At 68.8% G+C, this 57,671-nt stretch carries 48 protein-coding genes and 3 tRNA genes (1 of these 51 running past the window's edge); 33 read left to right on the top strand and 18 right to left on the bottom strand.

Annotation, left to right across the window (positions count from 1 at the left end; genetic code table 11):
• Window positions 1-1,852 carry the 3' portion of a GH92 family glycosyl hydrolase gene (locus tag A5695_RS22260; RefSeq protein ID WP_068087330.1) on the top strand. It extends 776 nt beyond the left edge of the window, so the window shows 1,852 of its 2,628 coding nt (coding positions 777-2,628); its start codon lies beyond the left edge, outside the window; the stop codon is at window positions 1,850-1,852.
• Between the two features lie 16 nt (window positions 1,853-1,868).
• Here the strand turns inward: A5695_RS22260 and A5695_RS22255 are convergent, their stop codons facing one another.
• Window positions 1,869-4,244 carry a lysylphosphatidylglycerol synthase transmembrane domain-containing protein gene (locus A5695_RS22255; RefSeq protein ID WP_068087327.1) on the bottom strand — a complete coding sequence of 792 codons (2,376 nt, stop codon included), beginning with the start codon at window positions 4,242-4,244 and terminating at the stop codon, window positions 1,869-1,871.
• 152 nt (window positions 4,245-4,396) lie between these two features.
• Here A5695_RS22255 and A5695_RS22250 point away from each other — a divergent pair, with 152 nt between their 5' ends.
• The gene (locus A5695_RS22250) at window positions 4,397-5,341 is read left to right on the top strand and encodes a class I SAM-dependent methyltransferase (RefSeq protein ID WP_068087324.1); all 945 of its coding nucleotides are present in this window, start codon (window positions 4,397-4,399) and stop codon (window positions 5,339-5,341) included.
• Here A5695_RS22250 and A5695_RS22245 read toward each other — a convergent pair.
• The gene (locus tag A5695_RS22245; protein ID WP_068087315.1) at window positions 5,338-6,051 is read right to left on the bottom strand and encodes a TVP38/TMEM64 family protein; all 714 of its coding nucleotides are present in this window, start codon (window positions 6,049-6,051) and stop codon (window positions 5,338-5,340) included. The two genes, A5695_RS22250 and A5695_RS22245, sit on opposite strands and share 4 nt — an antisense overlap.
• Before the next feature lie 89 nt (window positions 6,052-6,140).
• Here A5695_RS22245 and A5695_RS22240 point away from each other — a divergent pair, with 89 nt between their 5' ends.
• Both A5695_RS22240 and A5695_RS22235 read left to right on the top strand, forming a co-directional pair.
• Complete coding sequence (locus A5695_RS22240; protein WP_068087313.1) at window positions 6,141-7,253, top strand: DUF2235 domain-containing protein; 1,113 nt, start codon at window positions 6,141-6,143, stop codon at window positions 7,251-7,253.
• Window positions 7,254-7,266: 13 nt separating this feature from the next.
• On the top strand, window positions 7,267-7,827 hold the full coding sequence (locus A5695_RS22235; protein ID WP_068087310.1) for a phospholipase D-like domain-containing protein: 561 nt from the start codon (window positions 7,267-7,269) through the stop codon (window positions 7,825-7,827).
• Between the two features lie 13 nt (window positions 7,828-7,840).
• Here the strand turns inward: A5695_RS22235 and recD are convergent, their stop codons facing one another.
• Genes recD through A5695_RS22215 form a run of 4 tightly spaced genes read right to left on the bottom strand, consistent with a single transcriptional unit; the run spans window position 7,841 to window position 17,044 of the window.
• Window positions 7,841-9,550, bottom strand: a complete 1,710-nt coding sequence (recD, locus tag A5695_RS22230) for an exodeoxyribonuclease V subunit alpha (RefSeq protein WP_068087308.1) — start codon at window positions 9,548-9,550, stop codon at window positions 7,841-7,843.
• Window positions 9,547-12,864: an exodeoxyribonuclease V subunit beta gene (gene recB / locus A5695_RS22225; RefSeq protein WP_068087305.1), complete on the bottom strand. Its 3,318-nt coding sequence runs from the start codon at window positions 12,862-12,864 to the stop codon at window positions 9,547-9,549. The genes recD and recB overlap by 4 nt, the downstream gene beginning before the upstream one ends.
• 1 nt (window position 12,865) lies before the next feature.
• Window positions 12,866-16,138, bottom strand: coding sequence for an exodeoxyribonuclease V subunit gamma (recC, locus tag A5695_RS22220; RefSeq protein ID WP_068087302.1), 3,273 nt, complete (start codon window positions 16,136-16,138; stop codon window positions 12,866-12,868).
• 39 nt (window positions 16,139-16,177) lie between these two features.
• Window positions 16,178-17,044 carry a cyclopropane mycolic acid synthase family methyltransferase gene (locus tag A5695_RS22215; RefSeq protein WP_068087299.1) on the bottom strand — a complete coding sequence of 289 codons (867 nt, stop codon included), beginning with the start codon at window positions 17,042-17,044 and terminating at the stop codon, window positions 16,178-16,180.
• Between the two features lie 179 nt (window positions 17,045-17,223).
• Between A5695_RS22215 and A5695_RS22210 the strand changes: the two genes are divergently transcribed.
• Both A5695_RS22210 and cynS read left to right on the top strand, forming a co-directional pair.
• A complete protein-coding gene (locus A5695_RS22210; RefSeq protein ID WP_068087296.1) occupies window positions 17,224-17,739 on the top strand; it encodes a nitroreductase family protein in 516 nt (171 codons plus the stop codon).
• Window positions 17,740-17,948: 209 nt separating this feature from the next.
• Complete coding sequence (cynS, locus tag A5695_RS22205; protein WP_068087293.1) at window positions 17,949-18,404, top strand: cyanase; 456 nt, start codon at window positions 17,949-17,951, stop codon at window positions 18,402-18,404.
• 206 nt (window positions 18,405-18,610) lie between these two features.
• Here cynS and A5695_RS22200 read toward each other — a convergent pair whose 3' ends face one another.
• The 3 genes from A5695_RS22200 to A5695_RS22190 are packed head-to-tail and all read right to left on the bottom strand — an operon-like array spanning window position 18,611 to window position 20,933.
• Window positions 18,611-19,306 carry a crotonase/enoyl-CoA hydratase family protein gene (locus tag A5695_RS22200; RefSeq protein ID WP_068087290.1) on the bottom strand — a complete coding sequence of 232 codons (696 nt, stop codon included), beginning with the start codon at window positions 19,304-19,306 and terminating at the stop codon, window positions 18,611-18,613.
• A 19-nt stretch (window positions 19,307-19,325) separates the two neighbouring features.
• Window positions 19,326-20,159, bottom strand: a complete 834-nt coding sequence (locus tag A5695_RS22195; RefSeq protein ID WP_068087288.1) for a hypothetical protein — start codon at window positions 20,157-20,159, stop codon at window positions 19,326-19,328.
• 60 nt (window positions 20,160-20,219) lie between these two features.
• The gene (locus tag A5695_RS22190; RefSeq protein ID WP_068087285.1) at window positions 20,220-20,933 is read right to left on the bottom strand and encodes an MBL fold metallo-hydrolase; all 714 of its coding nucleotides are present in this window, start codon (window positions 20,931-20,933) and stop codon (window positions 20,220-20,222) included.
• A 110-nt stretch (window positions 20,934-21,043) separates the two neighbouring features.
• On the opposite strand from A5695_RS22190, the gene A5695_RS22185 reads away from it, so the two are divergent.
• The 12 genes from A5695_RS22185 (at window position 21,044) to rplA (ending at window position 26,024) form a co-directional block, all read left to right on the top strand.
• Entirely contained in the window at window positions 21,044-21,253 is a 210-nt protein-coding gene (locus A5695_RS22185) for a type II toxin-antitoxin system VapB family antitoxin (RefSeq protein WP_068087282.1), read from the top strand.
• Window positions 21,254-21,332: 79 nt separating this feature from the next.
• Window positions 21,333-21,405 (top strand) — tRNA-Thr (locus tag A5695_RS22180).
• A 52-nt stretch (window positions 21,406-21,457) separates the two neighbouring features.
• Window positions 21,458-21,531, top strand: a tRNA-Met gene (locus A5695_RS22175).
• 44 nt (window positions 21,532-21,575) lie between these two features.
• The gene (rpmG, locus tag A5695_RS22170) at window positions 21,576-21,743 is read left to right on the top strand and encodes a 50S ribosomal protein L33 (protein ID WP_007167776.1); all 168 of its coding nucleotides are present in this window, start codon (window positions 21,576-21,578) and stop codon (window positions 21,741-21,743) included.
• Between the two features lie 51 nt (window positions 21,744-21,794).
• Window positions 21,795-22,274, top strand: coding sequence for a (3R)-hydroxyacyl-ACP dehydratase subunit HadA (hadA, locus tag A5695_RS22165; RefSeq protein ID WP_068087280.1), 480 nt, complete (start codon window positions 21,795-21,797; stop codon window positions 22,272-22,274).
• Window positions 22,261-22,689, top strand: coding sequence for a (3R)-hydroxyacyl-ACP dehydratase subunit HadB (gene hadB / locus A5695_RS22160; RefSeq protein ID WP_067274995.1), 429 nt, complete (start codon window positions 22,261-22,263; stop codon window positions 22,687-22,689). The genes hadA and hadB overlap by 14 nt, the downstream gene beginning before the upstream one ends.
• Before the next feature lie 14 nt (window positions 22,690-22,703).
• Window positions 22,704-23,201: a (3R)-hydroxyacyl-ACP dehydratase subunit HadC gene (gene hadC, locus A5695_RS22155; RefSeq protein ID WP_068087277.1), complete on the top strand. Its 498-nt coding sequence runs from the start codon at window positions 22,704-22,706 to the stop codon at window positions 23,199-23,201.
• 144 nt (window positions 23,202-23,345) lie between these two features.
• Window positions 23,346-23,418 (top strand) — tRNA-Trp (locus tag A5695_RS22150).
• Window positions 23,419-23,566: 148 nt separating this feature from the next.
• Window positions 23,567-24,013 (top strand): preprotein translocase subunit SecE, encoded by a 447-nt coding sequence (gene secE / locus A5695_RS22145; protein WP_068087274.1) that lies wholly within the window; start codon window positions 23,567-23,569, stop codon window positions 24,011-24,013.
• Between the two features lie 26 nt (window positions 24,014-24,039).
• Window positions 24,040-24,783, top strand: a complete 744-nt coding sequence (nusG, locus tag A5695_RS22140) for a transcription termination/antitermination protein NusG (protein WP_068087271.1) — start codon at window positions 24,040-24,042, stop codon at window positions 24,781-24,783.
• Between the two features lie 31 nt (window positions 24,784-24,814).
• On the top strand, window positions 24,815-25,243 hold the full coding sequence (gene rplK, locus A5695_RS22135) for a 50S ribosomal protein L11 (protein ID WP_068087268.1): 429 nt from the start codon (window positions 24,815-24,817) through the stop codon (window positions 25,241-25,243).
• Between the two features lie 73 nt (window positions 25,244-25,316).
• The gene (gene rplA, locus A5695_RS22130; protein ID WP_068087266.1) at window positions 25,317-26,024 is read left to right on the top strand and encodes a 50S ribosomal protein L1; all 708 of its coding nucleotides are present in this window, start codon (window positions 25,317-25,319) and stop codon (window positions 26,022-26,024) included.
• A gap of 78 nt (window positions 26,025-26,102) precedes the next feature.
• Here the strand turns inward: rplA and A5695_RS22125 are convergent, their stop codons facing one another.
• The 8 genes from A5695_RS22125 to A5695_RS22095 form a co-directional block, all read right to left on the bottom strand.
• Window positions 26,103-27,329 (bottom strand): RNA polymerase sigma factor, encoded by a 1,227-nt coding sequence (locus A5695_RS22125; RefSeq protein WP_068087263.1) that lies wholly within the window; start codon window positions 27,327-27,329, stop codon window positions 26,103-26,105.
• A 9-nt stretch (window positions 27,330-27,338) separates the two neighbouring features.
• Window positions 27,339-28,034: a YciI family protein gene (locus A5695_RS22120; RefSeq protein ID WP_068087260.1), complete on the bottom strand. Its 696-nt coding sequence runs from the start codon at window positions 28,032-28,034 to the stop codon at window positions 27,339-27,341.
• A 96-nt stretch (window positions 28,035-28,130) separates the two neighbouring features.
• Window positions 28,131-29,027, bottom strand: a complete 897-nt coding sequence (mmaA4, locus tag A5695_RS22115; RefSeq protein WP_068087375.1) for a hydroxymycolate synthase MmaA4 — start codon at window positions 29,025-29,027, stop codon at window positions 28,131-28,133.
• A gap of 82 nt (window positions 29,028-29,109) precedes the next feature.
• Window positions 29,110-29,232, bottom strand: a complete 123-nt coding sequence (locus A5695_RS29850; RefSeq protein WP_231974941.1) for a class I SAM-dependent methyltransferase — start codon at window positions 29,230-29,232, stop codon at window positions 29,110-29,112.
• 118 nt (window positions 29,233-29,350) lie between these two features.
• A complete protein-coding gene (locus tag A5695_RS22110; RefSeq protein ID WP_068087257.1) occupies window positions 29,351-30,211 on the bottom strand; it encodes a cyclopropane mycolic acid synthase family methyltransferase in 861 nt (286 codons plus the stop codon).
• 87 nt (window positions 30,212-30,298) lie between these two features.
• A complete protein-coding gene (locus A5695_RS22105; RefSeq protein WP_068087254.1) occupies window positions 30,299-31,207 on the bottom strand; it encodes an alpha/beta fold hydrolase in 909 nt (302 codons plus the stop codon).
• On the bottom strand, window positions 31,207-32,550 hold the full coding sequence (locus tag A5695_RS22100) for an AarF/ABC1/UbiB kinase family protein (protein WP_068087251.1): 1,344 nt from the start codon (window positions 32,548-32,550) through the stop codon (window positions 31,207-31,209). Before A5695_RS22100 ends, A5695_RS22105 begins: the two co-directional genes overlap by 1 nt.
• A gap of 148 nt (window positions 32,551-32,698) precedes the next feature.
• Window positions 32,699-33,271, bottom strand: coding sequence for a DinB family protein (locus tag A5695_RS22095; protein WP_068087372.1), 573 nt, complete (start codon window positions 33,269-33,271; stop codon window positions 32,699-32,701).
• A gap of 61 nt (window positions 33,272-33,332) precedes the next feature.
• Between A5695_RS22095 and A5695_RS22090 the strand changes: the two genes are divergently transcribed.
• The 5 genes from A5695_RS22090 (at window position 33,333) to rplL (ending at window position 40,297) form a co-directional block, all read left to right on the top strand.
• Window positions 33,333-37,478, top strand: coding sequence for an NEW3 domain-containing protein (locus A5695_RS22090; protein WP_068087247.1), 4,146 nt, complete (start codon window positions 33,333-33,335; stop codon window positions 37,476-37,478).
• Entirely contained in the window at window positions 37,475-38,086 is a 612-nt protein-coding gene (locus A5695_RS22085) for a malonyl CoA-ACP transacylase (protein WP_068087244.1), read from the top strand. Before A5695_RS22090 ends, A5695_RS22085 begins: the two co-directional genes overlap by 4 nt.
• 5 nt (window positions 38,087-38,091) lie before the next feature.
• Entirely contained in the window at window positions 38,092-38,997 is a 906-nt protein-coding gene (locus tag A5695_RS22080; RefSeq protein WP_068087241.1) for an ROK family protein, read from the top strand.
• A 246-nt stretch (window positions 38,998-39,243) separates the two neighbouring features.
• Window positions 39,244-39,861, top strand: a complete 618-nt coding sequence (rplJ, locus tag A5695_RS22075; protein WP_068087238.1) for a 50S ribosomal protein L10 — start codon at window positions 39,244-39,246, stop codon at window positions 39,859-39,861.
• 43 nt (window positions 39,862-39,904) lie between these two features.
• On the top strand, window positions 39,905-40,297 hold the full coding sequence (rplL, locus tag A5695_RS22070) for a 50S ribosomal protein L7/L12 (RefSeq protein WP_067109612.1): 393 nt from the start codon (window positions 39,905-39,907) through the stop codon (window positions 40,295-40,297).
• A 55-nt stretch (window positions 40,298-40,352) separates the two neighbouring features.
• On the opposite strand, the gene A5695_RS22065 is transcribed toward rplL, so the two are convergent.
• Entirely contained in the window at window positions 40,353-41,033 is a 681-nt protein-coding gene (locus A5695_RS22065) for a TetR/AcrR family transcriptional regulator (RefSeq protein WP_369830228.1), read from the bottom strand.
• A 62-nt stretch (window positions 41,034-41,095) separates the two neighbouring features.
• Here A5695_RS22065 and A5695_RS22060 point away from each other — a divergent pair, with 62 nt between their 5' ends.
• From A5695_RS22060 to A5695_RS22015, 10 genes are all read left to right on the top strand, one after another.
• Window positions 41,096-42,592, top strand: coding sequence for a carotenoid oxygenase family protein (locus tag A5695_RS22060; protein WP_068087236.1), 1,497 nt, complete (start codon window positions 41,096-41,098; stop codon window positions 42,590-42,592).
• 169 nt (window positions 42,593-42,761) lie between these two features.
• A complete protein-coding gene (locus A5695_RS22055; RefSeq protein ID WP_068087233.1) occupies window positions 42,762-43,772 on the top strand; it encodes an ABC transporter ATP-binding protein in 1,011 nt (336 codons plus the stop codon).
• A 397-nt stretch (window positions 43,773-44,169) separates the two neighbouring features.
• Entirely contained in the window at window positions 44,170-47,691 is a 3,522-nt protein-coding gene (locus tag A5695_RS22050; RefSeq protein WP_156749801.1) for a DNA-directed RNA polymerase subunit beta, read from the top strand.
• A gap of 41 nt (window positions 47,692-47,732) precedes the next feature.
• Window positions 47,733-51,683 carry a DNA-directed RNA polymerase subunit beta' gene (locus tag A5695_RS22045; RefSeq protein ID WP_068087230.1) on the top strand — a complete coding sequence of 1,317 codons (3,951 nt, stop codon included), beginning with the start codon at window positions 47,733-47,735 and terminating at the stop codon, window positions 51,681-51,683.
• A gap of 143 nt (window positions 51,684-51,826) precedes the next feature.
• Window positions 51,827-52,582 carry a deoxyribonuclease IV gene (locus A5695_RS22040; RefSeq protein ID WP_068087364.1) on the top strand — a complete coding sequence of 252 codons (756 nt, stop codon included), beginning with the start codon at window positions 51,827-51,829 and terminating at the stop codon, window positions 52,580-52,582.
• 11 nt (window positions 52,583-52,593) lie between these two features.
• Entirely contained in the window at window positions 52,594-53,433 is an 840-nt protein-coding gene (locus tag A5695_RS22035) for a PHB depolymerase family esterase (protein ID WP_068087227.1), read from the top strand.
• Between the two features lie 51 nt (window positions 53,434-53,484).
• Window positions 53,485-55,113 (top strand): acyl-CoA dehydrogenase family protein, encoded by a 1,629-nt coding sequence (locus tag A5695_RS22030; protein ID WP_068087224.1) that lies wholly within the window; start codon window positions 53,485-53,487, stop codon window positions 55,111-55,113.
• Window positions 55,110-56,048, top strand: a complete 939-nt coding sequence (locus A5695_RS22025; protein WP_068087221.1) for a crotonase/enoyl-CoA hydratase family protein — start codon at window positions 55,110-55,112, stop codon at window positions 56,046-56,048. The genes A5695_RS22030 and A5695_RS22025 overlap by 4 nt, the downstream gene beginning before the upstream one ends.
• A gap of 3 nt (window positions 56,049-56,051) precedes the next feature.
• Window positions 56,052-56,771: a PaaX family transcriptional regulator C-terminal domain-containing protein gene (locus A5695_RS22020; RefSeq protein WP_068087218.1), complete on the top strand. Its 720-nt coding sequence runs from the start codon at window positions 56,052-56,054 to the stop codon at window positions 56,769-56,771.
• On the top strand, window positions 56,768-57,535 hold the full coding sequence (locus A5695_RS22015) for a crotonase/enoyl-CoA hydratase family protein (RefSeq protein ID WP_068087215.1): 768 nt from the start codon (window positions 56,768-56,770) through the stop codon (window positions 57,533-57,535). The genes A5695_RS22020 and A5695_RS22015 overlap by 4 nt, the downstream gene beginning before the upstream one ends.
• Window positions 57,536-57,671 lie beyond the last annotated feature (136 nt).

Genomic DNA, 57,671 nt, shown 5'->3' with positions numbered 1-57,671 from the left:
GTTCCCGGCGGGCGCGGTGCTCGAGGTGCGAACCGCGATCTCCTACGTCGGCATCGACGGGGCGCGGGAGAACTTGGCCGCCGAGGGCGGCGCGAGCTTCGACGACGTGCGGGCCGCGGCGTCGAGGGAATGGAATGCCAGCCTGTCTCGCATCGCCGTCGCCGGCCGCAACGTCGATAACCTGAACACCTTCTACACCTCGCTGTACCGATCCCTCCTGCACCCCAACACCTTCAACGACGCGGACGGGCGCTACCTGGGGTTCGACAACGCCGTGCACACCGTGGCCGCGGGGCGCACGCAGTACGCCAACTTCTCCGACTGGGACACCTACCGATGTCTGGCGGCGCTGCAGGCGCTCCTTTTCCCGGACCGGGCCGGCGACATGGCCCAGTCGCTGGTGAACGACGCCGAGCAGAGCGGCGCGCTGCCCCGCTGGGCCTTCGCCAACGCCGCGACCGCGGAGATGAGCGGAGACAACGTGGTACCGCTCATCGTGAACTTCCACGCGTTCGGGGCCGAGAACTTCGACACCCGAACGGCCCTGCGCTACATGGTGATTGCGGCCACGAAGGGCGGGGACGGGCTCAACAAGTACGTCGAGCGCCCGGGCATCGCCACCTACCTGGAGCGCGGCTATGCGCCTTTCACGTTGGAATTCGGTCTCGACGGTTGGATCGCCGACGCATCGATCACGCTGGAATGGTCGGTCGACGACTTCGCTATCTCGCGGTTCGCCGACGCGCTCGGCGAGGACGCCACGGCCGCCGAATTCCAGGCCCGATCGCAGTATTGGCAGAACCTGTTCAACCCGAGCACCGGTTACGTCTCCCCGCGCAGCTGGACCGGCTTCTTCCGCGACGGCCCGGGTTTCGTCGAGCCGCAGTCGAGTTTCGGCCAGATCGGTTACGACGAGGGCAACGCCGCGCAATACGTCTGGTTGGTGCCGCACAACGTGGCCGGCCTGGTGACCGCGCTCGGCGGCCGCGACGCGGTGGCCGCGCGCCTCGACGCCTTCACCGAGAAACTCAACGTCGGGCCCAACGAGCCCTACCTGTGGGCCGGCAACGAACCGGGCTTCGGGACGCCGTGGCTGTACAACTACATCGGTCAGCCATGGAAGACGCAGCGCACCGTCGACCGGGTGCGCGGGCTCTTCGGCCCGACGCCCGACGGCGAGCCAGGCAACGACGATCTGGGCGCGATGGCCAGCTGGTATGTCTGGGCGGCGCTGGGCCTTTACCCGAGCACACCCGGAACGGCGATCCTCACCGTCGGCGCGCCGCTTTTCGACCGCGCGGTAATCGCGCTCCCGGGCGGCAAAACCATCCGGATCTCGGCTCCCGGCGCGTCCGGCCCGTACCACCTCAAGTACGTCAGCGGCTTGCGCGTCGACGGCCGCGCCACCGATGACACGTGGCTGCCCGAGTCGTTCATCCGCACCGGCGGCGAACTGGCCTTCTCGCTGGTCGCCTACCCGGACAGGCGTTGGGGCACAAGCGAATCGTCCGCACCGCCGTCCTTCGGCGCGGGCGCCTCGGCGGTGACCGTCAACGTCCCCAACCCGGTCGTCACGATCGCGCCCGGAAGCAAGGGCACGGTGAGACTCGACGCGCAACGGATGCGCGGCGACGGCGGTTACACGATCACCGGCGCCGCCTCGGACCGCGGGATCACCGTGACGCCGACGGTGGGCAAGTTCTCCGCCGACGGGTCGGCGACCGTCGACGTTCCGATCGTGGTCGCACGGTCGGTGCCCGAGGAGTACTACCTGGTGAACCTGACCTCCAGGGTGGGCGAAAGCGCCCGCGCCTCAACGGTTCTCGTGGTCGTGCAGGCCGGAAGCGAGTGAGCGTGCCCAGCGTCCGTTAGATCATCTCGTTCTTGGTCAACCACCGCATGACCGGCCAGCCGACGAACACGGGCAGCCAGCAGGTGAGCACCCGGTACAGCAGCACGGACGGCACGCCGACGGCCGCCGGTACGCCGAAGGCGGCCAGGCCACCGATCAGCGCCGCTTCGACGGCGCCGACGCCGCCGGGTGTCGGCGCGGCCGAGGCCAGGGTTCCGCCGACCATGGTGACCACGGTGACGGTGACGAACGTGGTGCCGCCACCGAAGGCTTCGACGCTGGCCCACAGCGCCAGGGCCGCGCCGAGAGTCGTTCCCGCGCAACCGAGCAGGATCAGCGCCAGTCGCCGCGGCTCGCGGGCCAGCTTGACCAGGTCGCCGGTCACCTCGTTCAGCTTCGGGCGCACCTCGGTGGCCAGCCAGCGCCGCGACTTCGGCACGAACAGCAAGGTGCCGAGGATGCCCAGCGCGACGCCCCCGATCAGGTACAGCATGGTGGCGCTGGGCACGAAGTGTGACAGGTGCATCGACGCGCCCGCGACCACGCTGAAGAAGATCAGTAGGAACAGGTGCGCGATCACCTGAACGGCCTGCTGCAGCGCGACCGCCGCGGTGGCCCGCATCGCCGACAGGCCGCTCTTTTGCAGGTACCGCGTGGACAGCGCGAGCCCACCCACGCCGGCGGGCGTGGTGGTCGCGGCAAAGGTGTTGGCCACCTGGACGAATGACAGCCGCCAATAGTTGACCGTCCCATCGGTGCAGGCCCACAGAGCCGCGGCGGCGCCCAGGTACGTCAGGGCCGACACCGCCAACCCGAGCAGCGCATACCACCAGTTGGCGGACCTCAGCTGGGAGAAGAACGTGGGTGCGGTGCTGATGAAGGGATAGGCGACGTAGACCAGCGCCCCGAAGAGCACCAGCTGAATCAGCTGGCTGCGAGTGAACCGGGTGATGGTCTCGGTCTTGATCTGGTCGGCCCCGGTCTGCCGCTTCACCTCCGCGCGGGCGGCCGAAATGACGGCGCCCGCATCCGAGACGGACTTCCGGATGAGCCGCGGCACAGCCACTTTCGTCAATCGACGCGACGCGCTCAGGATGGTGTCCCTGTCGAACGCATCGATCGCTGCGGCCACCGCCGATTTGGGGTCGTACAGGGCGGAGGTGGTCACCAGCAGCTGCGCGATGTCGGATTGCAGTTGAGCGTCGGTGGCGCCGTATTCGGCGTTGTGAAAGCCCCCGAAGCGCACGTCGCCGCCCTCGACGGTGATTTCGTTGCCGCGCAGGTCGCCGTGCGCGATCTGCTGGTCGTTGAGGCTCCGCAGCGCTTCCCACACCCGGTCCACGGGCGTCGACTGCGCGCAGCGAGTCAGCGGCAGGCCGTGGGGTGGCATGTGCGAGTAGAGAATCCAGCCACGGTCGAGGGTGGCGACGGCGATCGTCGAGGTGTTGGCCAGGTCCACCTCCCCGATGGCGATCGTCATCAGCGCGCGGTGCTCGACGGCGCGGCGCATCGAGGTCACCAGGGGTGCGGTCTCGGTATCGCGCAGCCGCAGCTTTATCCAGAGTTGCCGCAGTGTGCCGCCGCTGCGCTGATGCGGTCCGTACAACTCGACGACCGCGGCGCCGTCGGGCTCCTCGCATCCGGCCGAAAGGACCAGCGGGCCGCGGCCGGCCGGCCGGACCACGGTGAGCCGGGTGACCACGAACCCGCGCCTGGCCATCGCTCGCACCGCGGCCTCCAACGGCACCTCCAGCGCGGGGGTCCCGACCACCAGCACCACCAGCGAGCCGACCAGCCAGCCGACCGCCAGGCCCAACAGGGCGCGCGCCGGCACGATCGCGCTGACCACCAGGTGAATCGGCACGAACGCCAGCAGCAGCGCCCACCACCAACGCCGCCAGCGCGCGGGTAGCCAGGGTCCCGAGACGGTCAGCACCGCCGCCAGCATGCCGATCCAACGCGGGTCGTCAAGGAACTGGCCCAACACGGTCTGCAGCCGTTCGGACAGGTCGAAGTGCCAGCGCGGCGCCGAAAACCCGTTGCCGCCGATCGACAGCGGTAACGCCGCGAGCACAGCGGCGGCCGCGTAGGCCCCGAGCAGCTTCCACTGCCGGCCGACGACCAGGCCGATCAGGATCATGAACGGCAGGGCCAGGATCGCCACGCCGTACGCGAGGTACACCAGGTCGGACTGCCGCGGGGAAAGCACGCCGACGATCTGCGAGATGGACTTTTCCAGCGCGTCCCACTGCGGCCGGGTGATCAGCGAACTCGTGATCACCACGGCGAGGAAGGTCGCGCTGGCCGCGAGCCGCAGGATGTCGTTGGTGCGCCGGGTCAACGGCTGCAGCAAGCTGCCGGAAACGCTGACCTCGCGCCCGTCGACTCGCATGGTGATCCTTCGGATCCGTTCGGCGCCGCAAACAATTGCCGCTTGCCGGCTCGCCGACAACTTAACCGGATAGCCGGTTCCGCGACAGCTCCCACCCATCCGGTGCGCGTACGGTCGAGTATGTAGGCGAACTATCGATTCGGGGGACGCGCGTGGCCAGGACCGAGAACGACAGCTGGGAGATCACCGAGAGCGTGGGGGCGACGGCGCTGGGCGTGGCGTCGGCGCGCGCCGCGGAGACGCGAAGTGAGAACCCGTTGATCTCCGACCCGTTCGCGCAGGTCTTCCTCGACGCCGCCGGCGACGGGGTGTGGAACTGGCACTCGGCCCCGCAGTTGCCGGACGAACTCATCGAGGCCGAACCCGAGTTGCCGCTGCAGATGCAGGCGATGGTCGGTTACATGGCCTCGCGGACAGCGTTCTTCGACGAGTTCTTCCTCGCCGCGACGCGCGCCGGCATCCGCCAGGCGGTGATCCTGGCCTCGGGTCTGGACGCGCGGGCATGGCGGCTGCCCTGGCCGGACGACGGATGCGTCTACGAGCTGGATCAGCCCCGGGTGCTGGACTTCAAATTGTCGACGCTGACCGAACACGGCGCAGAGCCCGCGTGCAATCGGATCGCCGTCCCGGTGGACCTGCGCCAGGATTGGCCGACGGCCTTGCGCGAGGCGGGTTTTGACTCGTCAGCACCCAGCGCGTGGTCCGCCGAGGGGCTGATGCCCTACCTGCCGGCCGCCGCCCAGGAGCTGCTGTTCGAGCGTGTGCACGGGCTCACCGCACCCGGCAGCCGGGTGGCCGTGGAGGCGCTGGGGCCCAAGTTCTGTGATCCCGAGTTCCGCGCCAGGCGCCGCGAGCGGATGGACCGGGTCCGCGCGCTGATGGCGCGGGTGGACCCGGACCGGCAGGTGCCGAGGACCGACGAGCTGTGGTACTTCGAGGAGCGCGAGGACGTCGGCGACTGGTTCCGCCGCCACGGCTGGAGCGTGACGGTCACGCCGGCCGACGAGCTGATGGCCGGCTACGGGCGCACGGCGGCCAAGGAGGTCGCGGACGCGGTGCCGGGAAACCTGTTCGTGGCCGCGGAGCGCCCCGCTTAGCCCTCCCCGGCTTTTCGGCTGGCGCGCCAATTCCGGTATCCGCGCCGCGCGGCGAACGCGCCGACGATGGCGGTCACGCACCACACCGCGATCGCCGCGTAAGCCAATGGCGACGACCCGTTGCCGATCGACGCGCCCAGCGCGGTGTAGACGAACGCGCGCGGTACCGAACCGACGAACGAGCCAATGACCATCTGCCACAAGGGCACCCCGAACGCCCCGAAGGCGTAGGACGCGAGCGCATCGGAGAGGCCGGGGACGAATCGCTGCCCGACGACCGCCCACAGCCCGCGGCGCTCGATCAGCGCGTCGATGCGGTCGGTGCGGTCGGCCCCCAGCAGCGCCCGGGCGCTGTCGCGCCCGGCCCGCCGGCCGATCAGGCTCGCGACGATCGCGGTGCCGACCGTCGCGCCCAGCGTGACGAAGATGCCGAGTAGGGGACCGAACAGCAGCCCGCTGGCCGCGGCCAGGACCGAGCCCGGCACGAACACGGCCCCGAGCACGGCCGACGCCACCACGTAGGTCGGCGGGGCCGCGGGACCCGTCGCCGAGACCACGCGCCGCACCTCCTCCACGTGGACGACGCGCGCGATCGCCACCAGGTAGAACATCAGGAGCAGGAACGCGACGAACACGCCGAGCCGCACGATATGGGCGCGCCGGGATGCGGGCTCCGGTGTCGGCGCGGAATTGCCTTCGCTGTCGTCCATGCTGACCGTCGATTCTTCCGCACCGTGCCCGGCCGTCGTAGAGTGCCACACATCAGGGAGTTGCATACCTGTGAGAGGCGTTCCCCGAGATGTCCGAGCACCCTGAACCGCCGCGGGGCAAGCGGATCGTCGTCTGCCTCGACGGCACCGCCAACCAAATCGGGGCCGGCAACCTCACCAACGTCGCCAAGCTGTTCGAGATGCTGGACAAGGACGATGGCCAGCTCGCTTACTACGACCCCGGCGTCGGCACGCTGGCGCCCGCGTCGGCGCACTCGTCGCTGTCGCGCACGATCGACCTACTCACCCAGAAGGCCTTCGGCCTGGGCCTGAAAGGCAATGTGGCGCAAGCCTACCGATACGTGATGCAGCATTGGCGCCCAGGCGACGCGCTCTACATCTTCGGCTTCAGCCGCGGCGCCTACACCGCGCGCGCGTTGGCCGGCATGTTGCTGCGGCCGGGATTGCTGCGGCCCGGCTCGGAGAACCTGCTGCCGTACGCGGTCGAAAAGTACGCCATCAACCGGTATTTCACCCAGGACGAGTACGCCCACTGGGCCGAGTTCGCCCGTGCGTTCTGCTGGCGCACCGAGGGCGAGCCGCTGTTTTCGACCGTGCGGCAAAACAGCCCGAATCAGGTGTGGCACCACGCGGTGCCGATCGCGTACCTCGGTCTCTGGGACACGGTCAAGGCGGCCGGGTTCCTGCGGTTCGGCAACCTGCGCTGGCCCTACACCCGCTCGCTGCCGAACGTCGCGCGCATCCGCCACGCCGTCTCGATCGACGAACGGCGCCGTCCCTACCGCGAATACCTCGTCGAACGCCATCCGCTGGCGCTGGAGGAACGCTGGTTCGCCGGCGTGCACGCCGACGTCGGCGGCACGTTCATGCCCGATCACCGGCTGGCCACGATCGCGCTGAAGTGGGTCACCGACGGAGTCGCTGGCGAAGTGGCGATCGACGCGGCGGCCTACCGGCAGCAGTGCGCGGCGACAGAAGACTTCGCGGACGCGCCGATCCACCACAATGGCAAGCTCTGGTACCTGGTTGGCTGCCGGCGCCGGCCGATGGGCGCCGATGCGCTGGTGCATCCGAGCGTGCTGGTGCGCCGTCGCGACGACCCCGGCTATTTGCCCGATCTGACCGGAGACGCGCAACGGCGCAGCGCCGACCCGACCGACTGGACGTCGCCCGCGTTGTGAAGGAGAAACCGCCATGGCACTGCGTTCGCTCACCGAGTTGGACCAATACAAAGCCGCGCCGTTTCCGCCCGGCTACCCCGACGACACGCGAACGTTCTACAGTCCGGTCGACCGGGTGCACGAGGCGCTCAAAGCCTTGCTGACGTCGGCCGACAAGAGCATCGTGGTGGCGATGTACGGCTACGACGACGCCGAATTGAATTCGGTGCTGCAGTCGGCGCTGAAGGACGAAAAGATGTATGTGCAAATGAGTCTCGACTCCACCCAAGCCGCGGGGAAATCCGAGCGGGCTCTGTTGGCCCCGTGGCTCAACGACAAGATCGGCAACAGCATCGCCATCGGTCACAGTGAGAAGTCGGCGATCATGCATTTGAAGATGGTGATCATCGACGGTGTCGACGTCATCACCGGTTCGACCAACTGGTCCACCGGCGGAGAATCCAAGCAGGACAACCAACTCAGCGTGATCCGCGACCCGTATGTGTGCGCGGAGGCTCGTTCGCGGATCGACATCATCCACGACGTCATGCTCAAGCAGATGGCCGCCAAGGCGCAATCCGGCGGTGCGCACTAGGGCGACGCCGCCCTCAGGACGTCTGCAGCCGCTGCGCCAGCCCGGTCGCCCGCACCGCCCGGCGTTCGATGGCCGCCCGCACCGACGCCTCGCTTCCGGCCACCCGAACCTTGGCCTTCGCCCGGGTCACGGCCGTGTAGAACAGCTCCCGGGTCAGCAGCCGCGAATCCTCCGGCGGCATCAGCACCGTCACCTCGTCGGCCTGGCTGCCCTGACTCTTGTGGATGGTCATGGCGTGCATGGTCTCGATGTCCGTGAGCCGGCTGGTCGCGAAGCTCAACCTTCCGGTGGCGCCGGCGATGACGGCCCGCAACCCGTCGTCGCCCGCCACGACCACCCCGGTATCGCCGTTGTAGACCTTGAGCCCATAGTCGTTGGCCGTCACCAACAGTGGCCGGCCCGCGTACCAGGGCGACGACGGCTGCTGACCCGTCTCCTCCGTGAGCCAGCGCTCCACCTGTCGGTTCCAGTGCGACGCCCCGTACGGGCCGTGCCGGTGCGCGCACAACAGCCGGTGCTCGTCGAGCGAGGCCAACGCCGCCTCGGGGGCACCGAGGACCGCCGCCTGCCGCACCCGCAGCGCGTGCGGGACCAGCACTGTGCGCAGCCGCTCGGTCGGCCCGTCGGAATCGAGCCACTCGATGTGCTCACCGCCGGCCCGCAACAGCCCCAGCACGCGGTCGGCGTCGCCGACCCGGATCGCCTCGGCCAGCGCGCCGATCGACTCGCCGAATCGATGCGGTGTGCGCAGCGCCGCCACCCGCACGTCCGCTCGCGCCGTCAGCCCGTCCACCAGGTCGGCCAGCACCGCACCGGCCTCCACCGAGGCCAGCTGGTCGGGATCGCCCACCAGGATCAGCCGCGCATCGGGCCGCACCGCCTCCAGCAGCCGGGCCATCATCGTCAGCGACACCATCGACGTCTCGTCCACGACGATGACGTCGTGGGGGAGCCGGTTGCCACGATTGTGCTTGAACCGCACTGACGTATCCGGCCGCGAACCCAGCAGCCGGTGCAGTGTCGTCGCCGGCAGGCCGGCCAGCCGGGCCCGGTCCGCCGCGTCGAGCCTGTGCACCTCGGCGGCCACCGCCTCGGCGAGCCGCGCCGCGGCCTTGCCGGTCGGGGCGGCCAGCGCCATCCGGGGTAGCGGCAGCCCGGCGCTCTCGGCCTGCCCGGCGAGCAGCGCCAGCAACCGCGCCACCGTGGTGGTCTTGCCGGTTCCGGGACCACCCGTCAGCACGGTAACCGCTTGTGAGACGGCGATTTCCGCGGCCGCTCGCTGCTCCTCGTAGCCCGGCGGGAACAGTCGATCCAAGTCCGACGCGTCGGCCCTCGCCCCGGGCGCGGAGAGCGCGAGCAGGTCGGCGCACACCTGCTGTTCCTCGAGCCAGTACCGGTCCAGGTACAGAAGTTCGCCGAACAGCCGCAGCACCGGCGGCGACCCGAGCAGCGGGCTGGCGCGCACGGCGGCCATCCACCCGGCGGGGTCGGGCCACGGCAGGTCGGCGACGCCGACTTGCGCCGCCACCGCCCGCAGGTCCACGCACACCGAACCACTGCGCAGCGCCCGCACCAGCAGCGCGACCGCCAGGGCCACCCCCTCGTCGGGCGCGCCGGCAAGCGCCGTAAGCCGCTGCGCCACATGGACATCGGCGGCCTCGAAGACCCCGGCGTCGGTGTACGTCCGCAGCAAACCCTCGGCGGTGATCGCCTCCAGCGTCACGCGACCCTCCTCCCGTCGAGCAGGTCCGAGAGCTCGGCTATCAACGACGGAGGCGGCCGCCAGCTGAACACTCCTGACGGGTGACCGTCGACCACCGGGGCGACCGCGCCGCACATGCCGCGCACGAACAGGTAGAGGACACCGCCGAGCTGCGCGCCGGGGTCGTAGCCCGGCACGCGCCACCGCAGAAACCGGTGCAGCACAACGCTGTACAGCAACGCCTGCAGCGGATAGTCCGAATGCAGCATCGCCTCGACCAAGCGCGGCCGCTCGTAATCGGCGGACGTCAACGGCCGATCCGGGTCACCGAGCCAGTTCGTCTTGTAATCGACCACCAGATAGCGATGCCGCGCGCCGTCGGGCACGCGCAACACGGCGTCGACCGAGCCGGTCAGGTAGCCGCGCAATGGCTGATCGCCGAGCGGGCGGCTCGCCAGGCGGTCGGCATAAGACGCCAGGGGGTCATCGGCCGGTAGGTGCGCACGCAGCAACGCGCCCATGTCCGCCAGCCGGATCTCGGGCGCCGCGGAACGCAGATCCCCGCCGGCCAGGGGGAATTCGAAGTCCAGCTCGCGTAGCCGGTCCGAGAGCCCGATGCGCCGCAACGTCAGGTCGCCGGCCAGCGGTCCCAGCGGGGTGTCGTGCATCGGCACCATGGCCGCCGCGAGCGCGTCGGGAGGTACGTCGACCGGCCACCACACCGACTGGGTGCGGATGTGCGCCTCGAGCTCGGCGGCCAGATCGGCGGCCAGCGGGTCGGCGGTTTCGAGCACGGCGTGCACCAGCGTGCCGAACTTCGCGCCCATCGGCAGGTCGGCCATCGGCGACGGCACCTCCGGCCCGGAAGCGGTCTGCATCAACGGTATTTCGCCGACCTCGTCGTCCAGCTCGGTGACCTCCGGCTCGCTGCCGACCCCGGCGGCCGCGGAGTTTTCCGCGACCCGGATGAGTCCCGAGTAGGAGGTGCGCCGCCACCCGGTGTCGATGGCGCGGTGAAAGTGGCGGCTGTCGAGGTTGGTTGGCACCGGGTGCGGCGGCACCGACGGCGCGGCGGCCACCACCGACCGCTCGATCACCGGGCCGCCCGCCGCCTCCCATTCGCGCAACCGGTCAAGGGCGTCGTCGTCGAAAATCTTCGCCGGCTCGCAGCGGTCCGGCACGCACGGGTCTCCCGGCCGTCTACCGCGCAGCAGCCGCGACAGCCCGCCGTTGGGTTCGTCGAACGCCGGCGACCACCACGCGACGACCTGCGACTGGGCCCGGGTCAGCGCCACATAGGTCAGCCGGCTGTCGTCGCTGGCGTCCTCCTTGCGGCCCAGTACCTCGACGGCCTTGAAGTCCGGGCTGTCCTTGCCGCCGATGTGCAGGCAGCGCACGCCGGCGTCGTGGAACAACACCACGTCGCGGTCCTGGGTGTTGCGGTTGAACGCGAACGGCAGATACACGATCGGGTATTGCAGGCCCTTGCTGACGAACACCGTCATGATCTGCACGGCGGCCGCGTCGCTGTCCAGGCGCCGGTTGCGTTCTGGCGCGCCGGCGCGTTCCTCGCGCTGCCTGCGCAGCCAGTCGCGCAGCGCCGGCAGGCTGGAGCGCTCGCGGTGGGCGACGTCCTGCAGCAACTGCGCGATGTGCGCGAGGTCGGTCATGTGGCGTTCACCGCCGTGCGCGGACAGTACCCGGTCGGCCATGCCCGAAAGCTGCGCGGCCTCGAAGATGGCGGCCACGCCGCGCTCGCGGGCGTGGCCGGCCCACTCCCGCAGGGTTTCCGCGACCCGGTCGGTCAGCGCGTCGCCGCCGGCCGCCAGCGATTCCGCGGTCTCGCCGAAGAACATGGTGGCCGCCGCGGCGCGCACCATGCCGGGGCGGTGCGGTTGGTCGAACGCCTCCAGCAGGCAGAGCCAGTCCTCGGCCGCGTCCGACCCGAAAACGTCGGAGTCGCCGGTGTAGACCGCCGGCACGCCCGCGTCGCACAACGCTTTGAAGCAGGCGGCCGCATCCTTGTGCTTCTCCACGATCACGGCGATGTCGCGGGCCTGCAGCGGCCTGCCCGCGAACGTCGCGCCGGCCGCCAGCAGGGCGCGGATGTCGGCGGCCAGATCGGCGCCGATGTGGGCCCGCAGCTCGTCGATGGGCAGATTCTGAATACCGCTGCGCCCCAAAGTTTCTCGCTGGACCACCCGCAACCGGAACGGGTCGTTGTGCGGGGCGCCGGCCAGCCGGTGGCCGCGATGGTAGGCGTCGACGTCGTCCACCACGATCGCGGGATCGCCGAGTTGGGCACCCCGCAACACCACCTGCAGGCGCTCGATAAGCGCCGCGTCGCTGCGCCAATTGGTGGCCAGCGTCTTGCGCTCACCCGCCGTCTCGGCCGCCCGAAGATACGTCACGATGTCGCCGCCGCGAAACGCGTAGATGGCCTGCTTGGGATCGCCGATCAGGATCAGCGTGGAGCGGCCGCTGAACGCGCGGTCGAGCACCTGCCATTGCACCGGATCGGTGTCCTGGAACTCGTCGACCATGACGATCGGCCAGCGGTGGTGCATGCGCGCCCGCGCGGGGGAATCCTCGGTGGCCAGCGCGTCGGCGAGCCGGCCCAGCAGGTCGTCGTAGTCCAGAACGCTCAGCCGGCGCTTGCGGGTGTCCAGTTCAGCCAGAACGTCTTTCGCGAACATCACGCAGACGGCCGCCCGCGAACCGGGCTCCGGGTCCCGCGGGCGCAGCTGCGTCGACGGGTTCCTGACGACCTCGCGCGCCAGGCGCAACGCCTCGCGGTAGGCCAGCGCCGGGTCGTCGCGCTCGCGCCCGAAGTGGGCGAGATACAGATCGTCGACGATCTCGACGATCAACTCGTCGAGACTTTCCAGCAGCGTGACATTCGCGGCGGTGTCGCCGGCCACGCCCAGTGACTTCAACACCAGTTGGCAAAACTGGTGGGTGGTGGCGATGGTCGCGGCGTCGAAACCCGCCAGCCCGTCGCGGAGCCGCTGCCTGCGCGCGGCGCGTTCGTCGTCCGTGCCGTCCAGCAGGTATGCCACCAACTGGTTGTCACCGGGGGCCCACGGATCATCGAAAGCCGCCACCGCCTCGACCATTTGGCCGCGCACCCGTTCGCGCAACTCCTGGCTGGCGGCCCGGCCGAACGTGATCAGCAACATCTGGTCAAGCGTCGCGGCGCCCTCGGCGAGGTAGCGGGTTACCAGGCCGGCCAGCGCGAACGTCTTGCCGGTGCCCGCGCTGGCCTGCAGCACCGTGGTCGATCGATCGGCGGGCAGCGGGCCGAGCAGATCGAAGCGCTCCGTCACCTGCCTCATGTCAAGGATTCCTCTCGGCCCGCAGCATCGGCAGCCAGACCCGCGCGGCGTAGGCGCCCAGCCGGGTTTCTTCGCCGTCGAACTCCTCACCCGGGCGCACGGGCCGCATCAGATCGGTCATCCGGGTGTTCTTGCCCCAGGCCCGCACATGGGCCGGCTCCTCGTGCTCGTATTTCCACCGGTATTGCGCCTCGCGCAGTGGATCGTCGCCGCAGTGCCGCGCGGCCGCCCACGCGTAGGACGTCTTGATTGGCAACGGAATCGGCTCCCGGCGGCCCGCGTCGTAGACCACCACCAGCTCGCGCAGCAACGCCACGGCATCCTCGTGCGGCCGTCTGAGCCCCTCCACCCGCGGGGTGGTGCCCCGTTTCGGGCGGCCGATGCACACCGCCGACCAGTCCCGGCCCGGGTTGTGAGCGATCAAGGCCAGCAACGGAATCCAGGACTCGAGCAGGTGCTTGCCGTCCAGCTTGGAGTACGTCACCGACACCAGCCGCTCGCCGTACACCGGCGACACCGTGCCCGTGAGCCGCCGCCCGGACCCCAGATCGATGTCGACGTCGTACGCCCCGGCGTCGGACCCGCGGTATTGCTGCGCCGCCGACGCCAGCAGTGCGGCCTGGTCGCGGACCTCCGTCGCGGTGCGCCAACCCAGTTGGCCGGGCGGCAACGTGCCCCGCCGCCACTCGGCCTGCCGGGCATCGTCCGGCGTCCACCCGCGCAGGATGTCGCCCAGCATCCGGTCGCCGACGGTCCACTCCTCGAGGGCGTCGAGGTCGATGGGCATGGCGTCTTGCACGCCGTCGACATCCCGCGGCAGCGTGAACTCCAGCGCGCGGAAGAAGCCCTTGACCGGGTCCCTGAAGAAGCCGATGAGGTCGGCCAGGATGACGTCGTCCGCGGGCGGTGGCGGCAGCGGTCCCGAGATGAACCGGGGTGCCTCGCCCCGCTCGCCCGCGGCGACCCGGGCGGCCCGCAGCACGGTCGGGTCGAAGCTGAAGGGCACCGTCGGCACCAACCTGCCCGGGATGACGTTGCGAACGTCGAAGGGCTGCAACGGATGTTCGACCACGATGCGCCCGCGAATCCCCTCTCCGGACACCGTCATGTCCAGCGTGTCCAACAGTTCGGCCAGCGGCACCGCCGGCGGCCTCGGCTGGCCCGAGTACTCGTTGACGCCGGTGTAGGTGATCACCAGCTTCTCGGTGGCCGCGCCGATGGCGTCGAGCAGCAATTGCCGATCCTCGGAACGGATGTCGCGTTCGCCGGTCATCGGGTCGCGCGCCAGCGCGTCGTCACCGTCGACGACGCCGAGTCGGGGGAACACCCCGTCGTCGAGGCCGACCAGGCACACCGCCCGGTGCGGCACCGAGCGCATCGGCACCATCGTGCACACGGTCAGGGTGCCGGTGCGGAAGTTGGCCCGCGTCGGGCGCCCCGCGAGGCGCCCGTGCAGCAGCGCCCGGATGTCGGGCAGCCGCAGCACGATGTCGGCCCGCGGCCCGGCGTCGGCCAGCGTCGACGCGAATTCCCTTTGCATCTGGCCGGTCTGCCACTCATCCGCGTCGTCGACACGGGTCAACAGCTCGATCCCGTCGGCCAGCGCGGCCAGCCAGTCGCACAACGGCCGTGTGCCCGTGAGCGAGTCGACCACCAGCTGCAGTCGGGACACGAATTCGGCGAGCTGGCCGGCCAACTGGACGCGGTTGCTGCTGACATCGTCCAGCGGCAGTGTCGCGTCGATCCAGGCGTGCGAGTCGTCGGACATCGCGACGCCGGCCAGCACCCGATCGATACCGAAACGCCAAGTGTTGTGTACGAAGTCGACGTGGTAGGGCCGCCGGTGCTCCTGATCGAACCCCCACCGGATGTTCGCCTGGCGGACCCAGCGGGTGATGGCCTCCAGATCATCGTCGGTGAAACCGAAGCGCGCCCGCACCGGTGCGGCCTCGGCGAAGTCGAGCACCTCGCTGGCCGTCACCCGGCTGCCCGCCAGCGCCAGCAGCCGCGAGGCGACCCCGAGCAGCGGATTGGTTTGCAGCGGTGAGCGATCCGCGAGCCGAACCCGCAACCGGTGCGCGGGATGCGCGCCGCGTACCACGTCGCCGAGCCCGAAGTCGGCGACGATCAGCGGCGCGTACGTCTCGATGTCCGGACACATCACCAGGATGTCGCGCGGCTGAAGCGTCGGGTCGTCCTGCAGCAGGCCCAGCAGTACCTCGCGCAGCACGTCGACCTGGCGCGCCGGGCCGTGACAATTGTGCACCTGCACCGAGCGGTCGTGGTCGGCGAGCGTGCGGCCTTGTGGCCGAACGGTATTCGCCGCGATGTCGGACTGCAGCCAGCCGAGCAGCGTGTCGGGCCGCTCCGGCGCAGGCAGGTACTCGTCGGTGTGCGGACCGGCGGGCAGGGCTCTTTGCAGTTCCCGCAGGTCGCGCCCGAGCGTCGCCAGCAGCGGATGGTGCACGGCGCGGTGGCCGGTGTCGGCGCGGCGCGGGATCGGCCCGCGGGCGCCGGCCAGCGCGCGCCACAGTTCGTCGCTGGGATGCGGCAGCCACAGGTGCAGATCGTGGTGGGCGGACAACGCGTCCAGCAGTTCCACGTCGGTGCTCGCCAACCGGGTGTGCCCGAACAGCGACAGCCGCTCCGGCAGGTCGGCCGGGCCCGCCCGGAGCCGGGTCACGGCCTGCTGATGGCGGACGTGTGGGGGCTCGGCGGGCACGGCGGCCACCAGCGCCCGCCAGAGCTCAGGCTGCCAGGCCAAGTCGGGATCGAGGTCGCCCTGCTCGCCGGCCAGCCAACCGGCGAGCAGCCCCGGACGCTGCCGGGCGTACGAGGCGAACAGACCGGCCAGCCGGCGCGCCACCGAGTAGCGGCGACCGCGGCGCAGCTCGGCCTCCGCCTCCGTCGACGCGAAGTGACCTAAATGCGTTGCCAGCGTGCGGCACCACGGCTCGTCCAGCGAGCAGTCGATCACCTCTAACAGCGGCCACGCCATCGCCTCCGGTGACCACGCGTCCGCGTCGGCCGTGCCGGTGAGTTCGGCGATCAGCGAAGCCGGGCTGCGGAACGACACCCCGGCGCACACCCCGTCGCCGCCGCGGTCGCGGCCGAGCATGTGCGACAACCGCTGGCTGAGCCAGCGTTCGACGCCGCGCGCCGGCACCAGCACCAGTTCCTCGGTGAAGGGGTCGATCGGCGGGTTGGCCAGCAGGGAGCCGAGGCCGTCGGCAAGGAGATCGGTGCGCTCGGCACGGTGGAGATGAAGCGACATCGCGGTGCCACGATAGCCCCGGACACCGACGCGAGTGGGTTACTTGGCCAGCGTGAACTGGTTGATGTCGATGTAGCCGTCCCGGAACGCTTTGGCGCAACCGGTCAGGTACCGCATGTACCGCTGGTAGACCTCTTCGGACTGGATCGCGACCGCCTCGCTGTGGTGGGCTTCCAGCGCCACGGCCCACAGGTCGAGGGTGCGGGCGTAGTGCAGCTGCAGCGACTGCCTGCGGGCCAGGTTGAACCCCATCTTCGAGGCGTGGAACTCCACCATCTCGATCGGCGGCAGTTGGCCGCCCGGGAAGATCTCGGTGGCGATGAAGTTGTTGAAGCTGGTCTGCTCTTCGGTCATCGGCAGGCCGTGCTCGACGATCTGCTCCGGTGTCAGCATGGTGATCGTGTGCAGCAGCATCACCCCGTCGCTGGGTAGGAGGCGGTAGGCCTTCTGGAAGAAGTCGTCGTAGCGGTCGTAGCCGAAGTGCTCGAACGCCCCGATGGAGACGATCCGGTCGACGGGCTCGTCGAACTGCTCCCAGCCCTGCAACAGCACCCGCCTACTGTGCGTGGTGTTCATCGCGTCGAACAGCTTGTGCACGTGGGCGGCCTGGTGCTCGGACAGGGTCAGACCGATGACGTCCACGTCGTATTTCTCGATCGCTCGCCGCATCGTGCCGCCCCAGCCGCAGCCGATGTCCAGCAGCGTCATCCCGGGCCGCAGCCCGAGCTTGCCCAGGGCCAGGTCCATCTTGCGTAGCTGCGCTTCTTCCAGCGGGATATCGCGCATCCGATCGAAGTAGGCGCAGCTGTAGGTCATCGTGGGGTCGAGGAACAGCCGGAAGAAGTCGTCGGACAGGTCGTAGTGCGCCTGGACGTCTTCGAAGTGCGGCGTCAGGTTTTCGGTCATGCCGGCTACGCGCCTTTCTGAATCCGGGGCCATTCAGCTGTACACGAGCGCGCGGAGCAGCTGGTTCACCATGGCTTCCCGGATGGGCCGGAATGAAACTTCGGCGGGCCCGTACGCGGGGAATTCCGCCGACGTTACGCCCGTTTAGCCGAGGTCAAGTGAAATGCGAGGAGGGACACATGGAGGCTTGGGACGCGATATGCGCCCGGCGCAACGTCCGGCAGTACCAGCCGGAGCCGGTTTCCGAAGCGGACCTGAACCGCATCGCCGAGGCCGGATGGCGCGCGCCGTCGGCGAAAAACCGGCAGCCGTGGGACTTCGTGATCGTCACCGACCGGGCGCAGCTGCAGGAGCTGTCGACCGTCTGGCAGGGGGCCGGTCACATCGCCGGTGCCGCCGCCGCGATCGCGATCGTCGTGCCCGTGCCGCCCGACGAGCGCCGCGTGATCACCGACAACTACGACGTCGGCCAGGCCACGATGGCGATGATGATCGCGGCCACGGACCTGGGGATCGGGACTGGCCACTCGTCGGTGGGTGACCAGGACAAGGCCCGCGCCATCCTGGGTGTCCCCGAGGACCGGTTGGTGGCGTTCCTGCTCGGTGTCGGGTATCCGGGCGACCGCCCGCTCACCCCGATCCGCAAGCCGAACCGGCGCCCTTTCGCCGAGGTGGTTCACCACGGGCGCTGGTGAACAAGCGGCCGTAACCTCGTCACCCTGCACGACCACCGGGACGACGACGGAATCGACGGCTCTGGTCACCGCGACGAAGCGGGCGTGAGGGCCGGTAGCCCGGGGAGCTATCGCCGCCGGTGGTGGTTGATATCGCATGCGATATCAAATTTGGGGAGCGCCTTATGGTCCCGACGCGGCGCCGCGCGGTGCGTGCATGCTTGGGGGCTATGAACAGACATGAGATCACCGAGCAGGTCGTCCTGGCTCGCCTGAGGCGCGGCCTGACGTGGCAGGAGCTGGCCGACGCCATCGACAGGCCGGTGGTATGGACCACCGCGGCGCTGCTGGGCCAACACCCCATTCCGCCCGAGCTGGCCAGGGTTCTCGTCGAGAAGCTCGGACTGGACGAATCGGTGGTGCCCGTGCTGGCGGCGCCGCCGATGCGTGGCGGGCTGCCCACCGCGGTGCCGACCGACCCCACCATCTACCGGTTCTACGAGGCCCTGCAGGTCTACGGCGGCGCGATCAAGGAGCTGATCCACGAACAGTTCGGCGACGGCATCATGAGCGCGATCAACTTCAGCGTCGACCTGCAAAAGAAGTCGCACCCGTCGGGCGATCGCGTCGTGGTGACCCTGGACGGGAAATTCCTTCCCTATCAATGGGTTTCGACGGAGAACTGAAATAGCGCCCGCGGCCGAACCGGTAGACCCGGGGTGCGCTGTCGCGGCGGCGGCGAACCGGTGAGGTGACGACGCTTCGCGCGCGTGTCAAACTGGCGTTGAGGAGGCGAAGGGAACGCGGTGGCGGCTAGCAGCGGCCACCGCGTTCGACGTTCAGGTCATCGACACCCGCGGCGCCGTTGGGCAAAATCCACTGGCCAGGCAGCCTAGAGGCCGAACTCGGCCTCGATGCCGTCGATCCCGGCACGGATGGCCTTGAGCGCATCGGCGCGGGCACGGAGTTTGGTTGCGGCGTGGGCGTGCTGGCGCAGACCGGCGAACTCGCGCGCGGCCTCCTCGGCGCGGCTCACCACCATCTCCGGCAGCACGATCTCGTCGACGAAACCGGCGGCCAGCGCGGTCTCGCCGAAGAACGTCTTGGACAGCCCGGCGGCCTGCTGGTACGCCGACTGCGTCAACCGCAGCTTCATGATCTCCAGGGCGGCGTACGGGATGACCATGCCGATCGCCACCTCGTTGGCCTGGATGTTGTAGGCGTGCGCGGCCACCCGGTGGTCGCCCGAGGCCAGCAGGAACGCCCCCATCGCGATGGCGTGGCCGGTGCAGGCCATCACCACCGGCTTGGGATGCGACAACAGCCGGTAGGACAGCTCGAAGCCGCCACGCAACATGTCGATCGCCGGCTGCGTCTCGCCGGAGGTGAGGATCTTCAGGTCGAACCCGCCGCTGAACACCCGCTCGTTGCCCGTGATCACCAGCGCCCCGGCGTTGTCCGCCTCGGCCCGGTCGATCGCCTCGCCCAGCGCCTGCTGCATCGTCGGGCCCAAGGCGTTGACCTTGCCGTCATCCATCCGGATGACCGCGATCGAATCCTGCAGGCTGTAGTGAACCGGGCCGCTCATGGTTGCTGGCTCCTTGCCGTCACGTCGGCTGACTGTGGTGTTTACCCAGGTCGTCCGGGGTCTCACTCCAGCGCAGGCTGACATCGGTGGGGTCGTCGAGCTGGCGGGTGCGCCATCTGTCCTGCGTTTCCCGCACGGCGTCGTTGATCCGTTCGATCTCGCTGCGGAACACCTCGGGGCGGGTTTCCTTGCTCGCGTAATGGAAGTACGTGAGCAGGCCGCGCAGCAGCTCCAGCTTCTGCTTCTCCCGCTTCGCCAGGTCGTGGGTGGTCATCAACTCGATGCGCTGGACGGGCGGCAAGGAATCCCAGTCGAGCACCACCTGGGTTTCCAGCGGAAGACGGTCGCGTTCCCAGAATCGCCACCCGCGCGGGTGCTCGGGCCGGTCGAAGTAACTGATCGTGCCGGTGAAGCGGGACTCGATACCGCTGCCGATCTCGGCGCGGTCGAGCGCCGAATCCCACACCATCCGCCATTCCTGGCCGGGGGCCAGGTACGGCAACTCGCGCGGAAGCCGCAGTTCGACGACGTCGGCGTAGCCGTCGGTCGCGTTCTCGTATTCGGCCACCGTCGGCGGGTTCACGAACGAGAACGTGATGTCGTAGGCCGCGGTCTGACCGAAGTTCCTGACCACCAGCTCGATCACGTGCCAGTCGGCGGGATGCGGTTCCATGAACATCGAGACCTGCGGGCGCGTCTGCTCCGCGGCCAGTCGGCGGTTGCGGGCGATCTGGGTGTTGGTGAAGACCAGGGTGATGACGGCGAGCGCAATCGCCGCCCACGCCGCCCACGCAATCCAGGTGCTGGAGCCGGCATGTGTGATCCCGTTCCAGCTGTCCTGGATCCACCCCATGGAATCCACCCTCCGCTTATATCACAGGCCGGTTGCCGATCCATTGTGGTCGAGCGACCCTCAGCCGCCCATCAACATTCGCCATTGCGCGAGGTCCGCGGCCCGGTACACGTAGTTGGAACGCTTGACATCCGACAGCGAAGCGCTTGGCTTCGACGAATACCAGTGCCCGGGAAAGACGGTCGGATCACCGGGCAATGTCGCGAGTTGCTGCAGGCTGCGGTACATCTCGTCGGAGTCGCCGCCGGGAAAGTCGGTGCGCCCGCAGCCCTCCAGGAAAAGCGTGTCACCGGCGACCAGGCGGCCGTCGAGCAGGAAGCACTGGCTGCCGGGCGTGTGGCCGGGCGTGTGCAGCAACTCGATCTCGATGTCACCGATGCTGACCTTGTCGTGATTGTCGTGTGCGGTCAGGTCCCCGAGGCTGATCCCGGTGACTCGCGAAACCCATTGCGCCTCATGGGAATTGACGTGCACTGGCACGGCTTTGCGTTCGAGCACCTCGGCCAGGCCCTGCAGCGAAAAGCCCATCATCGATCCGCCGACGTGGTCGGGATGGTGATGGGTCACCAGCACGCCCGACAGCTGCATGCCGTCAGCCTCGAGCGTCTCGAGGAGATCACCGGCCGCATAGGCGGGGTCGACCACCACGCAGTCGCCCGTTTGGCGGTCGCCGATCAGGTAGGCGAAGTTGCGCATCTGGGTCGCGACCATATCGCCGGCGGCGAAGTCGCGGCCGGAAAGCAGTTGGCGAAAATACAGCCGGTCCGTTGACACGTGACCAGACTAGGGCGTGCTCAGCCCAGGCCCGCAGCGCCGCCGCGAACTTTGCCGCAACACCGCACGCGAGCAGCGATGGGCTGCCGCCCGCTGGGTATTGTTGGCGCATGAGGAAGAAGGTCGAAATCGAGATCGACGTCGATCTGATCGACGAGGCAATCCGCCGCTTCCATCTGGCCGACGCCCGCGAGGCCGTCAACCTGGCATTGCGCACCCTGCTCACCGAGGCCGACGCCGACGAACCGGCCGAGGAGTACGACGAGTTCAGCGACCTCAGTGCCTGGCAGCTCCGTCCCGGCGGCGGCGCCGCCCCCTAACGCGCGTGGTTTGGTCCGGTTGTGGGCCAGGCTGTACCCTCTTTTAGGCCCGCGGCACTGCGTCCGATTCGGGTGAACGGCCCCCTTAGCTCAGTCGGTAGAGCGTTTCCATGGTAAGGAAAAGGTCAACGGTTCGATTCCGTTAGGGGGCTCGGCGGACGCCGAGCAGGCGTGGGCGGCCCTACCCCAAAAGGGGTGGCCAGAGGCGATGTAGCTCAGTCGGTTAGAGCGAACGACTCATAATCGTTAGGTCGCCGGTTCGAGTCCGGCCATCGCTACAACACAACAACGCGCACTTTTTCAGAGAGTTGAGAGAACTGTCATGGCTTCCAGTACCGACGTGCGGCCAAAGATCACCTTGGCCTGCGAGGTGTGCAAGCACCGCAACTACATCACCAAGAAGAACCGCCGGAACGACCCGGACCGCATGGAGCTGAAGAAGTTCTGCCCGAACTGCGGCAAGCACCAGGCCCACCGGGAAACGCGCTAGCGCGCGACCCGCGACCGGTTATTCGCCACTGACTAGGTAGATTTTAGAGCCGTGCCGTTAAGCGAGAGCATCGTCGGGATGCACTACCGCTATCCCGACTATTACGTCGTGGAGCGGGAAAAGATCCGTGAGTACGCCGTCGCCGTGCAGAACGACGACGCCATGTTTCTCGAGGAGAAGGCGGCCGCGGAGCTCGGCTATGCCGACCTGGTCGCGCCGCTGGCGTTCATCTGCGTGTTCGGCTACCAGGCGCAGACGGCGTTCTTCAAGCACGCGAATGTCGCCGTCCACGACGCGCAGATCGTGCAGGTCGATCAGGTGCTGAAATTCATGGCGCCGATCGTGGCGGGCGACAAGCTGTACTGCGACGTCTACGTCGACTCGATGCGGGTGTCGCACGGCACCCAGATCATCGTCACCAAGAACATCATCACCAACGGTGCCGGTGATGTCGTGCAAGAGACCTACACGACCCTGGCGGGCCGTGCCGGCGAGGATGGAGAAGAGGGATTTTCTGATGCCACTGCGTGAGTTCAGCTCGGTGAAGGTGGGTGACCAGCTCCCTGAGCGGACCTACCCGCTGACCCGTCAGGATCTGGTGAACTACGCGGGCGTCTCGGGCGACCTGAACCCGATCCACTGGGACGACGAGATGGCCAAGGTTGTTGGGCTGGACACCGCCATCGCGCACGGCATGCTCACCATGGGCATCGGTGGCGGTTATGTCACCGCGTGGATCGGCGACCCGGGCGCGGTCACCGAGTACAACGTGCGGTTCACCGCGGTGGTGCCGGTGCCCAACGACGGCAAAGGCGCCGAGTTGGTCTTCAACGGCCGGGTGAAGTCGGCTGATCCGGAGACCAAGTCCGTGACCATCGCGTTGACGGCCACCACCGGCGGCAAGAAGATCTTTGGTAGGGCCATCGCCTCCGCGACCCTCGCATAGGCGGGGCCTGGTTAATGGCACTCAAGACCGATATCCGCGGGATGATCTGGCGGTACCCGGACTACTTCGTCGTGGGCCGTGAACAACTTCGCCAGTTCGCGCTTGCCGTCAAGGACCGCCACCCCGCCCACTACGACGAGGACGCGGCCGCCGAACTCGGCCACGACGCGATCCTGGCGCCGCTGACGTTTGCGACGATCTTCGCCAAGCTCGTCCAGCTGGACTTCTTCCGGCACGTCGACATCGGCATGGAAAACCTGGTGATCGTCCAGGTCGACCAGCGGTTCGTGTTCTCCAGGCCGATCAAGGCCGGCGACAAGCTGTGGGCCCGGATGGACATCCACTCGGTCGATGAGCGGTTCGGTGCGGACATCGTCGTCACCAGGAACACCTGCACCGATGATCAGGGCCAGGTGGTCCTGCAGTCCTACACGACGCTGATGAGTCAGTACGCCGAGTCGGAGAACCTAAAATGGGACCCGGAGTCCGGCCAGGTCATGCGAACGGCGTAATTAGTATCTGGCTCGCGGGTCGATGTACACTCGGACCTCGGGGTTTTCCCAGCATCAGCGCGCTTTCCGGGATTCGAGCAATCGGAGGGCGCGCGTGTCATGTAAGCCCCGGCAGGTAAGCGCAGGTTGGCCTGCCAACCGCGAAGGGGCGTAGCTCAACTGGCAGAGCAGCGGTCTCCAAAACCGCAGGTTGCAGGTTCAAGTCCTGTCGCCCCTGCTGAACGCGACGTCCGGTGACGATGCGGGCCGGCCCGGCCCGAGGAGGAGCCGGACAATAGAAGAAGGCGTGCCATGGTGGACACTGGAATAGTGGCCGTCCACCACGGGACGTCCCGCGGGACAAGAGCAAATTTAAGGAGCATGCGGTGAGCGACGAAGGCGATGCTGCCAACGACGCCACAAGCGACGGCGCCGACAGGGAGGAAGACCGTGCAAGCGGCGGTCGGACCGCTGTGGTGACGCGGCCGCAACGCCCGACCGGCAAACGATCCCGGCAGCGAGTGGCCGACGCGGGCGAGGACGTCGACGTAGAGTCGGCGGGCGAGGCCGAGGTCGCCAAGGAGGACAAGGGCGCCAAAGCCAAGAAGGACAAGAAGCCGAAGAAGCCCGGAGATCGTTCGGCCAACCCGTTCGTTTTCGTCTTCAACTACCTCAAGCAGGTGGTTGCGGAGATGCGGAAGGTCATCTGGCCCAACCGCAAGCAGATGATCACCTACACGTCGGTGGTGCTGGCGTTCCTGGCCTTCATGGTGGCGCTGGTCGGCCTCGCGGATTTCGGCCTCACCAAGCTCGTGCTGCTGGTGTTCGGCTGAGCGACAGATAGAGAGGACTGAAAACCGTGACTACCTTCGACGGTGACACGTCCGCGGGTGAAGCGGTCGACGTAGAAGAGCGCACCGAGGACACTGAGACCACCGAAACCTCAGCGGCCGAGGCCCCCGAGGAGTCGACCGAAGAGGTCGACCCGGCGGCCGCGCTCAAGGCGGAGCTGCGCAGCAAGCCGGGCGACTGGTACGTGATCCACTCCTATGCGGGATACGAGAACAAGGTCAAAGCCAATCTCGAGACCCGTGTGCAGAACCTGGACGTCGGCGACTACATCTTCCAGGTCGAGGTGCCCACCGAAGAGGTCACCGAGATCAAGAACGGCCAGCGCAAGCAGGTCAACCGCAAGGTTCTGCCCGGCTACATCCTGGTGCGCATGGACCTGACCGACGACTCGTGGGCCGCGGTGCGCAACACCCCGGGTGTCACCGGGTTCGTCGGCGCGACGTCGCGGCCGTCGGCCCTGACCCTCGACGACGTGGTCAAGTTCCTGCTCCCGCGCGGCGCGACCAAGAAGGCCGCCAAGGGCGCGGCCACCACCGCTGCCGCCGCCGAGGCCGGTGGGCTGGAGCGCCCGGCCATCGAGGTCGACTACGAGGTCGGCGAGTCGGTGACCGTGATGGACGGGCCGTTCGCGACGTTGCCCGCGACCATCAGCGAGGTCAACGGCGAGCAGCAGAAGCTCAAGGTGCTGGTGTCGATCTTCGGCCGCGAGACGCCGGTCGAATTGACCTTCAGCCAAGTGTCGAAGATTTAGAACGTCAGCTAGGAAGGAACACCAACACCTCATGGCCCCGAAGAAGAAAGTCGCCGGGCTGATCAAGCTGCAGATCGTGGCGGGGCAGGCCAACCCTGCGCCGCCGGTCGGACCCGCGCTCGGCCAGCACGGCGTCAACATCATGGAGTTCTGCAAGGCCTACAACGCCGCCACGGAGAACCAGCGCGGCCAGGTCATCCCGGTGGAGATCACGGTCTACGAGGACCGCAGCTTCACGTTCGCGCTGAAGACGCCGCCCGCCGCGAAGCTGCTGCTCAAGGCCGCGGGCGTGGGCAAGGGCTCGGCCGAGCCGCACAAGACCAAGGTCGCCAAGGTCACCTGGGACCAGGTGCGCGAGATCGCCGAGACCAAGAAGACCGACCTCAACGCCAACGACATCGACGCGGCCGCCAAGATCATCGCCGGCACCGCCCGGTCGATGGGCATCACCGTCGAATAGCAGTACGACTCTGCCCGTGGGAGGGCCAGCTTCGGCCCGTCAACCACAACCAACCACGAGATTGGATGAATCAATGAGCAAGACCAGCAAGGCATATCGCGCCGCCGCCGAGAAGGTGGACCGCAACAACCTCTACAGCCCGCTGGAGGCGGCCAAGCTCGCCAAGGAGACCGCGTCGGCCAAGCAGGACGCGACGGTCGAGGTGGCGATCCGCCTCGGCGTCGACCCCCGCAAGGCCGACCAGATGGTCCGCGGCACGGTCAACCTGCCGCACGGCACCGGTAAGACCGCCCGCGTCGCGGTGTTCGCGGTCGGCGACAAGGCCGAGCAGGCACAGGCCGCCGGCGCCGATATCGTCGGCAGCGACGACCTGATCGAGAAGATCCAGGGCGGCTTCCTGGACTTCGACGCCGCGATCGCGACGCCCGACCAGATGGCCAAGGTCGGGCGCATCGCCCGCGTCCTGGGCCCGCGCGGCCTGATGCCCAACCCCAAGACGGGCACCGTCACCCCGGACGTCGCCAAGGCCGTGGCCGACATCAAGGGCGGCAAGATCAACTTCCGCATCGACAAGCAGGCCAACCTGCACTTCGTCATCGGCAAGGCGTCCTTCGACGAGAAGGCCCTCGCGGAGAACTACGGCGCCGCCCTCGACGAGGTGCTGCGGCTCAAGCCGTCCGCCTCCAAGGGCCGTTACCTGAAGAAGATCACGGTGTCGACGACCACGGGCCCGGGGATCCCGGTGGACCCGTCCGTCACCCGGAACTTCGCCGAGGCCTGATTTCTCTGCGCGAGCAGACGCAGAATCGCACAAATGCCGCACTGGCGATGCGATTCTGCGTCTGCTCGGCGTTGGTGGCTACCCGCCGCACTCGGCGATGCGGCGCCGCAGAAACTCGCGGCCCGGTTCCGAACCGTTGACCGCCAACGCTTCTCGGTACCAGACGACGGCGTCGGCCGGCCTGCCCGCGCGCCGGAGCAGGTCGGCGCGCACCGTCGCGAGCAGGTTGGAGCGGCTCAACCGGGCGTCGTGTGCCACCTCGTCCAGGGCGGCCAGGCCGGCGTCGGGGCCGTCGCGGATGCCGACCGCCAGGGCGCGGTTGGCGCGCACGACCGGCGAATTGGTCAGCCGCACCAACCGGTCGTACGCCGCGCATATGGTGACCCAGTCCGTCTGCTCCCAGGATGGCGCCGTCGCGTGCAGCGCGGCGATCACCGCCTGCGGCAGGTAGGGGCCCGCCGACCCTTCCGCCAGCCGGAGCCGATCGAGCCCCCGGGCGATGCGGCCGCGGTCCCACCGGCGGCGGTCCTGCTCCTCGAGCGGCACCAGCATGCCGGTGTCGTCGACCCGGGTGGCTCGTCGCGAATCGTGCAGCAGCATCAGCGCGGCCAGCGCGTGGGCCTCGGGCTCCTGCGGCATCAGCCCGCACAGCTCGCCGGCCAGCCGGATCCCTTCGTCGCACAGTTCGTCGCGGATCGCCGACGGGCCGGCCGTCGACCAGTACCCCTCGGTGAACACCGAGTACACGCAACCCAGTACGTGCGGCGTGCGTTCGGGCAGCAGCTCGGCGGGCGGCACCCGCAGCGGGATGTTGGCGTGCCGAATCTTGCTCTTAGCGCGCGTGATCCGTTGGCCGATCGCCGCGTCGCTTTGCAGCAGCGCCCGGGCGATCTCGGCGACCGTCAAACCCGACACCAGCCGCAGGGTGAGCGCCAGTTGCGACGGGCGGTCCAGGGCGGGGTGCGCGCAGGTGAACATCATCCGCAGTTCGTCGTCGCGCACCGGGGACGGGTCGGTGTGATCGGTGCGCGCCCGTATTTCGTCGACGTGATTCTTCACGGCCGCCAATTCCTTTCCGGGACGGACGGTTTCGCGGCGCAGGCGATCGCGCGCCCGGTTGCGGGCGACGGTCACCAGCCATCCGCCGGGATTGTCCGGCAGGCCGTCGCGGCCCCAGCTTTCAAGCGCCTCGGCGCAGGCTTCCTGGACGGCGTCCTCCGCGATGGTGAGGTCGCCGGACCACCGCGCGAGCGCGGCGACGGCGGGCCCCCATTCCCGACGAAAGACGCCGTCCAGGTCGGACACCGGCGACGCTCAGAGCCCCGAGAGCCCAGCCAGCTGCCGCACCTGCACCGTCGTGGCCGGGATCATCGACGCCAGCTTGACGGCCTCGTCGCGGTCAGCGGCACTCAACAGGTAGATCCCGGTGGCGATTTCGGCGCCTTCCACATAGGGCCCGTCGGTGATCAGGACCTCGCCGTCGCGCACCCGCACGGTGGTTGCCGTGGACCGATCGTGCAACGCGGCGCCGCCGATGATGTGATCGCCCGCGACCGCCTGCAGGTCGGCGTGCTTTGCCGCCACCGCCTCCCACTCCGGTGTGCCCGGCGTGTGCGCGGATTCGGCCGGCTCCAGCAGCAGCGCGAGCCAGTCGTTCCCGGTGAGCCCGCGGGACAGCTCGACGGAGTGCACTGTGGGCCAGACCTCGACCGCGCCGAACGTGGCGAGCGGGACGTCGCGCGCCAACGCCAGCGCCTCGTCGAGGTTTTCCGCTTCGAACAGGTAGAACCCGCAGGCCACCTCGGCAGACTCGGCGAAGGGGCCGTCGGTGACCACCGGCGCGTCGGGGCCGCCGGTGATGACCGCCGCGGCGCCGGCGGGCGCCAGGGCGTCCCCGGACTTGATCGCGGGGCCGGCCTTGGCGTGAAACTTCCCCCAGGCGGCCATCGCGTCCGGGCTTTCGGGCGCGCGGTCCTGTTCCCTGCTGATCAACAAGGCGAAGTACTGCATGTCTCGTCACCTCCAGATAGCGAGCGAAGCCCCGTGCTCCACTCTCTACCTATCCGACGAACGACGCAGCCCTGATCCGACAGCGTCGGAAAAAAATCAGCCGACGGCTCCGGGCTTGAGGTAGGTCACCAGGCTGACGTCGAGCATCTCGTCGGTGAAGTAGTGTTCGCAGCCGCGCAGGTACTTCATGTAGCGGTTGTACACCTCTTCGGAGGTGACGTCGATGGCCTTCTCGCGGTTGGACTCGAGCGCATCGCCCCAGATGTGCAGCGTCTTGATGTAGTGGGGCCGCAGCGAAAGTGGTTCGGGCACAATGAAGCCCGCCTTCTCACCGTGGTCGACCATCATCTGGGTGGACGGCAGCCGCCCGCCCGGGAAGATCTCGGTGATGATGAACTTGATGAAGCGCGCCGTCTCGAAGGTCAGCTTCTTGCCGCGGGCGGCCATCTCGAAGGGGTGGTAGCTGACGCTGCTCTGCACGGTCATCCGGCCGTCTTCGGGCATGATGTCGAACGTCCGCTTGAAGAAGTCGTCGTAGTTCTCGTGTCCGAAGTGCTCGAAGGCCTCGATCGACACGATGCGGTCCACGGGCTCGGTGAAGTCCTCCCAGTTCTGCAACCGGACCTCGCGCGAACGGTCGCTGTCGATCGAAGCCAGCACCTGCTCGCAACGGGCGTGCTGGTTCTTGGAGAGCGTCAGACCGATGACGTTGACGTCGAACCGCTCGACGGCGCGCTTCATCGTGGTGCCCCAACCGCAGCCGATGTCCAGCAGGGTCATGCCCGGCTTGAGGTCCAGTTGGTCCAGGTTCAGGTCGATCTTCGCGTACTGCGCCTCTTCCAGCGTCATGTCCTCGCGGGCGAAGTAGGCGCAGCTGTAGGTCCGCGTCGGGTCCTGGAACAGGGCGAAAAAGTCGTCGGAGACGTCGTAGTGCGCCTGGATGTCCTCGGGAGCCGTCCGAATCTTCGTCGGGCTAGCCGGTTGATCAGCCATTTTAGTCTCGTTCTCCTGGATGGAGTTCACTGCGAATTCGCTGCGCACTCGCCTTGTGTGTGACGTGCAACCATACCCAACTCTACTTTTCCAGCGTGGATTGGTTGCAGTCGATGTTGCCCACGCGGAAAGCCCTGGCGCAGCCGGTCAGGTACCTCGCCCTCGCGGGGGAAGTACGCTCGGCGCCGGCCGGGTTGTCAGACATCTGGCCTCCCCAGGGGCGGGCACGACAGAGGTGGCGGCCCAATCGGGGACGGTACCCGCCGGGGACTCAAAACGGCGCATTTGCGCGCGGGTGCGCCGGAGTTTCCGCGGGCGGCGCGCTACTTGGTGAGCGTGTACTGGGCCACGTTCGAGATGCCCTTGCGGAACAGGTCCGCGCAGCCGGTCAGGTAGCGCATGAAGCGGTCGTAGACCTCGACGGACTGGATGGCGATGGCCTGTTCGCGGTTGGCCTCCAGATTGGCCGCCCAGGTGTCCAGCGTCCGCGCGTAATGCGGTTGCAGATATTGGATTTGCTCGATCGAGAAACCGCTGGCCTGCGCGAGGTCGACGATATCGGTCTCGCCGCACATCTGCCCGCCGGGAAAGATTTCCTTGCCCAGGAAATGGAAGAAACGCAGATCCGACATCGTGATTTGAATGCCGCGTTCCTTCCAGGACGACTGCGGATAGGTGAAAATGCTGTGCATCATCATCCGGCTGTCATCGGGCAGCGTCTTGTAAGCCCAATCCCAGAACGCCGGCCAGCGCTCCTTTTTGAAGGCGTCGAAAGCCTCGAAGCTGATGATCCGGTCGACCCGTTCGTCGAATTCCTCCCAGCCCTGCAGCCGAGCCTCGGCCCGCCTCGTGGTTGGGATGGCGGCCAGCCTTTCCTTGGTGCGGGCGTAATGGTTGCGGCTGAGCGTGATACCGATGACGTTGACGTCGTACTTCTGCACCGCGCGGACCACGGCCCCACCCCAACCGCAACCGACGTCGAGCACCGTCATCCCCGGCTCGAGCTTGAGTTTGTCCAGCCCCAGATCGAGCTTGGCGAGCTGCGCCTCTTCCAGCGTCATGTCGTCGTTCTTGTAGTAGGCGCAGGTGTACACCATGTTGGGGTCGAGGAACAGCGCGAAGAAGTCGTCTGAAATGTCGTAGGTTGCTTGCGACTCTTCGTAATACGGCTTCAGCTTGGCCATTGTGGACCCACCTCCTTTGACAACCGTACAACCCCGCGACTTGGACTGAGATCGTAGGGGGAAGCGTTTCGTTCGAGTGCTTTTGGCTTAGCTCGCCCGGGCGAAGTTGCTCGTCAGTACGCCGATCACCTGATCCCACAACTGCTGTGGCAGATCATGTCCCATCCCGTCGAACAACACCAACCGAGCGCCGTCGATGGCCCTGGCCACCGCGCGGCCCCCGAAGGGCCGCATCAGCTTGTCGGCCCGGCCGTGGATCACCACCGTCGGCGCGGCGATCCGCCTGTTGTAGTGCTTCAGGCTGCCGCTGCCCAGCACGGCGTCGAAATGCCGGGCGACGCCCCACGGGTAGTAGCTGCGTTCGTAGCTTTCGATGGCCTCGGCCCGAAGCTGCTCCTCGGGCGCCAGGAAGCGCCGGCTGCCGATGATCTTGCTCACCCGGATCGCGTTGTCCACGATCACGTCGCGCGGCGAGTTCGGCGCCGGACCCTTGATGAGCGCCAGCAACTGGCGGGGACCCGGCGGCGGCAGGCACGCCGAATTGTTGCTGGAGAAGATGACCCCGAGTGTCTTGGTCCGCTCACGGAACCGTGCGGCGAAGATCTGGGCGATCATGCCGCCCATCGACGCACCCACGATGTGTGCGTGCTCGATGCCAAGGTGATCCAGCACCGCCGCGGCGTCGTCGGCCATGTCCTCGAGCTTGTAGGGCGCGTCGCTAGGCAGCCCCAGCCAGGACCGGGCCAACCGCGCCACCAGCGGCTGGCCGGAGCCGCGGTGCTGCGTTTTACTCGACAGGCCGACGTCCCGGTTGTCGTACCGGATCACGCGCAGCCCGTGGCCGACCAGCCGCTCGCAGAACGCGGTCCGCCACAGCACCAGCTGGGCGCCCAGCCCCATGATCAGCAGCACGGGCGGGTCGTCGATGTCGCCCATGTCCTCGTAGTACAGCTTCACCTCGCCGCCCGACGTGGCGTGCCCGGTACGGACCTCCATCAGACCTCTTCGGCTTGGTGCTCGCGGCTGACCTCGACCATGAAGTTCGCGAAGTAGCCGGTCAGCTGCGGGTCGGACATCATCTGCCACTTCGGTGCCAGCAGCTTCATGTACCGCTCGACGTAGAGGAACTGCTTGCCGATCAGCACCAGCTCGCGGGGCAGCTTGACGTCGTAGGCGTCGGCCAGGGCCGACAGCTGGCGCCCGATGTCGGCGTAGGACATGTCGCCCAGCGTCTGCATCGTCAGCGGGGTGGCGAATTTTTCCAGGTCCTTGGCGGCTTGGGCCTCGGGCTTCATGGTGCCGACGGCGCCCATCAGCACCACGATCTTGCCCGCCGCGGCGTGGTCCTTCTTGACCAACAGGGCGTAGACCAGCTCGCGCAGCAGCCAGCGGGTGCGGGGATCGATGCGGCCCATGATCCCGAAGTCGAAGAACACGATGCGGCCCTCGTCGTCGACGTAGAGGTTGCCCGCGTGCAGGTCGCCGTGGAACAGGCCGTGCCGCAACCCGCCCTCGAAGAGCGAGAACAGCAGCGCCTTCACCAGCTCGGTCCCGTCGAAACCCGCCTTGCGGATGGCGGCGACGTCGTCGATGCGGATGCCGTGCACCCGCTCCATCGTCAGCACCCGCTCGGAGGTGAAGTCCCAATGCACCTGCGGCACCCGGATGTTGCGGCCCAGCGGCGAGGCGTGCAGGTGCGAGACCCACGCGTCCATCGACTGCGCCTCGAGGCGGAAGTTCAGCTCCTCGGCCAGATTGTCGGAGAAGTCGGCGACCACGTCCTGCGCCGAGAGCCGCCGACCGAGCTTGGCCAGCTCGACGGCCTGGGCGAAACGCTTGAGGATTTGCAGGTCGGCCGCGACCCGGCGGCGGATGCCCGGGCGCTGGATCTTGACGACGACCTGCTCCCCGGTGTGCAGCGTCGCGTAGTGCACCTGGGCGATGGACGCCGACGCGAACGGCGTCTCCTCCCACTCGGCGAACAGCTCCGCGGGGTCGCCGCCGAGCTCCTCGGCCAGCAGCTGGTGCACCTCGTCGGTGTCGGCGGGCGGCACCCGGTCCAGCAGCCCGCGGAACTCGCGGGACAGCGATTCGCCGAATGCCCCGGGGCTGGAGGCGATGATCTGCCCGAATTTCACGTAGGTCGGGCCCAGGTCGGCGAAGGTCTGCGGGAGCTGCTTGATCACCTTCTGCTGCCACGGGCCCTTTCCCGGCAGCTTGGTGATGACGCGCGCTGCCGTGCGGGTGACCTGCCAGCCGGTGACCGCTACCCGGGCCGCCTCGATCGGCAGCGGCACCCGATCGAGCCTGGCCACGTCTCGATGCTTGGTAGAGCTCATTTAAGTAGTCTGCCAAATCGGTGGTGTCCAGGCCCAATTCGCTGTGACCGCGACCACCGGAAACCGGGGAGCGCCGAGCGTGCATTCACGCCGGAAAATCGGCCGGCCCGATTGTCGCCCTCAGAGCACGTTCGGTGCGGGCCGGGGCTCAGCGTCGCGTCCAGGGCTGCACCCAGCCCTGGATCGTCCAGCCCTCCAGCGCCGCGATCAGCTCGTACATGGTGGCCCCGTCGATGGATTCCCGGATGATGTCGGCATGCCCGGCGTGCCTGGCCAGCTCGTTGATGACGTGCAATATCACCCAGCGCACCGACCAGGCCTGCAGGTTCTTCGGGAACCAGGGGATGTCCTTGGGCACCGGCACGGCGGCGTCGAGGTCCGCGGTCTCCACCAACGCCAGCGTCTCCGCGTTCTGTTCTTCGAAGGCCCGCAGTAACCCGTCCAGCGTCTCGTCGGGCCGCATCACGTGCTGATCCGCGAATTCCTGCGCGATCTGCTCGAACGGTCGCGGGTCCTTCGGCGGCGCGCCCGGCGCCGCGGCGACCCGGCCCATCCAGCTGCGCTGCATGGCGGTGGCGTGCTTGACCAGGCCGCCGATCGACAGCGCGCTGACGGAGGGGGCGCACCGGGCCTGTTCATCGGTGAGGCCGTGGCTGACCGCGAAGTAGGCGCTCTGGTGAAACGCCAGGTACTCGCGCAGGGCGCTGCGCTCGTCGGACACCGGCGGGGCGAGGGCGGGCATTAGCCGATCGTAGATCGCGGGAAGGCCGTAAAGTGCGGGGATGCAGCTGGTTTCGGCCCATTCGACCGAGCTGTTCGTCGGGCCGCCGGACGCGCCGGTGCAGCTGGCGCGGGTGACCCTCTCCGCCGTGGCCGAGCCGACTCCGATCCGCATCGACGGGGACGGCGTGAGCGGGGAGGCGGTGGCCGGAGCCGGCGACGAGGTGGTCGAGGTCCCCGTCCGGGTGGACCGCCCGGTCGTCGGGCAGCGGCGGGCGGCGCACGCGCTGGCCGGCGGCGCCCGGCAGCCGTTCGAGTTCGTCGTCGCCGAGCCCGGGTGGACCATGTACATGGTCAGCCACTTCCACTACGACCCGGTCTGGTGGAACACCCAGGGCGCCTACACCAGTGAGTGGGTTTCCGACCCGCCGGGCCGGCAGACGAACAGCTTCCAACTGGTCCACGCGCACCTGGAGATGGCCCGCCGCGAACCGGAGTACAAGTTCGTGCTGGCCGAAGTCGACTACCTCAAGCCGTATTGGGACACCCACCCCGAGGACCGCGCCGACCTGCGCCGCTTCCTGGCGCAGGGCCGCGTCGAGGTGATGGGCGGCACCTACAACGAACCCAACACCAACCTCACCAGCCCGGAGACGACGATCCGAAACCTGGTGCACGGCATAGGGTTTCAGCGTCACGTGCTGGGCGCCGACCCGGCCACCGCCTGGCAGCTCGACGTGTTCGGCCACGACCCCCAATTCCCCGGGATGGCCGCCGACGCCGGGCTGACGTCCAGCTCGTGGGCCCGGGGGCCACATCACCAGTGGGGCCCGGGCGATGACGTCGACCGCATGCAGTTCTGCAGCGAGTTCGAGTGGATCGCGCCGTCGGGCCGCGGCCTGCTGACCCACTACATGCCCGCGCACTACGGCGCGGGCTGGGGGATGGACGAGTCGGCCTCGCTCGCCGAGGCCCAGGACGCCACCTACGCGCTGTTCCGTCGGCTCAAGCGGGTCGCGCTGACGCGCAACGTGCTGCTGCCCGTCGGCACCGACTACACGCCGCCGAACAAGTGGGTCACCGCCATCCACCGCGACTGGGCCAGCCGCTACGCCTGGCCGCGCTTCGTCTGCGCGCTGCCGCGGGAGTTCTTCGCGGCCGTGCGCGCCGAGCTGGCCGAGCGCGGCCGCGCGCCGTCACCGCAGACCCGCGACATGAACCCGATCTACACCGGCAAGGACGTGTCCTACATCGACACCAAGCAGGCGAACCGGGCCGCGGAGAACGCCGTCCTGGAAGCCGAACGGTTCGCCGTGTTCGCCGGGCTGACAGCGGGCGCCGAGTACCCGCAAGCCGCGCTGGCCAAGGCCTGGGTGCAGCTGGCCTACGGGGCGCACCACGACGCCATCACCGGGTCGGAGTCCGACCAGGTCTACCTCGACCTGCTGACCGGGTGGCGCGACGCGTGGGAGCTCGGCCGCGCGACCCGCGACGCCGCGCTGGCGCTGCTGTCCCGCCCGCTCGGCGGGGACGTCGCGGTGTGGAACCCGCTGGCCCAGCAGCGCACCGACGTCGTCACCGCGCGGCTCGACGCGCCACTCGGGGCCGGGGTTCGGGTGCTGGACACCGACGGCAGCGAGCTGCCCGTACACGTCGAGGACGGTGGCCGGTCGGTCAGCTGGCTGGCGCGCGACGTTCCGTCGCTGGGCTGGCGGGCCTACCGGCTCGTCCCCGGCGGCGGTCCGGCCGGCTGGGAGGCGGTGCCCGGCGCCGCGATCGCCAACGAGCGCTACCGCCTCGAGGTCGACCCGGCGCGCGGCGGGGGAGTGGTGTCGCTGGTCTATGACGGTCGGGAGCTGATCGCCGACGGCCGGGTGGGCAATGAGCTGGCCGTCTACGAGGAGTATCCGTCGCACCCGACGCAGGGCGAGGGCCCGTGGCACCTGCTGCCGAGGGGGCCGGTGGTGTGCTCCGCGGAGTCGCCGGCCCGGTCGCAGGCCTATCGCGGCCCGCTGGGGCAGCGGATCGTCGTCACCGGCCGGATCGGCGCGCTGCTGCGCTACACCCAGACCCTCACCCTGTGGCACGGCGTGACGCGGGTCGACTGCCGCACCACCATCGACGAGTTCACCGGCGCCGACCAGCTGGTGCGGCTGCGCTGGCCCTGCCCGGTGCCCGGCGCCATGCCGGTCAGCGAGGTTGGCGACGCCGTAGTGGGGCGGGGCTTCGCCCTGTTGCACGACGGGGCGCGGTCGGTGGACACCGCGCAGCACCTCTGGACCCTGGACAACCCTGCCTACGGCTGGTTCGGCCTGTCCTCTGCGGCGCGGGTCCGGGTGGGCCCGCGCGTGCGGGCGATCTCGGTGGCCGAGGTGGTCACCCCCGGCGAGGCGGAGTCGGGGCCGCTGGCGCGCGATCTGATGGTCGCCCTGGTGCGCGCCGGGGTGACGGCGACCTGCAGCGGCGCGGACAAGTCCCGCTACGGCGACCTCGACATCGATTCGAACCTGCCCGACGTGCGGATCGCCCTGGGTGGGCCGACCCGCAACGCCTTCACCAGGGCGGTGCTGGCGCAGGCGGACGCGGCGTACGCCGACGAGCTCGACCGCCAGCTGGCGGCGACGGGCCGGGCCGCGGTCTGGGTGCCGGCTGCCGCCCCGTTGGCGGCGGCGTGGGCGCCCGGTGCCGACCTGCGCGCGCCCGCGGCGCTGCCGGTGCTGGTGATCGCCGGTCGCGACGAGGAGAGCCTGGCCGCCGCGATCGCGGCGGCGGCCGACGACCTCGGCGATGCCGAACTCGTCGTCACCCAGCGGGCGCCGGCGGACGCCGACGACTTCGAGGACCGCACCGTCGCCCTGCTCAACCGGGGTGTCCCCAGCTTCGCCGTCGACGCCGAGGGGATGCTGCACACCGCGCTGATGCGCTCCTGCACCGGCTGGCCGTCGGGGACCTGGATCGACGAGCCGCGCCGCACCGCCCCGGACGGCTCGAACTTCCAACTCCAGCACTGGACGCACGCCTTCGACTACGCGCTGGTCTGCGGCGACGGTGACTGGCGCCGCGCCGAGATCCCCAGCCGCAGCGCGCAATTCGCCCACCCGCTGCTCGCCGTCACCGCCGGCGGGGCAGACGGCGCTCAGCCCGCGGCCGGGTCCCTGCTGCGTGTCGAACCCGCGGGCCGGGTGCAGCTGGCCGCCCTGAAGGCGGCCGGCAACCCGCTCACGGCTGGCAGCGCCCGGCCGGTCGACCCGCACATGGTGGCGCTGCGCCTGGTGGAGACGACGGGGGCGGGGGCCGCCGCCGTCATCGGCTCGGACGTCGGCGAACTCGCCGACGTGCGCCCGGCCGACCTGCTCGAAACGGCGCGCGCCGGCCGCCGCCCGCTCGACCTGCACGGCTACCAGGTGGCCACCGTGCTGGCCCGGTTCGACACGCCGCACGCGCGGGCGGCGTCCGTCGCGCTGGCCCAGGACGCCGAAACCGCCCAGCCGTTGTACGCGCGCTACTGGCTGCACAACCGGGGCCCGGCGCCGCTGGGTGGGCTGCCGGCCGTCGCGCATCTGCACCCCGCGCGGGTGCCCGCCCAACCGGGCGGCGAGGCCGTGCTAAGGCTCACCGCGGTCAGCGACTGCAGCGATGCCACCCTCACCGGCACGGTCACCCTGGTGTGCCCGGACGGCTGGACGGCCAAGCCCGACGAGCTGCCCTTCACGTTGCGCGCCGGCGACGTCCGGGAGGCCGACGTGGCGGTGTCGGTGCCCGCCCACGCCACCCCGGGCCGCTACCCGGTCCGGGCCCAGCTCCGCATCACCGGTGACGAGGCCCCGGCCGCGTGGCGCCAGACGGTCGAGGACGTGTGCATCCTCGAGGTCGGCGCGACCGACGAGGGCGAGCTGATCTACCTCGCCGAGGGCCCGGCCGACATCGCGGTGGCCGCCGGGGCCGCGGCGGCGCTCACCGTCACGGTCGGGAGCCGCGCCGGGGCGGACCTCGCGCTCGAGGCGCACCTGATCAGCCCGTGGGGCACGTGGGAGTGGCTGGGCCCCGCCGCGGCGGGCGCGGACCTGCCCGCCGGCGGATCCGCCGAGCTGTGTTTCTCGGTGACCCCGCCGGCCTGGCTGGAGCCTGGCCAATGGTGGGCCCTGGTCCGGGTCGGCTGCGCCGGGCGGCTGCTGTACACCCCGGCGGCCAAGGTGACGGTGACATGAGCGTGGTTGCGACGGTCGGCGGCGTTGCGGTCCCGGTCGACGAGGTCGACGCGGCCGAAACGCGGCTGCGCGGCCGGCGGGGCGCGGCCGCCCTGCCGGCCCGCGGTACCGCCGAGGGACGCCAACTGCGGCGCTGGTTAACCCAGCTGATCGTGACCGAGCGGGTGGTAGCCGCCGAGGCCGCGGCCCGCGGCCTGAGCGGGCGGGGCGCGCCGGACGAGCAGGAACTGCTGCCCGACGCGACGGCCCGGCTGGAGATCGGCAGCGTCGCGGCGGCCGTCCTGGCCGACCCGCACGCGCGGGCGCTGTTCGCCGACGTCACCGCCGCGGTGAGCGTCCCCGACGAGGAGGTGGCCGCCTACCACGCCCGCAACCCGCTGCGGTTCGCCGACCCGCGCCGCGGATCGCACGGCTGGCGGGTCCCGCCGCCGGCCGCCCCGCCGCTCGACGAGGTGCGGTCGGCGATCGCCGCCCATCTGCTCGGTGCCGCGCGGCGCCGAGCCTTCCGGGTGTGGTTGGACGCGCGGCGGGCGGCGCTGGTGCGACTCGCTCCCGGCTACGAGCATCCCGGCGACCCACGCCAACCCGACAACACCCACCGGCACTGATCGCGATGCTCACCCTCTGCCTGGACATCGGCGGCACCAAGGTCGCCGCCGGCCTCGCCGATCCCGACGGCGCGCTGGTGCACACCGTCATCCTGCCGACACCCGGCGGCGGGGCCGAGGAGGTGTGGGCCGCGGTCGACGCGACGATCGCCGACGCGCTGCGCGTGGCCGACGGTGCGGTCGCCGCCGTGGGCATCGGGTCGGCCGGCCCCATCGACCTGCGTGCCGGAACCGTCAGCCCCGTCAACATCAAAGGCTGGCAACGCTTCCCGCTGCGCGACCGGGTGGCGGCCGCGGTTCCGGGCGTCCCCGTGCGGCTCGGCGGCGACGGCCTGTGCATGGCGCTGGGCGAGCACTGGCGCGGCGCGGGCCGCGGCGCGGACTTCCTGCTGGGCATGGTGGTATCCACCGGGGTGGGCGGCGGGCTGGTGCTCGGCGGCGTTCCGTACACCGGCCGGACCGGCAACGCCGGCCACGTCGGGCATGTGGTGGTGGAGGACGGCGGCCCGCCCTGCGTATGCGGCGGGCGCGGTTGCGTCGAGGCGATCGCCTCCGGACCGTCCATGGTGCGCTGGGCGCGGGCCAACGGATGGTCCGCCCCGCCCACGGCCGGCGCCCGCGACCTGGCCGCCGCCGCGGCGGCCGGGGATCCGTTGGCGGGCCGGGCATTCCGCCGGGGTGCCACCGCGCTCGCGGCGATGATCGCCTCGGTCGGCGCGGTCTGCGACCTGGACCTCGTCGTCATCGGGGGAGGCGTAGCCAACTCCGGTGGCCTGCTCTTCGACCCCCTGCGGGAGAAGCTGGCCGAGTACGCCCGGCTGGACTTCCTGGCCGGTCTGCGGGTGGCGCCCGCCGAACTCGGCGGCGAGGCGGGCCTGGTCGGCGCGGCGCGGCTGGCCGGCGCGCGCTGACCGCCGTTTTGGCTGACGCGGACGGGTCAGGCTATCCTGGGTTCCGATCCACCGAAGACCGTCGGTCACCGAGCAATCGGTTGAAGGTCCGGGAGCATCCCGGCGGCCCACGCAGGAGGACGAGGTAGCAGCGCCGGCACCGCCGGCGCGCATTCACGCCCCGACCGCATCCTGCGCCGGGGCTTTCGTCGTTTTTCGGGTGATCACAGACGACACGTCGCATGGCTTTCACTTCAGGAGGTACGCATGGCCAGGGCTGACAAAGCCACCGCCGTTGCAGACATCGCCGAGCAGTTCAGGGACGCGACCGCGACCCTGATCACCGAGTACCGCGGGTTGACCGTGGCCAACCTGGCCGAGCTGCGCCGGTCGCTGAGCGGCTCGGCCACCTACTCGGTGGCCAAGAACACGCTGATCAAGCGGGCAGCGTCCGAGGCGGGCGTCGAAGGCCTCGACGAGCTGTTCGCCGGCCCGACCGCCATCGCGTTCGTCACCGGCGAGCCGGTCGACGCCGCCAAGGCCATCAAGACCTTCGCCAAGGACCACAAGGCGCTGGTCATCAAGGGCGGCTACATGGACGGTCGCGCGCTGACCGTCGCCGAGGTCGAGCGCATCGCCGACCTGGAGTCGCGCGAGGTGCTGCTGGCCAAGCTGGCCGGCGCCATGAAGGGCAACCTCGCCAAGGCGGCCGGCCTGTTCGCCGCCCCGACCTCGCAGATGGCTCGCTTGCTGGCCGCCCTGCAGGAGAAGAAGCCCGCCGAGCCGGAGCCCGCCGCTCCGGTCGCACAAGCAGCGGCGGCGCCCGCCGAAGAAACCCCCGAGGCACCGGCCGAAACGGCCGAGGCACCGGCCGAAGCCGAATAAAACCAACCCCGCAAACCTGGGAAAACAAGGAAGGACCCACACCATGGCGAAAATGTCTACCGACGACCTGCTTGACGCCTTCAAGGAAATGACCCTGTTGGAGCTCTCCGACTTCGTCAAGAAGTTCGAGGAGACCTTCGAGGTCACCGCGGCCGCCCCGGTCGCCGTCGCCGCGGCCGGCCCCGCCGCCGGTGGCGCCCCCGCCGAGGCCGCCGAGGAGCAGTCGGAGTTCGACGTCATCCTCGAGGCCGCCGGCGACAAGAAGATCGGCGTCATCAAGGTGGTCCGCGAGATCGTCTCCGGCCTGGGCCTCAAGGAGGCCAAGGACCTGGTCGACAGCGCGCCCAAGCCGCTGCTGGAGAAGGTCGCCAAGGAGGCCGCCGACGAGGCCAAGACCAAGCTCGAGGCCGCCGGCGCCACCGTCACCGTCAAGTAGCTCCACGCCGAAAACCCCCGGGACCGCCCTGCGGCTCCCGGGGGTTTCGTCGTCCTCAGGACTCCACCGACAGCCTGATCTGCTCGGTGGAATCACCCAGGGCCACAAGCAGATTGGTGAACATCGAGATGAGCACGGGCGCGACGGCCGCGCCGTCGTCGCCGTAAAACCCGGCCAGCTCCAGCATCACGAAGCCATGCACCTGGGACCAGAACTGGGCCGCCGTGGCAACGATCGTCGGGTCGTCGTCGGGGGAACACGCCGTGATACGGCCGGCGAGTATCGATCGGCGCACCGCGCGGACCACGTGGGCGAAGCTGGGGATTTCGCGTTCTACCTCGGCGACCGTCAGCGTCAGGACGTTGCCCGCTGGGGCATTGATGCCGTGCGCGCTGGTGCTGCCGAACATCAGCCGGTACATGTGCGGGTGCTTGATGGCGTAACGCCGGTAGGCCGCACCGAGCACGAACAGGTCGGCGACCGGATCGTCGGTCGCGGGGACGGTCAGCGCGGCATCGAACTGGCGCAAGCCCTCTTCGGCCACCTCGGCGATCAGGCCGCGCATCCCCCCGAAGTGGGTGTACAGGGCCATCGTCGACGTTCCGGCCGCGCCGGCAACCTTGCGGGTCTGCAACGCGTCCGGGCCGTGCTCGTGCAGCAGGTCGACGGCGGCGCGCAGCATCTCGTCGCGGACGCCGCGCTGCCCGCGCGTCAATTCCGAAGTCATCGTTGCCATCCTCCCATTCGCGGCGTAGCGTCGGTATAACAGCGTCATATCAATGTTATAGGAGCTCAGAAATGACGGTCACGCACACCGCCAAAACCGCGAACCCGTATCTCGAGGGACTGCTGGCGCCGGTGGCCGGCGAGGTGACCGCGGCCGACCTGCCGGTCACCGGGCACATCCCCGAACACCTCGACGGTCGCTACCTGCGCAACGGTCCCAACCCCGCCGAAGAGGTCGACCCCGCCACCTACCACTGGTTCAGCGGCGACGGGATGGTGCACGGCGTCGCGCTGAGCGAGGGCGGGGCTCGCTGGTACCGCAACCGCTGGGTGCGCAGCCTGTCGGTGTGCGCGGCCCTGGCCGAACCGACGCCGGGCCGGCTCGACCCGCGGGCGGGCATGCTCTCGCTGGGCGCCAACACCAACGTCTTGACCCATGCCGGGCGCACCCTGGCGCTGATCGAGGGCGGGGTGGCCAACTATGAGCTGACCGACGAGCTGGACACGGTGGGGACCTACGACTTCGACGGCACCCTGGCCGGCGGCTACACCGCCCATCCACACCGCGACCCGCGCACCGGCGAACTGCACGCCGTGTCCTACTCGTTCGCGCGCGGGCGCACCGTGCAGTACTCGGTGATCGACACACAGGGCCGGGCCCGCCGCACGGTCGACATCGAGGTGTCGGGGTCGCCGATGATGCACGATTTCTCGTTGACCGAGAAGTACGTCGTCATCTACGACCTGCCGGTGACCTTCGACCCCGTGCAGATGCTGCCGCAGACCATGCCCCGCTGGCTCAGCCTGCCCGCGCGGCTGGCGATGCAGTCGCTGATCGGGCGGGTGCGGGTGCCGAGCCCGATCAACGCCATGATCAACCGGAACCCGAAGCATTCGGACCGCATGCCGTACGCCTGGAACCCCCGCTATCCGGCGCGCATCGGCGTCATGCCGCGCGACGGCCACGGGAGCAACGCGGGCAAGGATGCCATCCGCTGGTTCGACATCGAACCCTGCTACGTCTACCACCCGCTCAACGCCTACTCCGAGATGCGGGATGGCGCAGAGGTTTTGGTGCTCGACGTGGTGCGGTATGCGCGGATGTTCGACCGCGACCGGCGCGGGCCCGGCGAGACGCCGCCGACGCTGGACCGGTGGACCATCAACCTGGCGACCGGCGCGGTGGCCACCGAATGCCGCGACGATCAGCCGCAAGAGTTTCCGCGGATCAACGAGGACCTGTTGGGCGCTCCGCACCGGTTCGGCTACACCGTCGGGGCGTACTTCGCCGGCGGCGCCTCGGCGTTGTACAAGCACGACTACGCGACCGGCGCCCGAGAGGTCGCTCCGCTCGATCCCGACCTTTTGCTCGGCGAGATGTCCTTTGTGCCCACCCCCGGCGCGGCGGCCGAGGACGAGGGCGTTCTGATGGGCTATGGGTATCACCGGGGCCGCGACGAGGGCCAGTTGGTGTTGCTGGACGCCGGGACGCTCGAGCCGGTGGCGACCGTGCATTTGCCGCAGCGGGTGCCGATGGGCTTTCACGGCAATTGGGCGCCCACTGGCTAACGCGTGTCGAATAGGATGGCGGTCGCCGGCGATGGCGGGATCTCAGGTCAGCCAATTTTTCCCGGCTGTGCCACGCAACCCTGATGCCGAGCAGCAAGCGTGCGCTACAGTGACTGATGCCACACATAGGGGCAGGTGGCGGGCATGAGCATCGACGGAAGGATCTCGCATGGGTGTCGCTATTGAGGTGAACGGCCTCACGAAGTCCTTCGGGTCGTCGAGAATTTGGGAAGACGTGACCCTGGAGATCCCTGCCGGGGAGGTGAGCGTCCTGCTGGGGCCGTCGGGTACCGGCAAATCGGTGTTCCTGAAGTCCCTGATCGGTCTGCTGCGGCCTGAGCGCGGTTCGGTCGTGATCGATGGCACCGACATCCTGCAGTGTTCGGCCAAGGAACTCTACGAGATCCGCACCCTGTTCGGCGTCATGTTCCAGGACGGCGCCCTGTTCGGTTCGATGAACCTGTTCGACAACGCCGCCTTCCCGCTGCGCGAGCACACCAAGAAGAAGGAAGGCGAGATCCGTGACATCGTCATGGAGAAGCTGACCATGGTGGGTCTGGGCGGTGACGAGAAGAAGTTCCCCGGCGAGATCTCCGGCGGTATGCGCAAGCGCGCCAGCCTGGCCCGCGCGCTGGTGATGGACCCGCAGATCATCCTCTGCGACGAGCCCGACTCCGGTCTGGACCCGGTCCGCACCGCCTATCTGAGCCAGCTGATCCTCGACATCAATGCCCAGATCGACGCCACCGTCCTCATCGTGACGCACAACATCAACATCGCCCGCACCGTGCCGGACAACATGGGCATGCTCTTTCGGCGCAAGCTGGTCATGTTCGGCCCGCGTGAGGTGCTGCTGACCAGCGACGAGCCGGTCGTGCGGCAGTTCCTCAACGGGCGCCGCATCGGCCCGATCGGCATGTCCGAGGAGAAGGACGAGTCGACGATGGCCGAAGAGCAGGCCGCCCTCGAGGCCGGCCAGCACGCCGGCGGTGTGGAGGAGATCGAGGGCGTGCCGCCGCAGATCGTCGCGTCCCCCGGAATGCCCGAGCGCAAGGCCGTCGGCCGCCGCCAGGCGCGGGTGCGCGAGATCCTGCACACCCTGCCGCCGAAGGCGCAAGCCGCGATCATCGACGACATGGAGGGCACCCACAAGTACCGGGCGCACGAGGTCGGCGACTAGCTCGCTCGGCCCGAGATTTCGCGATAACTTCGCGTAACTCTCCCGGCCCGCCCTCTTGACGACGGGCCGTAAACGGGCCAGTCTGTTGGGCAGCATGTATCCAGCGGAGAGTCGAGATGCCAGCCAGCGCCGATGTCCCTGGATGTCCTGCGCTGGACAGTTGAGGAATGCGCCGCCCTACGCTATTGTTGGACGTTGCGCTGGCTACCTCCTGCCCACCTCACCCGCCACCTGACACCGTGGTCTAAGCCTGAGCCCCCTGTAAGCGGCTTAGTTCTTTGCTCGTGCGCGTGAGATCCGGACAGATTGTTCGCCGGCCTAACCGACACAATTCGCGGCGAACGCAACCGGGTGTTCCGGTCTTCGTGAGTCGCACGAGGTGCTGGAAGGATGCATCTTGGCTGATTCTCGCCAGAGCAAAACGGATCGCCCACAAAGTTCCTCTAACGGAAGTTCCCCAAACGGCTCCGTCCCCGGAGCGCCTAACCGAGTTTCCTTCGCCAAGCTGCGCGAACCGCTCGAGGTTCCCGGCCTGCTCGACGTGCAGATCGACTCCTTCGAGTGGTTGATCGGCTCACCGCGCTGGCGCGAGGCCGCCGCCAATCGTGGCGAGCCCAGCCCGGTGGGCGGCCTCGAAGAGGTGCTCTACGAGCTCTCACCGATCGAGGACTTCTCCGGCTCGATGTCGCTGTCGTTCTCCGACCCGCGTTTCGACGAGGTCAAGGCGCCGGTCGACGAGTGCAAAGACAAGGACATGACGTACGCGGCCCCGCTGTTCGTCACGGCCGAGTTCATCAACAACAACACCGGCGAGATCAAGAGCCAGACGGTGTTCATGGGTGACTTCCCGATGATGACCGAGAAGGGCACCTTCATCATCAACGGGACCGAGCGTGTGGTCGTCAGCCAGCTGGTGCGCTCGCCCGGCGTGTACTTCGACGAGACCATCGACAAGTCCACCGAGAAGCTGCTGCACAGCGTCAAGGTGATCCCCAGCCGCGGTGCGTGGCTGGAGTTCGACGTCGACAAGCGCGACACCGTCGGCGTGCGCATCGACCGCAAGCGCCGCCAGCCCGTCACCGTGCTGCTCAAGGCGCTCGGCTGGACCAACGAGCAGATCCACGAGCGGTTCGGCTTCTCCGAAATCATGATGGGCACGCTGGAGAAGGACAACACCGCCGGCACCGACGAGGCGCTCCTGGACATCTACCGCAAGCTGCGCCCGGGCGAGCCGCCGACCAAGGAGTCCGCGCAGACCCTGCTGGAGAACCTGTTCTTCAAGGAGAAGCGCTACGACCTGGCCCGCGTCGGCCGCTACAAGGTCAACAAGAAGCTCGGCCTGAACGTCGGCGAGCCGATCACGTCGTCGACGCTGACCGAGGAAGACGTCGTCGCCACCATCGAGTACCTGGTTCGCCTGCACCACGCCCGCACGGATGGCCAGCCGGCTGTCATGACCGTCCCCGGCGGCACCGAGGTGCCGGTGGAGACCGACGACATCGACCACTTCGGTAACCGCCGGCTGCGCACGGTCGGCGAGTTGATCCAGAACCAGATCCGGGTCGGCATGTCCCGGATGGAGCGCGTCGTCCGCGAGCGGATGACCACCCAGGACGTCGAGGCGATCACGCCGCAGACGCTGATCAACATCCGACCGGTCGTCGCCGCGATCAAGGAGTTCTTCGGCACCAGCCAGCTCTCCCAGTTCATGGACCAGAACAACCCGCTGTCGGGTCTGACCCACAAGCGCCGCCTGTCGGCGCTGGGCCCCGGCGGTCTGTCCCGTGAGCGGGCCGGGCTGGAAGTCCGTGACGTGCACCCGTCGCACTACGGCCGGATGTGCCCGATCGAGACGCCGGAGGGTCCGAACATCGGTTTGATCGGCTCGCTGTCGGTGTACGCGCGGGTCAACCCGTTCGGGTTCATCGAGACGCCGTACCGCAAGGTGGTCGACGGTGTGGTCACCGACGAGATCCACTACCTGACCGCCGACGAGGAGGACCGCCACGTCGTGGCGCAGGCCAACTCGCCGATCGATGCGAATGGCCGGTTCGAGGAGTCGCGCGTCCTGGTCCGCCGGAAGGCGGGCGAGGTCGAATACGTGCCGTCGTCCGAGGTGGACTACATGGACGTCTCGCCGCGCCAGATGGTGTCGGTGGCCACCGCCATGATCCCGTTCCTCGAGCACGACGACGCCAACCGTGCCCTGATGGGCGCCAACATGCAGCGTCAGGCGGTTCCGCTGGTGCGCAGCGAGGCGCCGCTGGTGGGCACGGGCATGGAGTTGCGCGCCGCGATCGATGCCGGCGACGTCGTCGTCGCGGACAAGGCCGGGGTGATCGAGGAGGTCTCGGCCGACTACGTCACCGTGATGGCCGACGACGGCACCCGGCACACCTACCGGATGCGTAAGTTCGAGCGCTCCAACCACGGCACCTGCGCCAACCAGTCGCCGATCGTGGACGCCGGGGACCGGGTCGAGGCCGGCCAGGTCATCGCCGACGGACCCTGCACCGAGAACGGTGAGATGGCGCTGGGCAAGAACCTGCTGGTGGCGATCATGCCGTGGGAGGGTCACAACTACGAGGACGCGATCATCCTCTCCAACCGCCTGGTTGAGGAGGACGTGCTGACCTCGATCCACATCGAGGAGCACGAGATCGACGCCCGCGACACCAAGCTGGGCGCCGAGGAGATCACCCGGGACATCCCGAACGTCTCCGACGAGGTGCTGGCCGACCTCGACGAGCGCGGCATCGTCCGCATCGGCGCCGAGGTCCGCGACGGCGACATCCTGGTCGGCAAGGTCACCCCGAAGGGTGAGACCGAGCTGACCCCGGAGGAGCGGCTGCTGCGGGCGATCTTCGGCGAGAAGGCGCGTGAGGTCCGCGACACCTCGCTGAAGGTGCCGCACGGCGAGTCCGGCAAGGTCATCGGCATCCGGGTGTTCTCCCGCGAGGACGACGACGAGCTGCCTGCCGGTGTCAACGAGCTGGTTCGCGTCTACGTGGCCCAGAAGCGCAAGATCTCCGACGGTGACAAGCTCGCCGGCCGGCACGGCAACAAGGGCGTGATCGGCAAGATCCTGCCCGTCGAGGACATGCCGTTCCTGCCGGACGGCACCCCGGTGGACATCATCCTGAACACGCACGGTGTGCCGCGACGGATGAACATCGGCCAGATCCTGGAGACCCACCTCGGGTGGGTGGCCAAGTCCGGCTGGAACATCGACGGTTCGCCCGAGTGGGCGGTCAACCTGCCCGAGGACCTGCTGCACGCGCAGCCGAACCAGATCGTGTCGACGCCGGTGTTCGACGGCGCCAAGGAGGAGGAGCTGGCCGGCATGCTGTCCTGCACGCTGCCGAACCGGGACGGCGACGTCATGGTCAACGGCGACGGCAAGGCGGTGCTTTTCGACGGCCGCAGCGGTGAGCCGTTCCCGTACCCGGTGACCGTCGGCTTCATGTACATCATGAAGCTGCACCACCTGGTGGACGACAAGATCCACGCCCGCTCCACCGGCCCGTACTCGATGATCACCCAGCAGCCGCTCGGTGGTAAGGCGCAGTTCGGTGGTCAGCGGTTCGGTGAGATGGAGTGCTGGGCCATGCAGGCCTACGGTGCCGCGTACACGCTGCAGGAGCTGTTGACCATCAAGTCCGACGACACGGTCGGCCGGGTCAAGGTGTACGAGGCGATCGTCAAGGGCGAGAACATCCCCGAGCCGGGCATCCCCGAGTCGTTCAAGGTGCTGCTCAAGGAGCTGCAATCGCTGTGCCTGAACGTCGAGGTGCTCTCGTCGGACGGCGCGGCGATCGAATTGCGCGAAGGCGAGGACGAGGACCTGGAGCGGGCTGCGGCCAACCTGGGAATCAACTTGTCGCGCAACGAATCCGCCTCCGTTGAGGACCTGGCTTAATCACTTTTAGTTACTAAACCCGCAAGGGGAAAGGGAGTTACGTGCTCGACGTCAACTTCTTCGATGAACTCCGTATCGGCTTGGCTACCGCGGAGGACATCAGGCAATGGTCTTACGGCGAGGTCAAGAAGCCGGAGACGATCAACTACCGCACGCTGAAGCCGGAGAAGGACGGCCTGTTCTGCGAGAAGATCTTCGGACCGACTCGCGACTGGGAGTGCTACTGCGGCAAGTACAAGCGCGTCCGCTTCAAGGGCATCATCTGTGAGCGCTGCGGTGTCGAGGTGACCCGCGCCAAGGTCCGCCGCGAGCGGATGGGCCACATCGAGCTGGCCGCGCCGGTCACGCACATCTGGTACTTCAAGGGTGTGCCGAGCCGGCTCGGTTACCTGCTCGACCTCGCCCCGAAGGATCTCGAGAAGATCATCTACTTCGCGGCGTACGTGATCACGTCGGTCGACGACGAGATGCGGCACAACGAGCTGTCCACGCTCGAGGCCGAAATGATGGTGGAGCGCAAGGCCGTTGAGGACCAGCGCGACGCCGACCTGGAGGCCCGCGCGCAGAAGCTGGAGGCCGACCTGGCCGAGCTGGAGGCCGAGGGCGCCAAGGCCGACGCCCGCCGCAAGGTGCGCGACGGCGGCGAGCGGGAGATGCGCCAGCTCCGCGACCGTGCCCAGCGCGAGCTGGACCGGCTCGAGGACATCTGGAACACCTTCACCAAGCTGGCCCCCAAGCAGCTGATCGTCGACGAGAACCTCTACCGCGAGCTCGTCGACCGCTACGGCGAGTACTTCACCGGCGCCATGGGCGCGGAGTCGATCCAGAAGCTCATCGAGAACTTCGACATCGACGCCGAGGCCGATATCTTGCGTGATGTCATTCGAAACGGCAAGGGGCAGAAGAAGCTTCGCGCCCTCAAGCGTCTCAAGGTGGTCGCCGCCTTCCAGCAGTCGGGCAACTCGCCGATGGGCATGGTGCTCGACGCCGTCCCGGTGATCCCGCCGGAGCTGCGCCCGATGGTGCAGCTCGACGGTGGCCGCTTCGCGACCAGCGACCTGAACGACCTGTACCGCCGGGTCATCAACCGCAACAACCGCCTCAAGAGGTTGATCGACCTCGGCGCGCCCGAGATCATCGTCAACAACGAGAAGCGGATGCTGCAGGAGTCCGTCGACGCGCTGTTCGACAACGGCCGCCGCGGCCGCCCGGTCACCGGGCCGGGCAACCGTCCGCTCAAGTCGCTGTCGGATCTGTTGAAGGGCAAGCAGGGTCGGTTCCGGCAGAACCTGCTCGGTAAGCGCGTCGACTACTCGGGCCGTTCGGTCATCGTGGTCGGCCCGCAGCTCAAGCTGCACCAGTGTGGCCTGCCCAAGCTGATGGCGCTCGAGCTGTTCAAGCCGTTCGTGATGAAGCGGCTCGTCGACCTCAACCACGCACAGAACATCAAGAGCGCCAAGCGGATGGTGGAGCGGCAGCGTCCCCAGGTGTGGGACGTCCTCGAAGAGGTCATCGCCGAACACCCGGTGCTGCTGAACCGCGCGCCGACCCTGCACCGGCTGGGCATCCAAGCCTTCGAGCCGATGCTGGTGGAGGGCAAGGCCATTCAGCTGCACCCGCTGGTCTGCGAGGCGTTCAACGCCGACTTCGACGGTGACCAGATGGCGGTGCACCTGCCGTTGAGCGCCGAGGCGCAGGCCGAGGCGCGCATCCTGATGCTCTCGAGTAACAACATCCTGTCGCCCGCGTCGGGCCGCCCGCTGGCCATGCCGCGACTGGACATGGTGACCGGGCTGTATTACCTGACCACCGAGGTCGACGGCGACAAGGGCGAATTCGCCCCCGCCGCAAAGGATCAGCCGGAGGTCGGGGTGTACTCCTCGCCGGCCGAGGCGATCATGGCCGCCGACCGCGGCGTGCTCTCGGTACGGGCCAAGATCAAGGTGCGGCTGACGCAGCTGCGTCCGCCGGCCGAGGTCGAGGCGGAGGTGTTCGGTGCCAACGGCTGGCAGCCGGGCGACGCCTGGTTGGCCGAGACCACGCTGGGTCGGGTGCTGTTCAACGAGCTGCTGCCGGTGGGCTACCCGTTCGTGAACAAGCAGATGCACAAGAAGGTGCAGGCTGCGATCATCAACGACCTCGCCGAGCGCTACCCGATGATCGTGGTCGCGCAGACTGTCGACAAGCTCAAGGACGCCGGCTTCTACTGGGCCACCCGCAGTGGTGTAACCGTGTCGATGGCCGACGTGCTGGTTCCGCCGCGCAAGAAGGAGATCCTCGACCAGTACGAGGAGCGGGCGGAGAAGGTCGAAAAGCAGTTCCAGCGAGGTGCTTTGAACCACGACGAGCGCAACGAGGCGCTGGTGGAGATCTGGAAGGAAGCCACCGACGAGGTCGGTCAGGCGCTCCGCGAGCACTACCCCAGCGACAACCCGATCATCACGATCGTCGACTCGGGCGCCACGGGTAACTTCACCCAGACCCGAACGCTGGCCGGCATGAAGGGTCTGGTGACCAACCCCAAGGGTGAGTTCATCCCGCGTCCGGTCAAGTCGTCGTTCCGCGAGGGCCTGACCGTGCTGGAGTACTTCATCAACACGCACGGCGCCCGAAAGGGCTTGGCGGACACCGCGTTGCGCACCGCCGACTCGGGTTACCTGACCCGTCGTCTGGTGGACGTGAGCCAGGATGTCATTGTCCGCGAGCACGACTGCGAGACCGAGCGCGGCATCATCGTCGAGCTCGCCGAGCGTCAGTCGGACGGCACCCTGATCCGCGACCCGTACATCGAAACCTCGGCGTACGCGCGGACTTTGGGCGCCGACGCGGTCGACGAGGCGGGCAACGTCGTCGTCGCACGCGGCGAGGACCTCGGTGACCCGGAGATCGACGCCCTACTGGCGGCCGGCATCACGCAGGTCAAGGTGCGCTCGGTGTTGACCTGCACCACGGGCACCGGCGTGTGCGCGACCTGCTACGGCCGCTCGATGGCGACCGGCAAGCTGGTCGACATCGGCGAGGCCGTCGGCATCGTCGCGGCCCAGTCCATCGGTGAGCCCGGCACGCAGCTGACCATGCGTACGTTCCACCAGGGTGGTGTCGGTGAGGACATCACCGGCGGTCTGCCCCGGGTGCAGGAGCTCTTCGAGGCCCGCGTCCCGCGCGGCAAGGCGCCGATCGCCGACGTCACCGGGCGGGTGCAACTCGAGGAGGGCGAGCGCTTCTACAAGATCACCATCGTTCCCGACGACGGGAGCGAGGAGGTCGTGTACGACAAGCTCTCCAAGCGACAGCGGCTGCGCGTGTTCAAGCACGAGGACGGTTCCGAGCGGGTGCTGTCCGACGGCGACCACGTCGAGGTGGGCCAGCAGCTGATGGAGGGTTCGGCCGACCCGCACGAGGTGCTGCGCGTGCAGGGCCCCCGCGAGGTGCAGATCCACCTGGTCCGCGAGGTTCAGGAGGTCTACCGCGCCCAGGGTGTGTCGATCCACGACAAGCACATCGAGGTGATCGTCCGCCAGATGCTGCGCCGCGTCACCATCATCGACTCGGGCGCAACGGAGTTCCTGCCCGGCTCGCTGATCGACCGCGCGGAGTTCGAGGCGGAGAACCGTCGGGTGGTGGCCGAGGGCGGCGAGCCCGCCGCCGGGCGCCCGGTGCTGATGGGTATCACGAAGGCGAGCCTGGCCACCGACTCGTGGCTGAGTGCGGCGTCGTTCCAGGAGACCACGCGAGTGCTGACCGATGCGGCCATCAACTGCCGCAGCGACAAGCTCAACGGTCTGAAGGAGAACGTGATCATCGGAAAGCTGATCCCGGCCGGTACCGGCATCAACCGTTACCGCAACATCCAGGTGCAGCCGACCGAGGAGGCCCGAGCCGCCGCGTACACGATCCCGTCCTACGAGGATCAGTACTACAGCCCGGACTTCGGCCAGGCGACCGGCGCCGCGGTCCCGCTGGACGACTACGGCTACAGCGACTACCGCTAGTTGGCAACGAAGAAGCCCCGGGCCTAAGCAAAGAGGCCCGGGGCTTTTTCGTGCGCCCGTTGGGCCCCTCTAGCGCCGAGTGTGCGGCCAGCCGCACGTTCGCCGGCGCGGGCCGGTCGGTGGCACTCACTACACTGGCCATCGTGCTCATCGGTTCACACGTCCACAACGACGACCCGCTGGCCGCCGCACAGGCGGACGGGGCCGACGTGGTGCAGTTCTTTCTCGGCAACCCGCAGAGCTGGAAGAAGGCGAAGCCCCGCGACGACGCCCCGACGCTCAAGGCGTCGGCCGTGCCGCTCTACGTCCACGCGCCCTACCTCATCAACGTGGCATCGGCGAACAACCGCATCCGGATCCCGTCGCGCAAGATCCTGCAGGACACCTGCGACGCGGCCGCGGAGATCGGCGCGACGGCCGTGATCGTGCACGGCGGCCACGCCGACGACGACGACATGGAGGCCGGATTCCAGCGGTGGGTCAAGGCGCTGGACTACCTGGAAACCGACGTGCCCGTGTATCTGGAGAACACCGCGGGCGGCGACCACGCGATGGCCCGCCACTTCGACACCATCGGCAAACTCTGGGATCACATCGGCGACAAGGGCATCGGCTTCTGCCTGGACACCTGTCACGCCTGGGCCGCGGGTGAGGCGCTGGTCGACGCGGTCGAGCGGATCCGGGCCCTGACCGGACGCATCGACCTGGTGCACTGCAACGACTCGAGGGACGCGGCGGGTTCGGGCGCCGACCGGCACGCCAACTTCGGCACCGGCCAGATCGATCCCGAACTGCTCGTCGCGGTGGTGACGGCGGCCGATGCGCCCGTCATCTGCGAGACCGCCGACGAGGGACGCAAGGACGACATCGCGTTCCTGCGGGAAAAGACCGGCGGCTGAGATCTCCGCCCGTGCTCGGTCGGCTCGCAACGCTTCTCGGGGTAGTCCTGCTGGTCGTGAGCTGTTCGCCGCTGAAACCCGAGCCGCCCTCGGGCTTCGTCACCGGGACCAGCCTGCACCATCTCGATGTGGGCGGACATGATCGCAGCTACCGGCTCTACGAGCCGGTGAGCAAACCCGCTTCGCCGCCGCTGGTCGTCGTGCTGCACGGCTATTCCGGGAGCGCCCGACAGGTCGAAAGGGATTACGGCTGGGACGAATTGGCCGATTCTTCCAAGTTCGTCGTCGCCTACCCGGACGGGCTGGATCGGGCCTGGAACGTCGACGGGGAAACCTGCTGTGGCCGGCCGGGACGGGAGGGCGTCGACGACGTCGCGTTCATCAGCGCGGTCGTCGCCGACGTCGCCAAGCACGTCGGCACGGACCCCGCCCGCATCTATGTCTCCGGCATGAGCAACGGCGGCATCATGTCCTACACGCTGGCCTGCGCCACCGACATCTTCGCCGCGATCGGTCCGGTCGCCGGCACCCAGCTGAACCGATGTCCGAATCCGCGTCCGACGTCGATCATGCACATCCACGGCACTGCGGACCGGCTGGTGCCCTACGGTGGCGGGCAGGGTTTCAGCGTGATCAACGGCCCGGCGGTCCCCGACGTGAATGCGTTCTGGCGCAACGTCGATCAGTGCGCGAACCCGACCGCCACCAGCGACGGCCCGACCGCCACCTCGACGGCGGGATGCGCCGGCAACCGCGGCGTCACGCTCATCACGATCGAGGCGGGCGGACACGAGTGGCCGCCGTTCGCCGCCCGCACCCTGTGGGAGTTCTTCGCCGCGCACCCACGGTGACGACGCATTACACCTCTTGTGCGGCTGTTCAAAAAATGTAACATGAGGGGCATGTCGGATACCCATGTCGTCACCAACCAGGTTCCCCCGCTGGAGAACTACAACCCCGCGACGTCCGCGGTGCTCGTCGAGGCCCTGATCCGCGAGGGCGGGGAATGGGGCACAGAAGAGGTGACCGAGGTGGGCGCGATCGCCGGTGGCCGCCAGGCCCAGCGGTGGGGCGAGCTCGCCGACCGCAACCGGCCCATCCTGCACACCCACGACAAGTACGGCCACCGGGTCGACGAGATCGAGTTCGACCCGGCCTATCACGAGCTGATGCGCACGGCGATCGCCCATGGCATCCACGCGGCGCCGTGGGCCGACGGACGCCCGGGCGCCCACGTGGTGCGGGCGGCCAAGATGTCGGTGTGGAACGTCGAGCCCGGGCACACCTGCCCGATCTCGATGACCTACGCGGTCGTCCCCGCGCTGCGCTACAACCCCGAACTCGCGGCGGTTTACGAGCCCCTGCTAACCAGCCGCGAATACGATCCTGAGCTCAGGCTGGCCACCACCAAGCGCGGCATCACCGCCGGCATGTCGATGACCGAGAAGCAGGGTGGCTCCGACGTGCGCGCCGGGACCACGCAGGCAACCCCGAACGGCGACGGCACCTACCGCCTCACCGGCCACAAGTGGTTCACCTCGGCGCCGATGTGCGACATCTTCCTGGTGCTCGCGCAGGCGCCGGGCGGACTGTCGTGTTTCATGCTTCCCCGGATCCTGCCCGACGGCAGCCGCAACCGGATGTTCCTGCAGCGCTTGAAGGACAAGCTCGGCAACCACGCCAACGCGTCCAGCGAGGTCGAATATGACGGTGCCATCGCATGGCTGGTGGGCGAGGAGGGCCGCGGGGTCCCGACCATCATCGAGATGGTCAACCTCACCCGGCTGGACTGCACCCTGGGCAGCGCCACCAGCATGCGCACGGGCCTGACCCGCGCGATCCACCACGCCCAGCACCGAAAGGCGTTCGGCGCCTACCTGATCGACCAGCCGTTGATGCGCAACGTGCTGGCCGACCTGGCCGTGGAGGCCGAGGCCGCCACCATCGTCGCGATGCGGATGGCTGGGGCCACCGACAAGGCGTTGCGCGGCGACGACCGGGAGGCGCTGCTGCGCCGCATCGGTTTGGCGGCCAGCAAGTACTGGGTGTGCAAGCGCGCGACCCCGCACGCGGCGGAGGCGCTGGAATGCCTGGGTGGCAATGGTTACGTCGAGGACTCGGGCATGCCGCGGCTGTTCCGCGAGGCGCCGCTGATGGGCATCTGGGAGGGCTCGGGCAACGTCAGCGCGCTGGACACGTTGCGCGCCATGGCAACTCGTCCCGAATGCGTCGAGGTGCTGTTCGCCGAACTGGCCGAGAGCGCCGCGGCTGACGCGCGACTGGGCGCCCACGTTGACCGGCTGCGGGCGGACCTGACCGATCTGGACACCATCACGCTCCGGGCCCGCAAGGTCGCCGAGGACATCTGCCTGGCGCTGCAGGGGTCGCTGCTGGTGCGCTACGGCCACCCCGCGGTCGCCGAGGCCTTCCTGACCACCCGGCTCGACCGCCAGTGGGGCGGGGCATTCGGCACGATGCCCACCGGGCTGGACCTGGCTCCCATTCTTGAGCGTGCTCTGGTAAAGGGATGACTCACGCGATCAGACCAGTCGACTTCGACAAACTGAAGACGATGACCTATGAGGTCACCGATCGGGTAGCCCGGATCACCTTCAACCGGCCGGAGAAGGGGAACGCGATCGTCGCCGACACCCCGCTGGAGCTCTCGGCGCTGGTGGAGCGCGCCGACCTGGATCCCAACGTGCACGTGATCCTGGTGTCGGGCCGGGGCGAGGGATTCTGCGCGGGCTTCGACCTGAGCGCGTACGCCGACCGCACCGGCTCGGCCGGCGGGACCGGCGCGTACGCGGGCACCGTGCTCAGCGGAAAAACCCAGGCGGTCAACCACTTACCCGATCAGCCGTGGGACCCGATGATCGACTACCAGATGATGAGTCGGTTCGTGCGCGGCTTCTCCAGCCTGATGCACGCCGACAAGCCGACGGTGGTCAAGATCCACGGCTACTGCGTGGCGGGGGGCACCGACATCGCGCTGCACGCCGACCAGGTGATCGCCGCCGCCGACGCCAAGATCGGATATCCGCCGACGCGGGTATGGGGCGTCCCGGCGGCGGGCCTGTGGGCGCACCGGCTCGGCGACCAGCGCGCCAAGCGCCTGCTGTTCACCGGCGACTGCATCACCGGGGCCCAGGCCGCCGAATGGGGCCTGGCGGTCGAGGCGCCGGAGCCCCAAGACCTCGACGAGCGCACCGAGCGGTTGGTGCAGCGGATCGCCGCGGTGCCGGTCAACCAGCTGATCATGGTAAAACTCGCGCTGAATTCGGCTCTGCTGCAACAGGGTGTGGCCACCAGCCGGATGGTCAGCACCGTGTTCGACGGGGTCGCCCGGCACACCCCGGAAGGCCATACCTTCGTCGCCGACGCCACCGAGCACGGCTTCCGGGAAGCGGTGCGGCATCGCGACGAGCCCTTCGGTGACTACGGCCGCCGCGCGTCACAGGTCTAGCCCATGGCCACCATGACGGCGCGGTCGGTGGTGCTCAGTGTGTTGCTCGGGGCCCACCCGGCGCACGCGCGGGCCAGCGAATTAATCCGGCTTACTTCGGATTTCGGCATCAAAGAGACGACGCTGCGGGTCGCGCTGACCCGCATGGTGGGCGCCGGTGACCTGATCCGCTCCGCGGACGGCTATCGGCTCTCTGATCGCCTGCTGGCCCGGCAGCGACGCCAGGACGACGCCATCGACCCACGGGTCCGGCCATGGGGCGGGGAGTGGATCACGCTGATCGTGACCAGCGTGGGCGGCGACGCCCGCACGCGGGCCGCGCTGCGAAACACCATGCACGGCAAGCGCTTCGGTGAACTGCGCGAGGGCGTGTGGATGCGCCCCGACAACCTGGAGCTCGACCTCGATCCCGAGATCGACGCCCGGGTGCGGGTGCTGCGCGCGCGCGTCGACGATGCCGCCGAGCTCGCCGCCCAGCTGTGGGATCTGCCCGCGTGGGCCCGGGCCGGTAACCGGCTGTTCGACGAGATGGCCGCCGCGCCGAACATTCCAGCCCGGTTCGTGGTGGCGGCGGCGACGGTGCGCCACCTGCTCACCGACCCGGTATTGCCCGACGAATTGCTGCCCGCCGACTGGCCGGGCGCGCGGCTGCGCGCGGCCTACCACGACTTCGCCACCGAGCTGCTGCGGCGGCGGGAACCCCTATTCGCGGAGGCAAAATGAGCGACCCAGTGCGCATCGAGCGCAACGGCCCGGTGACGACGGTGATCCTGAACCGCCCGGCCGCCCGCAATGCGGTCAACGGCCCCACGGCCGCCGCGCTGTACGCGGCGTTCGACGAATTCGACCGCGACGACACCGCGTCGGTCGCCGTGCTGTGGGGAGACGGTGGAACCTTCTGCGCCGGCGCCGATTTGAAGGCCTTCGGCACACCGGACGCCAACGCCGTGCACCGGACGGGTCCAGGCCCGATGGGACCGACGCGAATGGTGCTGTCCAAGCCGGTGATCGCCGCCGTCAGCGGCTTCGCGGTCGCCGGGGGTCTGGAGTTGGCCGTCTGGTGCGACCTGCGGGTGGCCGAGGAGGACGCCGTGTTCGGGGTGTACTGCCGCCGCTGGGGCGTGCCGCTGATCGACGGGGGCACGGTGCGGCTGCCGCGGCTGATCGGACACAGCCGCGCGATGGACATGATCCTCACCGGCCGCGGGGTCAAGGCCGACGAAGCCCTCGCGATGGGGCTGGCCAACCGCGTCGTGCCGAAAGGTCAGGCCCGCCAAGCGGCTGAGGAACTGGCCGCGCAACTGGCCGCACTGCCGCAGCAATGCCTGCGGTCGGACCGACTCTCGGCGCTGCATCAATGGGGGACAACGGAATCCGAGGCGATCGACTTCGAATTCGCCAGCATCTCGCGCGTCGCGGCCGAGGCGAACGAGGGGGCGGGGCGGTTCGCCGCGGGCGCGGGCCGGCACGGCGCTCCCGCGAGTTAGCCGACGCCTTACGGTGCGAGCCGCACCCTGCCGGGCGGCCCGGGCGGCGGCTCCGGATCAGCGCCGCCGCCGCCGCAGCAGGAGCCACTGCCGGGGCCGGAACAGGGGCCACCCGCCGCCCCCGCCCCGGGCGGCC

Origin of the sequence: Mycobacterium sp. E1747, assembly GCF_001667775.1 — a bacterium.
In the GTDB taxonomy this organism is placed as follows: domain Bacteria; phylum Actinomycetota; class Actinomycetes; order Mycobacteriales; family Mycobacteriaceae; genus Mycobacterium.
The sequence above is the reverse complement of the archived record's forward strand: the minus strand, read 5'-3'. Positions and strand labels throughout refer to the sequence as shown.

Bases quoted from the DNA above. Each gene is read 5' to 3' on its own strand.
- recC (WP_068087302.1), bottom strand. From the start codon at position 16,138: ATGTCGCTTCATCTCCACCGTGCCGAGCGCACCGATCTCCTTGCCGAC.
- rplJ (WP_068087238.1), top strand. From the start codon at position 39,244: ATGGCCAGGGCTGACAAAGCCACCGCCGTTGCAGACATCGCCGAGCAG.
- A5695_RS22090 (WP_068087247.1), top strand. From the start codon at position 33,333: ATGCAGCTGGTTTCGGCCCATTCGACCGAGCTGTTCGTCGGGCCGCCG.
- A5695_RS22015 (WP_068087215.1), top strand. From the start codon at position 56,768: ATGAGCGACCCAGTGCGCATCGAGCGCAACGGCCCGGTGACGACGGTG.
- rplL (WP_067109612.1), top strand. From the start codon at position 39,905: ATGGCGAAAATGTCTACCGACGACCTGCTTGACGCCTTCAAGGAAATG.
- recB (WP_068087305.1), bottom strand. From the start codon at position 12,864: ATGAGGCAGGTGACGGAGCGCTTCGATCTGCTCGGCCCGCTGCCCGCC.
- A5695_RS22065 (WP_369830228.1), bottom strand. From the start codon at position 41,033: ATGGCAACGATGACTTCGGAATTGACGCGCGGGCAGCGCGGCGTCCGC.
- A5695_RS22025 (WP_068087221.1), top strand. From the start codon at position 55,110: ATGACTCACGCGATCAGACCAGTCGACTTCGACAAACTGAAGACGATG.
- A5695_RS22210 (WP_068087296.1), top strand. From the start codon at position 17,224: ATGGAGGCTTGGGACGCGATATGCGCCCGGCGCAACGTCCGGCAGTAC.
- A5695_RS22030 (WP_068087224.1), top strand. From the start codon at position 53,485: ATGTCGGATACCCATGTCGTCACCAACCAGGTTCCCCCGCTGGAGAAC.
- A5695_RS22100 (WP_068087251.1), bottom strand. From the start codon at position 32,550: ATGAGCTCTACCAAGCATCGAGACGTGGCCAGGCTCGATCGGGTGCCG.
- A5695_RS22085 (WP_068087244.1), top strand. From the start codon at position 37,475: ATGAGCGTGGTTGCGACGGTCGGCGGCGTTGCGGTCCCGGTCGACGAG.
- A5695_RS22080 (WP_068087241.1), top strand. From the start codon at position 38,092: ATGCTCACCCTCTGCCTGGACATCGGCGGCACCAAGGTCGCCGCCGGC.
- A5695_RS22235 (WP_068087310.1), top strand. From the start codon at position 7,267: ATGGCACTGCGTTCGCTCACCGAGTTGGACCAATACAAAGCCGCGCCG.
- A5695_RS22055 (WP_068087233.1), top strand. From the start codon at position 42,762: ATGGGTGTCGCTATTGAGGTGAACGGCCTCACGAAGTCCTTCGGGTCG.
- A5695_RS22020 (WP_068087218.1), top strand. From the start codon at position 56,052: ATGGCCACCATGACGGCGCGGTCGGTGGTGCTCAGTGTGTTGCTCGGG.
- A5695_RS22245 (WP_068087315.1), bottom strand. From the start codon at position 6,051: ATGGACGACAGCGAAGGCAATTCCGCGCCGACACCGGAGCCCGCATCC.
- hadC (WP_068087277.1), top strand. From the start codon at position 22,704: ATGGCACTCAAGACCGATATCCGCGGGATGATCTGGCGGTACCCGGAC.
- A5695_RS22215 (WP_068087299.1), bottom strand. From the start codon at position 17,044: ATGACCGAAAACCTGACGCCGCACTTCGAAGACGTCCAGGCGCACTAC.
- hadB (WP_067274995.1), top strand. From the start codon at position 22,261: ATGCCACTGCGTGAGTTCAGCTCGGTGAAGGTGGGTGACCAGCTCCCT.
- A5695_RS22110 (WP_068087257.1), bottom strand. From the start codon at position 30,211: ATGGCCAAGCTGAAGCCGTATTACGAAGAGTCGCAAGCAACCTACGAC.
- A5695_RS22120 (WP_068087260.1), bottom strand. From the start codon at position 28,034: ATGCAGTACTTCGCCTTGTTGATCAGCAGGGAACAGGACCGCGCGCCC.
- A5695_RS22240 (WP_068087313.1), top strand. From the start codon at position 6,141: ATGTCCGAGCACCCTGAACCGCCGCGGGGCAAGCGGATCGTCGTCTGC.
- A5695_RS22200 (WP_068087290.1), bottom strand. From the start codon at position 19,306: ATGAGCGGCCCGGTTCACTACAGCCTGCAGGATTCGATCGCGGTCATC.
- A5695_RS22195 (WP_068087288.1), bottom strand. From the start codon at position 20,159: ATGGGGTGGATCCAGGACAGCTGGAACGGGATCACACATGCCGGCTCC.
- A5695_RS22105 (WP_068087254.1), bottom strand. From the start codon at position 31,207: ATGGAGGTCCGTACCGGGCACGCCACGTCGGGCGGCGAGGTGAAGCTG.
- A5695_RS22185 (WP_068087282.1), top strand. From the start codon at position 21,044: ATGAGGAAGAAGGTCGAAATCGAGATCGACGTCGATCTGATCGACGAG.
- rplA (WP_068087266.1), top strand. From the start codon at position 25,317: ATGAGCAAGACCAGCAAGGCATATCGCGCCGCCGCCGAGAAGGTGGAC.
- mmaA4 (WP_068087375.1), bottom strand. From the start codon at position 29,027: ATGGCTGATCAACCGGCTAGCCCGACGAAGATTCGGACGGCTCCCGAG.
- A5695_RS29850 (WP_231974941.1), bottom strand. From the start codon at position 29,232: ATGTCTGACAACCCGGCCGGCGCCGAGCGTACTTCCCCCGCGAGGGCG.
- A5695_RS22255 (WP_068087327.1), bottom strand. From the start codon at position 4,244: ATGCGAGTCGACGGGCGCGAGGTCAGCGTTTCCGGCAGCTTGCTGCAG.
- cynS (WP_068087293.1), top strand. From the start codon at position 17,949: ATGAACAGACATGAGATCACCGAGCAGGTCGTCCTGGCTCGCCTGAGG.
- A5695_RS22060 (WP_068087236.1), top strand. From the start codon at position 41,096: ATGACGGTCACGCACACCGCCAAAACCGCGAACCCGTATCTCGAGGGA.
- rpmG (WP_007167776.1), top strand. From the start codon at position 21,576: ATGGCTTCCAGTACCGACGTGCGGCCAAAGATCACCTTGGCCTGCGAG.
- rplK (WP_068087268.1), top strand. From the start codon at position 24,815: ATGGCCCCGAAGAAGAAAGTCGCCGGGCTGATCAAGCTGCAGATCGTG.